Genomic DNA, 53,751 nt, shown 5'->3' with positions numbered 1-53,751 from the left:
ATGCTCAATCCGCTGCGAACCGGCCTGTTTGATACGTGGATCGAAATGGGCGCGGACCTGACGATTTCGAACCGCCGCACCTCGGGCGGCGAGGAGATCGGCGACATCACGGCCCGCTACTCCAAGCTCAAGGGCGTCGTGGTGCCGGAAATGCGCGCTGCTGCCATGATCGATGAGTATCCGATCCTTGCCGCCACCGCCGCTTTTGCCGACGGCCAGACGGTGATGCGCGGCATCGGCGAGATGCGGGTGAAGGAAAGCGACCGTATCGCCCTGATGACGGCGGGCCTTAAGGCCTGCGGTGTCGAGGTCGAGGAAGAGCCCGAGGGCTTCATCGTCACCGGTGGTCCGGTCAAGGGCGGTGCGACGGTCGAGACCGCCCACGATCACCGCATTGCCATGAGCCATTTGGTGCTGGGGCTGGCGTCGGAACATCCGGTGTCGGTGCTAGATCCGGAGATGATCGCCACCTCCTTCCCCGGCTTCGTCAGCTTGATGAACGGGCTGGGCGCGAAGATCGCATGAAGTCGCCGCTGCCAAACATCCCGTCCCATGTGGTCATGGCCCAGATGATGGCGGGATTTTTGGTGCTGGCGGGCTTCTTCTTCGTGCGGGCGAAGTTCAGCTGGATGGGTGGCAGCATGCCTGCACGTTCGGGCGCAATCCTCAGATCCGAAAGCCCCGAACTGTTCGCGAAACTTCTGGGCCAGACGATGTGGTTCGGCGTCGCCATGCTGGGCGCGGCGGCGGTATGCGGCCTGATTTCGCGTCATCTGAAGCCGAAACCGTGAGCGGGCGCGTGAAACGGGTTCTGGGACGTCTCAAGGATTGCCTCGCTACGGCCTTTCTGTTTTGGCTGACGTGGGTGTGTGCCAGCGGTTTGTGGGACAGTATCGAGCTTGGGTATTTCAAAGGCCGATACAGTCGTGGCCTATACCTTAGCGACAACCCTATTGCCTTTTGGTTCTGGAGCGGCTTTTTCGGGCTCGGAACAATCCTCGTGGGTGGCATGGCCGTTTTCTGCCTCTGGGTCGCCTGCGTTAATCTCACCAGAAAGTAGAGCCCTGTCACAGTCTCTCGTTATCGCCGTTGATGGACCTGCCGCTTCGGGCAAGGGCACCATCGCCTCGCGTCTGGCCGCCCACTATGGCCTGCCGTATCTCGACACGGGGCTGCTGTACCGTGCCGTCGGTATGGGCGTGCTGGCCAAGGGCGGCGATCTGGACAACGAGGCAGGGGCCGCACAGGTGGCACGCAATCTGGACGCCAGCGGTCTGTCGGATGACGCCAGCCTGACGACGGGCGAGGCCGGCGAGGCCGCCAGCCGCGTTGCCAGCCATCCGGCGGTGCGCGCGGCCCTGTTGAAGCTGCAACGCGACTTTGCCGCGCAAGAGGGCGGGGCGGTTCTGGACGGACGCGACATCGGCACCGTCATCATGCCCGACGCCCCCGCGAAACTGTTTGTGACAGCCTCTGCCGAAGTGCGGGCCGAGCGCCGCTGGAAACAGCTAACCGCCCGCGGCATCCAGATTTCCTATGAGGATATGCTGGCCGATATCCGCAAACGCGACGCCCGCGACGCCGGTCGCGATTCCGCGCCCATGGTCCAAGCGGACGACGCTATCTTGCTGGATACGACTGATATGGGTATAGAAGCGGCCTTCGATGCGGCCCGCCGCATTGTCGAGACAGCGCGCGCAAAGCACGGTCTCTGATCACCAAGGCCTGGATGTCGAGGACGTCTCCGCCTGATCGGAACGATTGTTCTTTGTAATTTCAACGCACTGATCGTCGGCAGCCGTGGGCGTTACGGGTTTGAGTTTAAAGCCGCCTTGGCGTGCGCCCCGTATCGTCCAACCTACCGAAAATCCGAATTCACCCCCTTCGCGCAGGGCGGTCTGGTCATCTGGCCATTCTGTTTCTGGGCAAAGACCCTTCCATCAACCCCAAGAGTCATATGACCGAAACCCTTAACCCCACCCGCGATGATTTCGCCGCTCTGCTCGACGAACAACTGCAAGGCCGCGACCTTGGCGAAGGCCAAGTCGTTCACGGTCGCGTTGTCGGCATCGAAAAAGACATCGTCATCATCGACGTCGGCCTGAAGACCGAAGGCCGTATCGCCATGCGCGAATTCGGCCAAGGCGAAGGCGCTGTCCTGCCGAAGGTCGGCGACAACGTCGAAGTTTACCTGGAGCGCGTCGAGAACGCGATGGGTGAAGCCGTCATCAGCCGCGACAAGGCTCGCCGCGAAGAAGCCTGGACCCGTCTGGAAGCCGTCTTCGCCGAAGGCCAGCCGGTCAACGGTGCTATCGTCGGCCGCGTCAAGGGTGGTTTCACCGTCGATCTGGGCGGTGCTTCGGCCTTCCTGCCGGGTTCGCAAGTGGACATCCGTCCGGTTCGCGACGTCACCCCGCTGATGGGCAAGGAACAACCGTTCGCCATCCTGAAGATGGACCGTCCGCGCGGCAACATCGTTGTTTCGCGTCGTGCGATCCTGGAAGAAGCCCGTGCTGAACAGCGCACCGAGCTGGTCGGTCAGCTGGCCGAGGGTGAAATCCGCGAGGGCGTCGTCAAGAACATCACCGACTACGGTGCGTTCGTTGACCTGGGCGGCATCGACGGCCTGCTGCACGTCACCGACATGTCGTGGAAGCGCGTGTCGCACCCGTCGCAAGTTCTGGCTGTTGGCGACACCGTCAAGGTCCAGATCGTCAAGATCAACCCGGACACCCAACGTATCTCGCTGGGCATGAAGCAACTGCAGTCGGACCCGTGGGACGGCGTGGAAGCCAAGTATCCGGTTGGCGCCAAGTACACCGGCCGCATCACCAACATCACTGACTACGGCGCATTCGTTGAGCTGGAAGCCGGTGTTGAAGGTCTGGTCCACGTTTCGGAAATGTCCTGGACCAAGAAGAACGTCCACCCGGGCAAGATCGTCTCCACCTCGCAAGAAGTGGACGTCATCGTTCTGGACGTCGACAGCGCCAAGCGTCGTATCTCGCTGGGCCTGAAGCAAGCTCAAGCCAACCCGTGGGAAGCCTTCCTGGACGCTCACCCGGTCGGTTCGACCGTCGAGGGCGAAGTCAAGAACGCTACCGAGTTCGGCCTGTTCATCGGCCTGGACAACGACATCGACGGCATGGTCCACCTGTCGGACCTGGACTGGAACGTGTCGGGCGAAGAAGCCATCCAACGCTACCGCAAGGGCGAGGTCATCAAGGCCAAGGTCCTCGACGTTGACGTTGAGAAGGAACGCGTCTCGCTGGGCGTCAAGCAACTGGGCGCTGACCCGATGGAAGGCGACGTCTACAAGCGTGGCCAGCAAGTGACCGTCACGGTCACCGCCATTGAAACCGGCGGCATCGAAGTCAAGTTCGGTGAAGAAGACGCTCCGGTCACCGCCTTCATCCGCAAGTCGGACCTGTCGCGCGACCGCAACGAGCAACGTCCGGAACGCTTCAACGTGGGTGACCGCGTCGACGCCATGATCACCACCGTCGACAAGGCTACCCGCCGCGTCTCGGTCTCGATCAAGGCTCTGGAAATGAAGGACGAACAAGAAGCCATCGAGCAATTCGGTTCGTCGGACTCGGGCGCTTCGCTCGGCGACATCCTGGGCGCCGCTCTGAAGAACGCTTCGAAGGACTAATCCTTCAAGTGGCCTGAGCTATGGCCCCCTGGGGCTGTAGTCCAAAGATTGGGGTGATCGGAGAAATCCGGTCACCCTTTTCTTTTGCCTGCGGCCAAATGTCTAAAACGGAGGTTAATCGCAGAAAATCGTTATCCGAGATGCGAATTACCTCTTTCTTCCAAGGTCATCAGGTGTTTAGGTGTGCATCCGGTAATGGCGATAACGCCAAAGCAGCACGGGCGGGGGCCTTGAATGATCAAGTCCGAACTGATCGAAAAGCTTGCAGCGGAAAACCTGCACCTCACGCACGCCGAGGTGGAGCGGGTGGTCAATGTCATCCTTGGTCAAATGACCAACGCCTTGTCGGAAGGTGGCCGGGTCGAGCTTCGTGGCTTCGGTGCCTTTTCGGTCCGCAGCCGTCCGGCACGATCGGGTCGCAACCCCCGTACAGGCGAAACCGTCGAAGTGCCGGCCAAGGCCGTACCCTTCTTCAAGAGCGGTAAAGAGCTTCGCCTGCGCCTGAATGCTTCCGGTGATGCCTGAACCCTTCTAAGGGGTTCTGCGTTTGCACTCACCGGCGCAGTTGATCCTGCGCACCCCTAGGAGAAATTCATGAGCCTGGTTGGCGAATTTAAAGAGTTTATCGCGCGTGGGAACGTTGTCGATCTGGCTGTCGGTGTGGTCATCGGCGGTGCCTTCGGCAAGATCGTTACCAGCCTTGTCGATCAGGTGATCATGCCGCCCATCGGCTGGCTGATCGGGGGCGTGGACTTCGCGGCGCTGAAATACACTCTTCCGGTCAATCCGGCGAACCCGACCGGCGATCCGGCTGTGATCGAATACGGTGCCTTCATCAACACCTGCATCCAGTTCCTGATCGTTGCCTTTGTGATCTTCATGCTGGTCAAGGGCGTGAACCGCCTGCGCCGCGCCCGGGTCGAGGAGGCGGCTGCAGAGCCCACCGCGACCGAGGCTCTGCTGGCCGAGATCCGCGACGAGCTGAAGAAGCGTCCCTGATCGCCGGATCGGATAACAAAAAGGCCGCTGGAGCGATCCAGCGGCCTTTTTTGTTTCGGCTTTGGGCCTCTTAGTTCGAGGCGTTTTCCCACGAGGGCGGGCAGCCGTTGAAATCGCCAGCGTCCACAATGGTCAGGGTCTTCATGTTCAGCGGCATCGCCGGACGCATCGAGCCGCGGCCATGGCCGGTATAGAGGTCGATCTTGGCACCGCGGATCGCGCCGCCCGTATCCGACGCATACCAGTAACCGTCGTGAACCGTGCCGTCTGCGAGGCGCAGGCCAACGGTTTCACGGATGAAAAGGCGGGTACGGCGCGGGATCACGCGGGGGTCGGTTGCGACAGTGCGCATCGGAACCGGACGGCATCCCAGCGAGTCGTTGCCGGTCGCACCACCACCACCCGCGTGATAGAGGCGGGCCGAGGCGCGCCAGTCGGGATCGGATTCCATGTGCAGCTTCTGCTCGTCGGTCAGGGACGTCTCGACGGCTTCGGTTGCCGCGGCTTCGGCAGCTTGTTCAACCACTTCGCGCTCTTGCGCGACGGCGGTTTCGTAGGGGACGGGTTCACCGGTACCGGAGAACGAGAGAGCCCACAGGGCAGCCAAGGCGGCAACCGCATTCAACATGGAAGCATCATTAGGCAGCACCGACACCATTACCCCGTCGGCAGCGGGGCTTTTGCCAAGAGAATGTGGCAAAAAAGTGTTACATGAGATTAGCCTTCGGTCGATGGCCGGAAATGGCGGAATTGCGACAGCAACACCATAGGTTGCGACAGAATATGATAAGCTGACGAATATAGTATTAATTGCGACTGCTTATTTCTCTGTTATTTGTTAGCGAGCAATTTTTGCTGATCACGCCGCTGTGAATGCTTTATTTTCAAGTTTTGACGATTTTAATCTCTTTATTCGCCCCGTAAGGGTTTCTTTAACTGCCTTAAAAGTCGATGGAATTGGCGCATTTAGGTGGGGCGGCTGTGGCGGCTTGGCGCTGAATGGGGTAGATCGGCACACGATTTCACCCTTTCCACGGGAATGCGCCATGAAGCGATCCGCCAAACGACTGATGATCTCTGCCGCCGCCTTTGCGCTGCTGGCGATTCCTGCCTCGCAGGTGATTGCATGGGGCTCGTCGGGGCACCGGGTTATCGGTGTGGTCGGCATGCAGAGCCTGCCGGACACCCTGCCGGCCTTCCTGCGCACGCCGGGTGCGGCATCGGACGTGGGTGAATACTCGCGCGAGCCGGACCGTTGGAAGAATGGTGGGCAGCCGCACGACCGCGAACGCGACACCGCCCACTTCATCGATATGGATGATGAAGGCCGCGTGATTGACGCCCGTGGCATGTCGCTGGATGCCCTGCCGCGCCTGAAGTCGGAATATGACGCCGCCCTGACCCGCGCGGGTCTGGACGTGGATGACGCAGGCTATCTGCCCTATGCCATCATGGATGCGTGGCAGAACCTTGAGCGCGACTTCGCCTATTGGCGCGTGCTGAATGCCGCCGAAGCCCGTGAAACCGATCTGGCCAAGCGTGAATGGTACCGTGCCGACCGCCTGCGCCGCGAACAGCTGATCCTGCGCGACATTGGCCAGCTCAGCCACTATCTGGGCGACGCTTCCCAGCCGCACCACACCACCATCCATTTCAATGGCTGGGCCGGTGCTACCAATCCTGAAGGCTTCACCACTTCGCGCCGCACCCACGGCACGTTCGAAGGGGCCTATGCCTCGCGCGCCCTCAATCCGGTCGCCATGCGCAGTGCCATGGCCCCGTTGAATGTCGAGGGTTTCGACGTGAAGGCCCGCACCGTCTCGCTGCTGAACGGCACGCTGTCGACGGTCATCCCCTTCTACCGTCTGGAGAAGGATGGGGCGTTCAAGGATGCAGACCCGCGTGGTGCCCAATTCCTGAATGAACGCCTGACCGCCGGTGCCCAAAATCTGCGCGACTTCACCGTCGCGGCATGGAACGCTTCTGCGAGCTCGTCGGTCGGCTGGCCCGCCGTCAAGGTGGCCGAGGTCGAGGCCGGAACCAGCGATCCGTGGGCAGCCATGGTCGGCGAAGACTAAAAACTTACCGCTATTGGTCGCAATGGGCCGCTCCTGCCTTCGCAGGGGCGGCCTTCGCGTTTAAGGAAGCGCACATGCGCGAACTTACCCCTCCCGTCGTCATCCTCGACCGTTCCCAGCTGGCCGACAACATCGGCTCGGTCGCCCGCGTCATGGCCAATTTCGGCCTGTCGGAGCTGCGTCTGGTCAATCCGCGCGATGGCTGGCCGCAGGAGCGCGCCTGGGCCACGGCGTCCGGCGCGGACTGGGTACTGGAAGGCGTAAAGGTGTTCGACACTGTCGCTGACGCCATCCACGACCTGAACGTGGTGTTCGCCACCACCGCCCGCCCGCGCGAGACGCGGCAGCCCGTGCGGACCCCGCGCGAGAGTGCCCGCATCCTCTATGACGAGACGGCGGCGGGCCTGAAATGCGGGCTTCTGTTCGGGGGTGAGCGCGCGGGGCTGGAGACGACCGATATCGCCCTGTGCGCCGGTATCACCACCATTCCGATCGATCCGCGTCACCACTCGCTCAATCTGGCGCAGGCGGTGGCCATCAACGCCTATGAGTGGCGCACCCTGATCCTCGATGCCCCGCCGCCGCGTTTCCGCGAGATCGATCCGCCGGCTTCCAACGACCTGCTGATCGGCATGTACGAGCATCTGGAGACGGAACTTGAGAACGGCGGCTTCTTCCACCCGCCGGAGAAGAAACGTTCCATGAGCCAGAACCTGCGCGTCATGCTGGGCCGCGCCCAGTTCAGCGAGCAGGAAGTCGCCACCTTCCGTGGTGTGATCCACGCCTTGGCCAAGGGCCGTGGCCGCGTGCTGGCCAAGATGGCCGCCAAGGCCGCCGAAGAGGCCGCGAAGAAAGAGGGCTGATCCGCTCCTAGCGGAAGCTCGGCAGATGGAGCGCCTCGGCGAGGCGTTCCAGCCCGGTGGTCGGCACTTCGGTCGACCACAGCTTGTCCGACACCGCGCGCTCAAAGCCTTCGTTGAACAGGGCTTCCATGGCGGCGGTGTCAAAGTTCAGCAGGTTATTGGCGCGGATCTCGCTCGGGATGGATGCGGTTTTGAGCGGTATGCCCTGCGCCGTGCACAGGGTCGTGGCCGTGATTAGCGACTGGCGATAGGAAAACCGCAGCATGGCCTCGAAGCTGCGCGTCATTACGGCGGGCAGGTTGGGGGCCACGGGGCGCGGTGCCGGATCGAGCATGGTGTTGACGATCACATGCACCCGCCCGCCTTTCAGCCGCTTGCCCAGCTTGTTCCAGCGCAATAGCCCGTCGGGCATGATGAACAGCGGGGCCGAGACACCGCCGTCCACATGCATCTCCTCGAAAATGCAGCCCTCATATTCGGTGGTGATCCGGTGCGGGCTGAAGATGCCCGGCAGGCTGGCCGAGGCGACCAGAACCTCGCGGAACAGTTTCAGCGCCGCCTCGCCACCATGGCTGGCGATGGCACCCATGTCCCAGATGCAGCAGGCCTGATGGTCCAGATCGGTGGTGGCCACCAAAAGCCTTCGCCCGCGCGCGTGCTGCTGCGCCACCGCATCGATCAGATCGGCATCGACAAATGGCTCGACCAGACTGTGCAGGGCATCCGATTTAAGAAGCCCGCCGCTGAACATGGGGGCCAGACGGCGCGGGCTTAGCAACTGCCTTGCATGGCCGCCGGTATAGGCGTGCTTGAGCTTGCCGTCCCATTCAGGGCCGAGAAAGGCCAAGGGCGCGATCAGGGCACCGGTGCTGACCCCTGTGACAAGGGCGAACTCGGGACGGGTTCCGGTCTGCGTCCAGCCCGTCAACGCGCCCGCGCCATAGGCTCCGCCCGCCGCCCCGCCTGAAAGGGCGAGGATGTCGAACCGTCCGGACGTCCAGCCCGAACGGGGCAGGGACAGACGGTCCGCCGCCAACGCCAGCGAGGTTTCCGCCGCCGAGACCGTCAGTCTTATGTCCTTGAAACCCTTGACCTCGGCATGGGCCACAGGGGCGCAGGGCAGGCGACGCCCGCGACGTGAACGGACAGGCTGGGCAGGCTGCGGCAGATCACTCATGTCCGCAGCCTTGCCCAGCCCCCGTTTCAATAGCAAGCGGTTCAGTAACCGCGTGCAACCGCCAGACGGTTGAGGTGATAGTGGCTGTCACCCAGCGTCTCGTTCAGCACCCGCACACGTTTCATGAACAGGCCGATGTCGAACTCGTCGGTCATGCCGACGCCGCCGTGCATCTGCACGCCCTCCTGCACCGCCAGTTCGGCCACGCGGCCCGCCTTGGCCTTGGCGACGGAGGTGGCGAGGTCGGCCCCCTCCTTGCCTTCGTCCACGGCTTGCAGCGCGCCCAGCGTCGCCGCCTTGGTCAGCTCCAGCTCGGTATAGAGGTGGGCTGCACGGTGTTGCAGGGCCTGAAACTCGCCGATCAGCTTGCCGAACTGCTGGCGGGTTTTCAGGTATTCGACCGTGATGCCAAAGGCTTGGTCGCCCGCGCCGTTCAGGCTGGCGGCGGCGACGGCGCGGCCAAGGGATAGTGCCTTGTCCAGCGTCGCCTGTCCGGCCCCCGCTTCGCCGATCAGGGCGTCGGCATTGACCTCGACATCCTTGAAGCTGATGCGCGCGGCATTATGGGCATCGACCATGATGGTGCGCTCGATCTCCACACCTTGGGTCGCGGGATCGACGAGGAAGAGGCTCAACCCCTCGTCGGTCTGGGCAGCCACGATCAGGGCATCGGCGATATGGCCGTCCAGCACCATGGCCTTGTCGCCATTGATGCGGAAGCCGTTGCCGCTGCGCTCGGCGCGGGTGGCGATTTTGTGGGGGGCGTGTTTGGTGCCTTCGTCCACGGCCAAGGAAATGATGGCCTCGCCCGCCGCGATCTTGGATAGCCAGAACTGCTGGTCGGCATTGCCCGCCTCTTGCAGGACCGTGGCCGACAGGACCGAGGTGCCGAGGAAGGGCGAGGGCGTCAGTGTCCGGCCAAGGCTTTCGGCGATCACGCCCGCCTCGACTGCGCCAAGGCCCGATCCGCCATGCGCCTCGCCGATGATCACACCGGCAAAGCCCATCTCGCCAAACGCATGCCACAGGTCGCGCGAGATGCCATCGGCATCGCGGCTGTCCCGCAAGGTGCGCAGGTGTTTGATCGGCGCGTTCTCGTTCAGGAAGCCGTCCACGGCGTCCTTCAGCATCACCTGTTCTTCAGTCAGGATCAAAGGCATGGCTCAGGCTCCCGGCAAGTTGAGCAGGTGTTTGGCGATGATGTTGAGCTGCACCTCGGTGGTGCCGCCCTCGATGGAGTTGGCCTTGGTCCGCAGCCAGCTGCGGGCGGTCTCGCCCTCGCGTGAGCGTTCGCTCTCCCACTCCAGCGCCTCATAGCCACCGGCGGACATCAGAAGCTCGAAGCGGCGCTTGTTCAGTTCCGAGCCATAGTATTTCAGCACCGAGGCGAGGGCAGGATGGGCCTGTCCGGCCTTCATCCGGTCCACTGCGCTGTCCATCGCCAGCCGGAAGGCCGCGCCGTCCAGTTCCCATTCGGCGATGCGGGCGCGCAGCATGGGATCATCCAGATGCCCCTGCGCGTCGGTGCCGATGCTGTCGCGGGCCACCTCGCCCAGCGGACGGCCCAGACCCTCGCCCATGGCTCCAATCATGGTGCGCTCGTGCGCCAGCAGGTATTTGGCGACATCCCACCCACGGTTCAGCTCGCCGACGAGGTTTTCCTTCTCGACACGTACATTGTCGAAGAAGGTCTCGCAGAAGGGAGACTTGCCGGAGATGAGGGTGATGGGGCGGGTCGAAACGCCCGGCGTCGTCATGTCGAACAGGACGAAGCTGATGCCCTTGTGCTTGTTCGTGGGGTCGGTGCGGACAAGGCAGAAGATCCAGTCGGCCTTGTCGGCATACGACGTCCAGATCTTCTGGCCGTTGACGATCCAGTGGTCGCCGTGATCCTCGGCCTTGGTTTGCAGCGAGGCAAGGTCGGACCCCGATCCCGGCTCGGAATAACCCTGACACCAGCGGATTTCGCCGCGCACGATCTCGGGCAGGAAGCGTTTCTTCTGCGCCTCGGTGCCAAACGCCAGAAGCGCCGGACCCAGCATCCAGATGCCAAAGCTGTTCAGCGCAGGCTGGGCCTTGATGCGCCGCAGCTCGCTGGCCAGCACCTTGGCCTGTTCGCGCGACAGGCCGCCGCCGCCGTATTCGGCGGGCCATTCCGGCGCGGTCCAGCCGCGCGATCCCATCCGCTCCATCCAGAGCTTGTGGGCGGGTGTCTTGAAGGTGGCGTTGCGGCCACCCCAGATCATGTCGTTCTCGGATTCGATCGGCCCGCGCACCTCGGGCGGACAGTTTTCCTCAAGCCAGCGCCGCACCTCGGCGCGGAACGCTTCCAGATCGCTCATAACGGTCGTTTCCCCTTGATCGCAGCCTCTTGCGGGCTGCCCTCGGGAACGACGTTATCACAAGGGTTTCGATTGGCTACTGTCTATGACAGCGCCCGCGATCACCCCTTCGTGGGCAGGAAGGGCGAGAAGGTGATGACGGTGTAGGTGTCGCGGATGTTCGGGCGCGTCTGGACCTGTTTGGTCACAAAGGTGCCGATGTCCATGTCCTTGGGCAGGTGGAATTTGGCCAGTAGGTCGTGATCGCCCGAGATCGAATAGACCTCGCTGATGTGCTGGACGTTATCGACCAGATCGGCCGCCACATCATTGGCAAAGCCCAGCTCGCATTTGATGAAGACGAAGATGGCGGTCATCATGGTGGCAACACTCCCTTTGGTTTGTGTGCCTTAGCGCGGGCGAAGGCGGTGGCCAAGAAAAAGGGCGCTGCGGAGGTCCGCAACGCCCTTTGATCTGTCAGCGTGAAGCGAAGTCTTACTTGGCTTCCTGCTTGGCCTTGTGCGCGGCCTGACCGGCAACGATCAGGTCAGCGGCTTCCTGAGCCGAGCCCCAACGGTCGATCTTCACGAACTTGCCCTTCTCCAGATCCTTGTAGCGGGTGAAGAAGTGTTCGATCTGCTGCAGCTGGATTTCCGGCAGTTGCTCGTACGAGGTGACGTCCTTGTAGAAGGGGGTCATCTTGTCGACCGGCACGCACAGAATCTTTTCGTCGCGGCCAGCTTCGTCGGTCATGATCAGCACGCCGATCGGACGCGAGCGCAGGACGCTGCCGGCGACAACCGGATACGGGCTCAGCACCAGCACGTCGCACGGGTCACCATCGTCCGACAGGGTGTGCGGGATGAAGCCGTAGTTGGCCGGATAGACCATCGGGGTCGACAGGAAGCGGTCGACGTAAAGAGCGCCCGATTCCTTATCCATCTCGTACTTGACCGGCGAGCCGCTGGCCGGGATTTCGATGATGGCGTTGACGTCCCAAGGGGCATCCTTACCGACCGGAATAGCGTCGATGTTCATGTTCGTGCTCTATTGCAGATGCGAAAGAAGTTGGCGGGCGTGATAAGCTTTGCGAGGCGTGACGGCAAGCTTCGCTTGGTTGGAAGCCGACCTTCGTCGCGCAAACGGTTTTGGAGTGTCTTGGCAAATGCAGTGGTTGGACTGGATTGCGGTCGTCATCTTCATCCTGCTGTGGCTGGGCTATGACCCGCTCATGGGTCTGGTCGCGCGGCGGGCGGGATCGCTCAACGCCGACATGCTGACCGTGCGGGCGGCATGGATGCACGCCATGACCCATCGCCAGATGCGGCTGGTGGACAGCCAGTTGATGGGACACACCATTTCCTCGGCCTCCTTCTTTGCCTCGACCAACCTGCTGCTGATCGCGGCGGTGGCCAGTGTGCTGTTCGGGGGCGAGACGGCGATGCGAGGCCTGATCGATGTCGGGTCAGAAGTTGCCACCATCCGTCTGCTGGAGGCCAAGCTGGCGCTGATACTGGTGTGTCTGGCGCGCGGCCTGCTGGACTTTGTCTGGGCCTTGCGACAGCTCAACTATACGGTCGCCCTGATCGGGGCCGCGCCCGAGATCGACCATGAAGGCGACCGCGAGGCCTATGGGCAGGCTGTGGGGCGGGTGCTCAATCCGGCGCTGGGGTCGTTCAATCGCGGGGTGCGTGGCTATTATTTCGCACTGGCCGCGGCGGCGTGGCTGTTCGGCTCGGTCTGGCTGTTGCTGAGCATTGTCTCGGTCATCGCGCTCTTGATGTGGCGACAGTCCGCCTCTCCGGCGGCAAACGCGGTTCGTGCGGCGCGTCGCCTGCTGGATCGGAACTAGACCTTGGTCGTGAGCAGACGCAATAATCTGCGCTCAAACGGCCAAAATCCGGTTTTTGAAGCACTTTATTACAGCTGCTGTAACATGCTGTGAAACGGTCTTGTGAATCCGTGGTTGCTTATTTGTGCGGTGCAACCTAAATAGAAATCTGACGCTTTCGAGCGTCTCGCCCTTCCTGGGCGTTTCCTCCCTATAGACTTTCATAGCCGCGCCGGTACTGGCGCGGCTTTTTTTTATCCGGCGTCGGCCAGACGCTGTGTCGCGGTCGCGCAAAGGGCCGCCGATACCTGACGGATGATGGTCTGGCAGCGCTTCCAGCCTGCGGCGGGGCGGTGGTTGTCCTCGTCCCAATAGAGGTTGCGGTTCACCTCGATCTGCAGGGCCTGATAGCCCTCTTCGGGGCAGCCCCAGTACTGGGTCGCATAGCCGCCCGCATAGGGACGGTTCAGCCCGACAAAAAGACCGTGCTGCTCGAACAGCTGGCGCACCGTACGCGTCCAGAAGGCATCGCAGCTGGTCCCGTGACGATCGCCCAGAATAATATCGGGTCCGCCCCGTCCGGTGGCGCGGCTGGGCATGGAATGCCAATCGACCAGCAGGGCGTTGGATGTTTGGGCGCGCGCTGACTGCATCAGTTCGCCGAGCGCATGGTGATAGGGGTGATAGACCGCATCAAGCCGGTTCTGAACCTCGGCCATCGACAGCAGGCGATCATACAGCGGACGCCCGTCACAGCTCAGACGGTGCAGGACGCCATAGCCCGCCACCGTCTTTGGTGTCGGCTCCAGCGCACAATCTGCCACCAGTTCCGGATCGATGTCATGGGCCGAGCGGTTCAGATCGACATAGGCCCGGCCATAGCGCGCCAGAATCACCTCCGCCCCATGGGCCGCTGCCGGAGCGATCAGTTCGTCCATGGCGGCATCCTCAACGCCGCGTATCGACGCGACGGACAGGCAGGACTGCATGTCATCTGGATAGTGTCGGCCAGAGTGGGGCGAGGCAAAGACCAGACCGGTCGCGGGTTCGGTTGCCGTGATAACCGAATAGGCCGCAGGTTCGGGCAAGGGGTCGCGCTGTGGGGTCGTTTCGGCCATATCCCGACATACAGCCTTTCTCGCCGGACGTCCTGTGCACACAGATTATGGCGGCGACCCTTCATGGCTGGTTTACGCGCCAGTGTTATCTGGCATATGCAAGACGCGACCGAACGGGATTTCCGGAACTATCGATGGCCAGCATCCTTCTTGCCGAAGACGATTCGTCGTTACGCGGGTTTCTCAAACGCGCTCTGGAACGGGCGGGGCACGACGTGATCGATTGCGAGAACGGGGACGATGCCATTGTCGCCCTGGAGCAGACGGGTTTTGACCTGCTGCTGACCGACATCGTCATGCCGGGTGCAGACGGTATCGAGGTGGCCCGCAATGCTTCGGCCCGATACCCCGATATGAAGATCATGTTCATTTCGGGATTTGCCGCCGTGGCTTTGACGGCGGCACAGGCTGCACCGCAGGCCAAGGTGCTGGCCAAGCCGGTTCACCTGAAAGACCTCGTCGACGAGGTCGATAAAATGATTGCAGCGTAATCTGAAAAATATCGGAAAAGGTTGAAAAAACCTCTTGCCGATTCCCGAAAAGGGGGGCTATACGACGGGCCTTCCCGCCCACCAAGGCAACTTGGACGGGCCGCAGAAAAGGCGGACGCGTAGCTCAGCGGGAGAGCACTACGTTGACATCGTAGGGGTCACAGGTTCAATCCCTGTCGCGTCCACCATTCTCTTCCCTAGACATCGAAGCGGTTTTCACAGCGGTCTTGCTGTGGGTTGTGCTGTGTGCGTTTTCACGCGTTCCGCAGCTGTCCGGGCAATGTTTGTGCGTTCCAGTCGCCATGCAGCGCGTTTTTCGGCACAGCTTTCCTTGTTTTGTGATCGCCCCGCGACCTAAGGTGACGGTCTGCGGGTATCGGTAAGCCCGCATAGGGGGATTACCAGTAAATGAGCCTTAGTTTTTCGATTGCCCGCCGGACCCTGCTGGGCGCTACGGCGCTGGCCATGGTTGGCGGATTCGCTGCGGCACCGCAGGACGGTGTTGTGGCCATTGTCGGCGCGACGGTTTTCGACGCCACGGGGGCAGAGCCCTATCGCGCCAATGTCGTGATCCGCGACGGGCGAATCGCAGAGGTCGGGCCCGAGGTGCGCGCACCGCGCGGGGCCAGAATCATCCGTGCCGAGGGCAAGGCCCTGCTGCCGGGCTTCTGGGATGTGCACACCCATTGGACGCCTGCGGGTGATCCGGCGCTGACGCCCGAGGTCGCGACCGCCTATGTGCAGGCCGGCGTGACCACCATCAATGACTTCCACCAGCCGCCGGAAAGCTTCGAGCCGCGTCGCCGCTGGCTGGAAAGCCTGACCACGCCGCACGTCAACTTCACCGCCCGCATGTCCACCCCCGGTGGTCACGGCGCGGACTGGGCTGATCAGAACACCACCCGCTGGGCCAATACGCCCGAAGCGGGCCGTGCCGGTGTTCAGGCCATCGCCCCTTATCAGCCGGACCTGATCAAGGTGTTTGCGGATGGCTGGCGCTATGGCCAGTCGGCTGACAACACCAGCATGGACGAATGGACGCTGAAGGCCATCGTCGACGAGGCGCACAAGATCGGCGTCCGCGTCGTCACCCACAGCGTGACGGTCGAGCGCGGAGCCGTGGCGGCCCGTGCCGGTGTCGATATCATCGCCCACAGCCTTCAGGACCGCGTCCTTGACGATGCGACTGTCCAGCTGATCAAGGAATCAGGCACCGCCTATGCCCCGACGCTGGCGGTCTATGAGCCGGTCAAGCCGGGGCAGACGCCGCCTGCCAATCCCGACACGCCGCGCTTCCAGCAATCGCTGCGCAAGTTTGGCTTTGCCTTGAACAATGTGAAGCGTCTGCATGATGCGGGTGTTCTGATCGCTCTGGGCACCGATGCGGGCATGACGGGCACGCCGCATGGCACATCGACCCTGCGCGAAATGGAACTGCTGGTGCAGGCTGGCCTGACCCCGACCCAGGCCCTGATGGCCGGAACCGCCAACAGCGCGCAGGCCATGGGCATGATCGCCGATCGCGGCACCATCGAAGTCGGCAAGCGCGCCGATCTGGTGCTGGTGAACGGTCGCCCGTGGGAGCAGATTTCCGACGTTCGCAACACCCATGCCGTGTTGATCGATGGCCGCGTGGTGCATGGTCTGGGGGCCCGTCTGGCGGCCGCCAACAGCCAGCCGACCCTGCCAGCTGTGACGGTGGGCGCTGTCATCGACGACTTTACCCGCGCCGATGGCCGCACCAACCTCAACACCTTGCGTGTGGAGGACTTTGACGGTGGTCAGGACCGCTCGGCCCAGATCAGCCAGATCATCACCGATGCGGACGGCAAGCGTATCCTGTCGGTCTCTGCGCGCATGTCGCAAAAGGAAAACCCGACCGCCGGCGTGATCTTCCCGATGACCCGGGGCAGCATCGTTCCTGCTGACCTGAGCGGCTATCGCGGCGTGAAGCTGCGTCTCCGTGGTGACGGCAAGGCCTATGAGTTGCGCCTGCGCGGCCTCCAGGGTTCGTGGAGCGCTGCTGTGACGGCGGGCAGCGAGTGGACCGAGGTGGAAGTGCCCTTCTCTGCCCTGACGCCGGTGCCGACGCGCGGTGGTGGCCAAGGCCCCGCATTCGATGCCGGAAAGATCTTTGATGTCCGCGTCGGTTTCGTGCGCGATGCCGGTGCGCTGGGTTATTTCGAAATCCAGCAGATCAGCTTCTACTGATCCTCTCAAATCGAGACCTGCCGGAGCGATCCGGCAGGTATAAAAAAGCCCCGTCGGTTCATACCGACGGGGCTGATTTTTTGGACCGAAGGTCCGGCTACCGGATTAGTGGGTAGCGGCCGGAGCAGCAGCAGCGCCGTCACGGATGGCGTCAGCCTTTTGCTCGGCATTGGCTTCAACGGCGTCAGCCTGAGCGTTCAGAGCGTCCTTGGCAGCGTCGGTAGCAGCGGCGTCAGCTTGGTTTTCCAGCTGGGTCACGGCCACGTCGGCGTTGGCTTCAACGGCATCAGCCTTGGCGTCAGCTTCCTTCTCGGCAGCGTTCTGGCAGGCAGCCAGGCCGGTCATGGCAGCAACGGTCAGAGCAGCGAGTACGATCTTGCGCATAGGAACTCCTTGAGAGTTAGGCGGGAAAGAACATAAACGCCGCTCATCAACCATCGGTTCACGAGCCTGTGATGATTTTTTATCGTCGGCTCGGAAAAAGCCCCAATCCAGAACGGTTTATGGCTCAGATTGGAGCTGTCGTTTTTGGACTTAGCGATCGATTTCCGAGATGCGCAGCTCGCCAGAGGCGCTGCCACCGAAATTGCCGACCCAGATGTCATAGACGCCGTCCATGGCATCGCGGAAATAGACGCGCGGGTTCTGCTTGCCGCCGGAATCGTCGTCGCAGTACCAGCTACCGTCCGGCGCATTGATCACCAGAGTGGTGTCGCCACGCGAGACGAAGCTGAAGGTCAGCGGGAAGGAACCTGCGTCACGATAGGTCACCTCATAGTCGGGCGAGCTGGAGATCATGCCGCGGCATTCCGACGAAACGTCGCTGGCATCGATCGAACCGCCCGAAACGATCTCGACGGTGTGCGGGTCCGGCGTAAAGCCCGAGCGCAGGATGACTTCACCATAGGTGGCGGTGGCGCTCATGTCGACGAGCGACCGACCGCCCGAAGAGCCGCCGGAAAGTTCCGAGATGGACAGGGTGGCCGAGATCGGTTCGTCGGACAGGGTGCCGACCCAGATGTGATAGTTACCCGAGCGCGGCGACGGGAAGCTGACTTCCGGGTCCAGACCGTTGGTATCGTCATCGCAGTTCCAGAACCCGCGCGGATCGCGAACGACCAGCGAGGTGTCACCGTCCGATTCTGCGCGGATATAGAGGCTCAGGTCGTCCGCCGAATAGTTCACCACATAGTCCGGATTGCGCCCGATCATGCCCACGCACTCCGCATCGCGGATATTGGTGGCATTGATCGAGCCGCCAGCGGTCACATTTACTTCGTGCGGATCAGGCGTGAAACCTGCCGACAGACGGACCGACCCATAAACAGGCGTGCCGCGCCAGTCCTGGGCTTGGGCCGTCGCGACCGGAGCCAGAGCCAAACAGACGGCCAGAGCCGGACGGAGGAGGTGCGACATAGATGGGGTCTCCAAGACGAACGTCAGCGTTCAGTTAGTCCTGCTATAGCTGCGGCGCGAAAAGACGCAAAGCACAGCCATGTTACTGACTTAATTCGGACATCCGCCTTGGGTGCGGGCCTATTTCTCGCGGGCCCGCAGAACTTGCACAACGTCTTCCAGCTTCATCTGGCGCGCGTGCAGCAGAACCAGCAGGTGATAGATGAGATCGGCGGCTTCATTGGCCACTTCCTCATCCGGACCTGCGGTGGCGGCAAGGGCGGTTTCAACGCCTTCCTCACCCACCTTCTGGGCGATCCGCTTTACACCTTTTTGCATCAGGCGGGCGGTCCAGCTTTCTTCCGGATCGGCAGCAGCGCGCACCGCGATGATGCGCTCCAGTCTGGCCAGTTGGCCCACGCCCGGTGCGACCTCGTCGCCGAAGCAGGAAGTGCGGTTCAGGTGACAGGCGTTTTGGGCGACCGGACGCACCTTTACGACCACGGCATCGGCATCGCAGTCCGGCGTCACCGACACGACATTGAGGAAGTCGCCCGAGGTTTCACCCTTGCGCCAACGGCCCCCGCGCGAGCGCGAGAAGAAGGTGGCTTGTCCGCTCTCCAGCGTCTCTTCCAGCGCGGCCTTGTCCATATAGGCCAGCGTCAGGACCTGAAGCGTATCGGCGTCCTGCACTACGGCAGGGATCAGGCCGTTGCCCTTGCCAAAGTCGATGGCCGACACGTCCACGGAAGATTTCAGATCGCTCATATGCGTACCTCCACCCCGTTCTGATCGAGGTAGGCTTTAAGATCGGGAATGGCGATGGCACCGGAGTGGAAGACACTCGCGGCCAATGCGCCGGAAACATCGGCATCCTTGAACGCCGACAGGAAATGTTCGGGGGCCCCCGCACCGCCGGACGCGACCAGCGGAATGGTCAGCTTTTCGCGGGCGACGCCCAGCTGGGCGATGTCATAGCCTTTACGTACGCCGTCCTGATCGATGCAGTTCAGCACGATCTCGCCGGCACCGAGGGTTTGCGCCTCGATAATCCAGTCCATCGTCAGCTTGCCCGCGCCACGACGGGCATTGGGATCGCCGGTGTATTTGTGGACCTTCCATTCTCCGTCCTGGAACGCGCTGTCGACGCCGACCACTACGCACTGGCGGCCCAGACGCTCGGCCATTTCGGCGATCAGCTCAGGGCGCTCAAGGGCGGGCGAGTTGATCGACACCTTGTCCGCGCCGTGGTCGAGGCAGCGCGAGGCCTGTTCGACCGTGCGGATGCCGCCCGCGACACAGAAAGGAATGTCCAGCAGGCGGGCGATGTCCTGAACCCAGGAATAGTCGAGGGTGCGGCCTTCGGGGCTGGCGGTGATGTCGTAAAAGACCAGCTCGTCGGCACCGGCGTCACGGTAACGGGCGGCCAGTTCGGCGGCGTCGCCCATATCGCGGTGGCCTTCGAAGCGCACGCCTTTGACGACGCGTCCGTCCTTCACATCGAGGCAGGGGATGATACGGCGGGCGGTCATTGAACCCCGCTCCTATAGAAAAGTCCGGTCATCAGGCGACGGCCTTGATGGCTTCGGAGACGGTGAACCTGCCCTCATAGATAGCGCGGCCTGTGATGGCCCCGTCGCAGCCAATGGCCTTGGCTCCGGTCAGATCGGCCAGGGTGGCGACACCGCCCGAGGCCTGAATCTTCAGTTCGGGGCGACGGCGCAGCGCTTCGGCCAGCAGGTCGAGGTTGGCCCCCGTCAGGGCACCGTCGCGGCTGACATCGGTCATCAGAACGTGGGTCAGCAGTTCGGGCGGATACCGGTCCAGTACGGTCCACAGGTCCACACCCGCCGACTGGGTCCAGCCCTTGAGCGCCGGAACGGGCTGGCCGTCCTCGAACTTGACGTCCAGCGCCAGCGTAATCGCCTCGGCACCGAACTGGTCCAGCCATGCCAGAACCTGATCTGACTGGGTGACGGCCAGAGAGCCGACGACCACGCGGCTGACGCCATTGTCCAGCAGGCGTTTGACGTCGTCCTCGGAACGGACGCCGCCGCCGCACTGGATTTTCACATCCACAGCCTTGGCCATTTCGCCGACCAGTTCGTATTGGCGGGCGGCACCGGCCTTGGCCCCGTCCAGATCGACGATGTGGACCCATTCGGCACCCTCGGCGGCAAAGGCGGCGAGGCGGCTGGCGGGGTTGTCGTCGTAACGGGTGACCTTGTCGAAGTCGCCGTGCATCAGACGCACCGCGACACCGTCTTTCAGGTCAATGGCGGGATAGATTATCATGCGGGCAACTCAAGGAAGTTTTTAAGGATACGCGCGCCGGTCTTGGCCGAGCGCTCGGGGTGGAACTGGCAGCCCCAGCGGTTCTTGTGGTTGACCACGGCGGGGACAGGCAGGCCGCCATAGTCGGCTGCCGAAATGGTCGCCTCGCCATCGGGGCAGACAAAGCCGTGGACGAAATAGGCCCATTCGCCATCGGTCACGCCGTCCAGCAAAGGATCGTCACGGCGTTTGCTCAGGCGGCTCCAGCCCATGTGGGGCGAGGGCAGGGAGGGGCGAGGCTCGATAGCGGTCACGCGACCGGGGATCAGGCCCAGCATCTCGATATCGCCATCCTCGTCCGAGGCTTCGAACAGAAGTTGCTGGCCAAGACAGACGCCCATCAGCGGGCGCTCGAAAGCGCGCAGGGCTTCGACCAGACCAAGGGCCTGCAGACGCTTCATGGCATAGCCCGCAGCCCCCACACCCGGTAGGATCACGCGCTCGGATTCCAGCACATCGGTGGGGTCGGCAGTGATGCGGACCCGCGCGCCCAGACGTTCCAGCGCAAACCGGACCGAGGCGACATTGCCCGAGCCGTAACCAATCAAGGTGACGTTGCTCATAGGACGCCCTTGGTCGACGGAATGGCGTCGCCCTCAACCTTGATGGCCTGACGCAGCGCACGGCCAAAGCCCTTGTAGCAGGCCTCGGTCTTGTGGTGGTCGTCGGTGCCGGTGACCTTGATGTGGACGGCCGCTCCCAGATGCTCTGCCAGCGAGCGGAAGACGTGGGCCGTCAGGTCGGTGCGGTATTCACCGATGTAGGGCGTATCGAACGTGCCCTCGAATACCGGATAGGGTCGGCCCGACAGGTCGATGGAGACAACCGCATTGGCCTCGTCCATCGGCAGGACGAAGCCATAGCGCTGGATACCCTTGCGCTCGCCCAGCGCCTGTTTCAGGGCTTGGCCGAGGGCAATCGCGCTGTCCTCGATGGTGTGGTGCGGATCGGTGAACAGATCGCCCTCGCACTTGAGGCGCAGCGAGAAGCCGCCGTGGGCCGCGATCTGTTCCAGCATGTGGTCAAAGAAACCGACGCCGGTTTCGATCTTCACCGGACCGGATTCATCAAGGTTCACCGTGCAGACGATGCGGGTTTCCTTGGTGTCTCGGACCGATTGGCCGATACGCGGGGCGCGCACCCTGCCGACATTCATGCCGAACGCGGCCAGCAGGCGGTCGTTGACCTCGGCCTTCAGCGATACGGGCAGGCGCAGGCGTTGTTCCGACACATCGGCAGCAATGCCGAAGGTCTTGAGTTGGGCCACCGCCGCTTCGACGTTCTCGGGGCGGGCGATGATCACGGGGCCGACGCCCTGATCCACCGGCATGATGCGCGACAGTTCACGCACCAGACGGTCGCGCTCGCGGCGGACACCGGCGATGCGCTCGGCATTCTCCAGCATGCGCGACGGGTCCAGCGCCTGCTGCGCCAGTTTCACCAGCGGGGCGGGCAGGGCATAGGGCTCGATCACCGAGGCCAGACGCTCCAGCGTCTGCGGCTGGGCCAGGGCGGCCCCCACGCGGGCACCCGCCAGACCATAGGCCAGCGACAGGCTGCGCAGGACGATCAGGTTCGGCACGTCCTTGATGATGGTGGCGGCGGACGGTGCGTCGGAAAACTCGATCACGCCCTCGTCGATGACCAGCAGAGCCGGAGCGACGCGCTGGGCCATCTCGGCGATGGCTTCGACCGAGCCGATGGCACGGGCCACCACGGCGATGTCATCCCCCTTGGCCGGATAGATGGATTGCAGGCGGGCATAGGGCTCGGCTTTGGGGGCCTCGACCGAACCGCCTTCCTTCAACGCCAGACGCCAGACCAGTTCCAGCGCGTGGGTCAGGCCACGCACCGGCAGGACCTGATCGGTCTCGACGCCATAGATTTCGGCCATGCGCGCGGCCAGAGCCGACGGGCTGGACGGATAGTTGTCGAGACCGTCATTGGCCGCGACCAGCGGGGCAAAGGGGGCAGGCAGGCTCATGCCTCGCTCCTGTAATCTGCGGCGCGGGCGTGGGCTTCCAGCCCTTCCAGACGCGCAAGGCGGGCGGCGATGGGGCCGAGGGTGCGGGCACCCTCCTCATTGACGTACTGCACCGACATTGAGGTCATGAAGCTGGCGGTGGTGATACCGCCCAGCGTGCGGGCACCGCCATCGGTCGGCAGGACGTGGCTGGGACCGGCGGCATAGTCGCCGAGGGTTTCAGCGGCCCAGCCACCGACGAAGATGGCACCGGCAGCTTCGATACGGTCGACCAGATCACCGGCGTCCTCGGTCTGGAGCGCAAGGTGTTCGGGGCCGTACATGTTGATGGCCTCGATCACATCGTCCGGATTGCGCGCGAGGATGGCGCGGGCTTCACCCAGAGACGCGCGGGCGATCTCGGCGCGCGGCAGGGTGGCGACCTGTTCCTCGACCTCTTCCAGAATGGCCTGAAGAGCAGTCTTGGTGGTGGCGACGAGGATGACCTGCGCGTCCTTGTCGTGTTCCGCTTGGGACAGAAGGTCGGCGGCGGCAATGACCGGATCGGCGGCGCTGTCGGCCACGACCATCAGTTCGGACGGACCGGCGGGCATGTCCACGGCAGGACCGGCAGGCAGGGCATTGGCCTGTTTCTTGGCCTCGGCCACATAGGCATTGCCGGGGCCAAACAGCTTGTCACAGCGCGGGATCACGCCGTCCTCAAGCTCGACGCCAAAGGTCAGGGCGGCGATAGCCTGCGCCCCACCGATGGCCCAGAGGGCATCGAGGCCAGCCTCTGCGGCGGCAAGGATCATGGCGGGGTGAACGCTGCCGTCCTTGGATGGCGGGGTCACGGCGACGCGGGTCTTCACGCCCGCCACCTGCGCCGGAATGGCCTGCATCAGCAGCGAAGAGAAAAGCGGCGCGGTACCGCCCGGCACATAGATTCCCGCCGCACCGATGGCGCGCCAAGCGAGCTTGGAGCGGACGCCTGCGGTGGTTTCTACCAGCTCGGTGTCCGACGGCTTGGTTGCCTGATGGAAGACGCGGATGTTTTCCGCCGCCATACGGATGGCGCGGGTGTCGGCAGGGGCCAGCTGATCGCGGGCAGCGCTGATCGTCTCGTTGTTAATCGGAACACGGCGCGGTGGTGCGCCATCCAGCTTCACGCACCAGTCGGTGACGGCGGCACCGCCACGCAGGGCGACGTCCTGCATGATTTCGCGCACGACATTGGTAACGTCGGCAGCAACGCGCTGTGCGGGACGGGTCAGAGCCTCGCGCTTTTGCGCCTCGTCCAGTTGGGACCAGTCGAAGGTCTTCATCACATCATCTTCTCGATGGGCAGGACGAGGATGGCCGAGGCACCGACGGCCTTCAGCTTCTCGAGCGTTTCCCAGAACACGGCTTCCTGACAGACGGCGTGGACGGCCACGGCGTCGTCACGTCCGGCCAGCGGCATGATGGTGGGGGATCCGGCACCCGGCAGGATGGCGATGATCTCGTCCAGCGCTGCGCGCGGGGCGTTCATCATGACGTATTTAGCACCCGAGGATGCAATCACGCCCGACATGCGCTCCATCACGCTTTCCAGCAGGTCGGCCATTTCCGGCTCGGGGGCCTTGGGCGACTTGATCAGGACAGCCTGTGAATCAAACACGGTGTTGCGGGCGACAAGGCCGTTGGCCTCCAGCGTTGCGCCGGTCGAGACCAGATCGCAGATGGCGGCAGCCAGCTTCATACGCGGGGCCACTTCCACCGCGCCGCGCATCAACACCACCTCGGCCTTCACGCCCTCGGCTTCCAAATAGCGCTTCAGGATGTTGGGATAGGAGGTGGCGATACGCTGGCCTTCCAGATCCTTGGGGCCATTCCACTCACCCGGAAGTGTCGCCAGCTTCAACGTACAGCGGCCAAAGCCCAGCGGCATGACGATCTCGGCGTTCGGGCCACCGTTGCGGCCTTCCTCCAGAACGTTCTCGCCCACGATACCCAGATCGCAGACGCCATCGGCCACGAAGGTGGGGATGTCGTCGTCACGCACGCGGATCAGGTCGATGGGATAGTTCTCGACGCGGTACAGCAGCTCGTTATGACCCTTGACCCACTTCAGACCGGCGTCGCGGATCAGGTCCAGCGAACGATCGGCCAGACGGCCGGATTTCTGAATGGCGATACGGAGCCGACCTTGTTGGGTGCTCATGGGATTACTTTCTAGGGTCAGGATATTCAGTCAGCGGAGGCGATGCGGTCCAGGGCGATGCGATAGCCCTGATGCGGCATGTCCTTCAGATAGCGGGCGACGCGGGTCACGGTGGTGGGGCTGGCCCCCGCCTCGGTACCGATCTCGCGATAGGATTTGCCTCCAGCATCCAAGAGCCGCGCCACCTGCCAGCGCTCGGTAAAGGCGCGCAGTTCGGCGGGGGTGCAAAGATCGGCCAGAAACGCCGCCATTTCCTCACGCGTGCGCATGGAAAGAAAGGCGTCCAGCAGCGCATCGCGCGCCGTCGTTTCGGGGTCTTGGTCGGGGAGGGAGGTCATTTCGGCTGTTTCACTATGCTGTAACAGTGGCACAGTCAACCGGGCGCTGGTCTGGTCCACGAAAAAGTTCGGCCGATAATGAGAACAATTATCAATTTTGCTTGCGGCGAGATGTCGCTGTGCTATTGCGAACGCCTCTCATTTCTAGCGTAGGCGAAGGCAACCCCAATGACCGACACTCGTGCTCTGGCGATCAAAGCCCTGTTCCTTGCGGGCGGTGCCGCAGGTGTTCTGGGTGCCGCGCCCGCAATGGCCAATGACATGGTCGATGCGGTCGATGCAGCAGGTATCAGTCAGGACTCGACCGATCTGGGTACCATCGACGTGCACGGTCGCAAGGTGAAGCGCGAGCCGCACGACCCGCAGTTCGTCGCGCCGCTGGTGGATACGCCGCGTGCCGTGACCGTCATCCCGCAACAGGTGATTGAACAGTCGGCGGCCATGTCGCTTCAGGACATTCTGGCCAACTCGCCCGGTATTACGCTGGGTGCCGGTGAAGGCGGACAACCGCTGGCCGACCGTCCGATCATCCGTGGTCAGGCCTCGGGCAACAATATCTTCGTCGACGGTATGCGCGACAGCGGCGGCCAGCAGCGCGAGCTTTTCAACCTCGAACAGGTCGAGGTCGTGAAGGGGCCGGACGCCGTTTATTCGGGCCGTGGCTCGGGCGGTGGCAGCATCAACCTCGCCACCAAACAGCCGCGCCTCAACGACTTCACCAATGGCTCGATCGGCGTCGGCACCGACGGCTATGTGCGCGGCACGATCGATACTAACTGGAAGGTTTCGGACAACTCGGCGCTTCGCCTGAACCTGATGGGCGCGCAGGGCGATGTCGCGGGCCGCGACAGCGTCGACTACGACAAATGGGGTCTGGCGGTGGCCTTCGCGGCGGGTCTTGGTACCGACACCACCTTCACCGCCAGCTATTATCACCTGACGTCGAACCAGATGCCCGACTACGGCATCCCGCTCTTCACCAAGACCGGCATCCGTGATGACGACAGCGGCATCCTGAACGTCGACCGCGACGCCTTCTATGGTGTGAAGGACCGCGACTATCTGGAAAACACGGTCGATACCTTCTCGGCCATCTTCCAGCACGAGTTCGATAACGGCCTGCGTCTGCGCAACATCAGCCGCTATTCGGAAACCCTCAACGACTATGTGGTCACCAATCCGGGTGACGGCGGCAATGTCACCAATGGCGGCGTCCAGCTGATCGACAGCGTGTGGTGGATGAAGCGCGGCACCAAGTCGCGCTGGAACCCGGTCACCACCATCGCCAATGCCACCGACCTGACCGGCAGCTTCCAGACCGGAGCCATCACCCACAATTTCAATCTGGGTGTCGAGCTGTCGCGTGAGAAGAACCGCAACGCCTCCTATGCGATCACCACGACCGGTGGTTCGGCCTGTCCGGCCCCGATGACGGGCTTTGACTGCACCCCGCTTTACGCGCCGAACACCTCGGACAGCTGGCAGGGCACCATCGACCGCAGTGTCGTCAGCCGCAACACCACTGACACCGTGGCCCTCTATGGCTTCGACTCGATCAACATTGGCGAGAAATTCATCGTCAATCTCGGCCTGCGCTACGACGACTATTCGGTCGAGGGCGTCGATGCATCGGGCACGGTGAACGCCCCTGTCTATACCCCGCGCAAGGGTGACTGGAGCTTCACCAACTATCAGGTCGGCCTGGTCTATAAGCCGACCCAGAACTCCAGCGTCTATGCCTCGTGGGCCACGTCCTCGACCCCGCCGACGATTTCTGCGGGTGACCAAAACACCGGCAACGGTCAGGGTTCGGGCAATCTGGCAGGACAGCTGCTGGATCCGGAAGAGACCGAAAGCTTCGAAATCGGGGCCAAGGCCAACCTGTTCGACGACAGGCTGTCGCTCGGTATCGCCGCCTTCCAGCTGACCCGCGAAAACGCCGCCATCCTCGTGGCACCGGATGTCTATGAGCAGGCGGGCGAGGTTGAGGTTAAGGGCGTCGAACTGTCGGTCGCCGGCAATATCACCGACAAGTGGCAGGTGTTCGGCGGCTATACGTGGCAGGATTCCGAGCTGGTGAAGGGGGCATACAACAGCACCGTCGTCGGCGAGCAACTGGCCAATACCCCTGAGCATTCGGCCAGCCTGTTCACCACCTATCGCCTGCTGCCAAAGCTGACGGTCGGCGGCGGTGTCTATTACGTCTCCAAGTCGTGGGGCGGGAACCAGAACGGTGCAGGCGGCGGCACCAACCGCGTCTATGCGCCCGAATACACCCGCGTGGATCTGATGGGCTCGTACGACATCAACGAGCGCGCCTCGATCACCATCAACGTCAAGAACGTGGGGGACGAACGCTACATCATGCGCACCAACGGCGTTCACCACGCCGATGTCGCGCCGGGCCGTTCGGCTCTGGTGACGCTCAACCTGCGCTACTGATATCCCTCAAGTGTCGTGAACTGTGGCCCTGTCATCCAATGGATGGCAGGGTCATTGCTATCGAGAAGGAAGCCTCCGTCATGCTGCTGCACATCCCCGGCGTATTCACCAAGGATGAGGTAAAGGCCTTGCGCGCCATTTTGGATCGCGGGCCGTGGGCGGACGGGAACATGACCTCCGGCCACCAATCCGCGACGGCCAAGCAGAACCTGCAACTGCCCGAGGACAGCCCCGAGGCCAGGGAGGTGCAGGGGATCATCACACAGGCGCTGTACGCCAATCCGATGTTCATGTCGGCGGCCCTGCCGCACACCGTCTTCCCGCCGCTGTTCAACCGCTATGAGGGGCGCGGAAACTTCGGCACCCATGTCGACAACGCCATCCGCCAGCGCGGCAACGTGCGTATCCGCAGCGATCTGTCGGCCACCCTCTTCCTGTCCGAACCGGAGGATTACGACGGCGGCGAGCTGATCATCGAGGAGATGTACGGCGAGCAGAGCGTGAAACTGCCCGCGGGCGATATGGTGCTCTATCCGTCAAAGAGCCTGCACCGCGTCACGCCGGTGACGCGCGGTGCGCGGGTTTCCAGCTTCTTCTGGCTACAGAGCCTGATCCGTGACGATGCCGACCGTGAAAGCCTGTTCCGCATGGATGTGGCCATCCAGCGCCTGAACATCGAGCGCGGTCCCAAGGATCAGGCGGTCATCGAACTGACCGGCGTCTATCACAACCTGCTGCGGCGCTGGTCCGAGGTTTAATAGACGTCGCGGCGATAGCGGCCCGCATCGGTCAGGCCCTGCAGACGCTCTTCGCCCAGCACGGTTTCCAGGGCGGCATGGACGCCCTTGGACATGCCCTCAAGGCTGCCGCACACGAAGATATAGGCCCCGCGGTCGATCCAGCGTTCGATGTCGCGGGCGTTCTCGGAGATCAGATGCTGGACATAGCGGCCATCGCCCTCGTCACGCGACCATGCGTGATCGACGCGAGCCAGCATTCCTGCAGCCTGAAGCGCCTTCAGTTCATCCCCGAAGAAGTTGTCGTGGGCGCGGTTGCGCTCGCCGAACAGCAGCCATGCCTGGCCCTTGCGGGCGACCTTCAGATGGGCGCGAAGGCCCGCGATGCCGGTGCCATTGCCGATCAGCAGGATCGGTGCCTCCGACGGAGCCGGACGGAAGCTGCGGTTCGGGCGGATACGCATGTCCACGACATCGCCCTCCTTCAGCGAGCGGATCAGCCAGCCTGAGCCGAGGCCCGGCGTGCCGTCCGGTCCTGTCATCAGGCGAACACAGAACTCCGCCGCGTCATCGGCGGGAATGGAGGCCAGAGAATATTCGCGCGTCTGCGGCGTCTCGCCTTCGGCGGCGGGCAGGGCGAACTCGGCGATGTCACCCGCTTCCCATTGGGGCGCGTGATCGACCGGCTGGAAGACCAGATGCCATGCCTCGCCCCCCGCGCTGCCGGGGTTGAGGTGGACCTTGCGGACCAGTTGCCATGGCTCGAAGGCTTGCGGCGTCCAGACAGACAGGCTGTCCGCTCCGGCCAGATCGGCCAGCTGCTGCTGCCACAGGTTCAGGCTGTCGGCATTGCCGTTATCGACATCGATGCGCGGATAAAGCGCATGCGCGCCACCCTCGGCCAGCCAGTCGTCCAACTGTTTGCCGAAGGCGCAATAGCGTTCATAGCTGCTGTCTCCCAGCGCGAGAACGGCATAGTTCAAATGACCCAGATCGATCTTGTGCGTCATCTGGCGGCGCAGGAAGCCCGAGGCATTATCCGGCGCATCGCCCTCGCCGGTGGTGGCAACGATAAACAGGATACGTTGCGCAGCCTTGAGTGTGGCTTCGTCCAACTCTGCCAGCGAGACAGGGCGGGCGGGCGTTCCGGCTTCCGATAGGCTGGCGGCGGTTTTCCATGCCATGTCCTCGGCCGTGCCTGTCTGGCTGGCATAGGCGACCAGCACGGTTGTGGCCGCGCTTTGCCCCAGTGCCGCCGCGCGCTCGCGGGCCGCACGGTTCTCGCGGCGGACCTTCATCACCGTCCAGCCGACAAGGGCCAGCCACAGGGCGATGCAGACAAGGGCGCAGATCCAGTTGGGAAGGCTGTGGGTCACTGACGATCAAAAGAGGCGCTCAGGCCTCGTCCTCCAACATGGCGGCAAAGGCGGGGCTCATGTGCTCGACCAGACCGTCCTCGGTACGCACGACAAAATGGGCGGCGACATCCATCGACGACGCCAGCGACAGGGCTTCGGGCACACCCATAACCGTAAAGGCGGTCGCCAGTGCATCGGCCCGCATGGCTTGGGCGTCAAAGACCGTGACCTGCGCCACGCCATTGGCGACAGGGCGTCCCGTCGCCCCGTCCAGCGTGTGGCTGTAGGCGACGCCATCGTGGGTGAAGGACTTGCGCCAGTCACCGGATGTGGCGACCGCGATTTCGTAAAGCGCGGCAAGCGTGCGTTGGGCGTCCAGACCCTCGACCGTCTCGATCTCGACCCACCACGGCTGACCGTCGGGTTTGACGCCGCAACCCTTCAGTTCGCCGCCTATCTCGACCAGATGCGAGGTCGCGCCCATTCGGCTCAGCCGTTCCGAGACACGGTCCACAGCCCGTCCCTTGGCGATGCCTGAAAAGTCCAGCCGCATCCCGCCGATCTGGGCCGCGCCAAGCGCTTGAGCATCCAGTGCCAGCTTTTGCCAGCCACTGACGGACAGGGCCTCGGCGATTTCGGATGTTGCGGGCAGGGGATCATCGGACGGGCGCGGTCCCAACGGTCCAAAACCCCACAGATCGACCAGTGCGCCAAGGGTGGGATCGACAGCACCCCGGGTCCTGTCCGCCATATCCATGGAAAAGGCGAGGACGTCGAAGAAGTCCGGTGACAGGTCGAACCTGCCAGCGGGGGCGCGATTGAAGCGGGTGATCTCGCTGTCATCCACCCACGGGCTGAACAGTGCGATGATGCGCGCCAGTTCGTCCTCGATCGCGGCCCTGAACCCCTCAAGGGACGCCCCCGGCGGCGGCACAAGGCGCACCTGCCAGGTCGTCCCCATGGAGGTCCCGTCCAGTGACAGGACCTGATCGCTCGGCGGCCGCTCGGGCATCTTGTCCATAGCGGGGATCAGGACACGGTTGCCTGAGCCCTCATCGGGGAAATGATCCCCGATGAGTATGGGCAAGGGGGCGGACGCCGAACTCAGCATTCTTACGGCAGGACTTCGATCGTGCCGTTGTAGGAAGCGCTGGTGCCCGGCTGGCCGTCGGCACCTTCGCCACGGACCGAGGCACCGATCCAGTACAGGCCGGCCTTTTCCCAGTTCACGGTGAACTTGCCTTCGGCGTCGGTCTTGGCCGTCATTTCTTCCGGCGACGAGCGATAGCGCTGGTGGCCACGGGCGATGGTGACATCGACATTGGCTGCCGGTGCGCCGTTCAGCACCAGTTGGAAAGTCGAGGCTTCACCCTCGGCGGCATCGTTCGGGTGGGTGACGGGGATCAGTTCCAGACCTTGGCCGGTGGCGGTGATGTCGGTCGGGTTGCCGAGGGTCACAAAGGTTTCGGTTCGGGTATAGGTGCGCGAGGCCTGAACATTGGTGGCATCGGCAGGCAGTGCCGCTGCGAAGTCGGCCTCGCTGCCGCGATAGCGCTTACGCTCGCCGCCTTGCTCGTACATGGCCATGAAGCCTTGGGCGACATTGGCGATGCGATAGGTGCCCTGTTGCTTCAGTTCGATGTCGAACGACGAGCGATAGCGGGCCTGATTGGCGTTCTGGGCTTCCAGCTTGGTGCCGTCCGGCGCGATGATCTGCAGGTCCGACAGGCGCATGGCGGCGTGGTCCGGCTGGAACACGACATTGGACATGCCGGCATCGAAGCCAACCCATGCGTCATTGCCCGACAGAACCGTCGAGGTCGGAGCCAGCCACGCACGGTGCGCTTGCGCCGACATCGGGGCGGCGAGGGCGGCGGCCAGAGCCAGAAGGGCGAAGGTCTTTTTCATCAGTTGCGATCCTTAGCGGGTCACGGCGACGCGAACGGCGCCCAGTTCGGAAGAGCCCGAGGCGTTGGCCGTGTTCGGCCCGCCCCAGCGGAAAGGTACGCGGACGACTTCGCGGCCACCCAGTTCGCGGGCGGCTTCGACAACGATGGTGTAGTTGCCAGCGGGCAGGTTACGCAGGCGCGAAGCCGGTACAGTCACAGTGTGGCGGCCCGGAGCCTTGGTCGGGCCAGAAACGCCATCGGCGGGCAGGGTCATGGAGCGGCCACCCTTGCGCCACCAGGTACGCATGTCCTTCAGCCAGTCCTTGCCGTCACCCTCGTTGTTGCGGGTCTGCTGGTACCAAACGGCCAGCGTCTGGCGCAGGGACTGGTCGGGGTTTTCAATCCACACCGCGACATAGGGACGGTGATAGGAGGCACCGCCGACGCGCGGCAGGTCCACGGTCACCGACAGGGTGTTGGCAAAGGCCGGAGCCGCTGCGGCCGTCAGGGTCGCGGTGGTCAGGACGAGAGGAAGCTTACGCATGGGTGTGTACTCGTCAGTGGATGAAAACTAGGGCGATAACGACGGGGATCACGAGGCCCAGCGCGACCAGCGGCCACGAGGACGGGCGGCTGCGGGCGTGGAACCACACCAGCGCCAGACCGGTGACGGTGAAGATCACACAGGCCACGGCAAAAACATCGATGAACCAGTACCAGACGGTGCCGCTGTTCCGGCCCTTGTGCAGGTCGTTCAGATAGGCGATCGCGCCACGCGTGGTCTTTTCATAGACGGCCTCGCCGGTGGTGCGGTCCAGCGTCATCCATGCATCGCCGCCGGGCATGGGCAGGGCGACATAGATTTCCTCGGCGGTCGTCTCGGTGGGCTTGCCCGCGATGTTGACGTCAAACGCGTCCTTGGCCCAGCGGACCATGACATCGGGGGCCGGATCGGTTGTCTCGTCGGGGAAGTCGGCCAGACGCGCCACCAGCGGCGCGGGCATCTCGGCGGTGGTTTCCTTCACCACGGGTTTGGCCGGAATCTGGGCCGCGTGGTTCAGGGTGATGCCAGTGATCGCGAACAGCATCATGCCGACAAGGCTGACGGCCGCCGAAATCCAGTGCCAGCTGTGCAACTGCTTCAGCCAGAAGGAACGGCGCGCGTTCACCGCTGCCGTCGGGCGCGGTGCTGCGGATTTGGACGTATCAGCATTCTCGGTCACGCATCGGGCTTGCCACATATTGCGAACGAGTTGCAATACTAAATTGCAAATGGGCGGGGCATAAGTCCGCCCTGTGGAGTGTAGAATTACAGCCTTTGCAGCAGTTCGGCGGCGTACTGCGACAAGGTGTCGTCCCGCGCACCCATCACCAGAATGCGGTCACCGGCCTTGGCCAGTTCGACAATCCGATCGGCGCACAGGTCGCGGGTAGCCAGCGCCTCGGCCTGACGACCGGCTTGGCGAACGCCCTCGGCAATGTCCCCTGAACTGACCGAGCGGTCGGTGGTGCCGCCGTAATAGACAGGCTCGGGCATCACCAGCACATCGTCGGGCTTCAACAGCGTGGCGAAGGTGTCGATAAACTCCTGCCTCATCAGCTTCAGCGGGCCAAAGCCGTGCGGCTGGAACATCACCAGCAGACGCCCGTCAAAGGCGTGCAGGGTTTTCAGCGTGGCGGAAATCTTGTCGGGGTTGTGGGCAAAGTCGTCGATGACAGTGATGCCCTTGGCCGAGGTGCCGACCGTCTCCAGGCGGCGGCGGATACCCTCAAAGCTCTCCAGTGCCGTGGCCGCCTCGTCGATGCCCACGTCCAGAGCATTGGCGGCGGCGATGGCGGCGATGGCATTGGCGACATTGTGCGCACCGGGCACCTTCAGGGTGACGGTGCGGGACTGTCCGGCTGCGACCAGTTCAAAGCGGATGCCGTCGGCCAGCGGCTGGATAGCGCGGGCCGTGATGTCGGCCTCGGCCTCACCGAGGGTGAAGGTGCGGACCTTGGTCTCGCCGCTGTCGGCGAGCTGTTGGGCCAGTGCGGCGGTCTCGGTATTGTCGAGGTTCAGCACTGCCGTATCGGCACGGCGCACGAAGCCGCCGAACAGGTCGCGCAGTTCTTCCATCGACTTGTGGTCGAGCGAGATGTTCGACACCACGGCGACCGTCGCATTGTAGCGGGCGATAGAGCCGTCGGATTCATCGACCTCGGCGACAAAGGTGTCGTTCCCGCCGACAAGGGCCGAGGCGAAGGGCTGGTCGTCGGTGACGAAATTCTTCATCACCGCCCCGTTCACGACCGTCGGCCTATGTCCGGTCTGGTGCAGGATCCACGCGACCATGCCGGTGATGGTGGACTTGCCGCTGGTTCCCGCCACGCCGACCGAGATCGGGCTGGCGTTGAACAGCTGGCTGAGGAACTGCGGGCGGGTCAGGATGGTGGCCCCGACGCGCTTGGCCGCGGCGATATCGGGCACGGTGTCCTCGATGGCACCCGATGCGATGACCGTCTGGTCGGCGGACGTCACGCCCGATCCGTCCTGTGCGAACAGGCCCACGCCGTGGGCGCGCAGCCAGTCAAACTTCTCGGGCGTGCGGCCCTGATCCAGCGCGCGGTCCGATCCGCTGATGCGGTGTCCCTGCGACTGGACGATGAGGGCCAGCGGCATCATGCCCGAGCCGCCGATGCCACAGAAATAATAGTCTTTGTTCATCGGCTTGATTTTGATGCACGAAAACGGGGAATGTCAGATTGTCTGACTAGCACTTCAGACGCCCGAGGCCAGCCCCGACCAATGCATTCTCCGACTTTCCGTATCGGCGTGGTCAACGCCAGTTCCCGACTTGCCCCCGAACGCGGGCAGGCAATCAGCGACTGGGCGGCCCGTATGTGGCCCGATGGCGAGGTCGAACTGGTGATGCATCCGTCCCTGTATGAGGTGCACGGCCATTTCGGCGGTGATGATGCAACGCGCGCTCAGGCTCTGATCGACTATGCCAACGATCCTTCGCTGGACGCGATCTGGTTCGCGCGTGGCGGCTATGGCTCGTGCCGGATCGCCGAGGCGGTCATTCCGCACCTGAACCACCACGCCCGCGCCAAACGCTATCTGGGCTATTCGGATGTCGGGACGCTGCTGGCGGCCTTCTACAAGCACGGTATCGGCACGGTGGCCCATGGGCCGATGGCGGCGGACGGTTCGCGTAATGACGAAACAGGCCTGCGGGCGGTGAACTGGCTGCGAACGGGCGACACCACGTCCTTAGAGCCCAGCCTGCTGTCCGATCCGCGTCCGGCGGTGGCCTTTAACCTGACCATCCTTGACCAACTGGTCGGTACGCCGGTCGAGCCGGACCTGAGCGGCCATGTGATTATGGTCGAAGAGGTGTCGGAGGCCATGTACCGGATCGACCGGATGATGTTCCACCTGACGGGGCAGGCCTCCATCCGTAAATGCGCGGGCCTGCGTATGGGCCGCGCTTCGGACGTGACCGAGAACGATCCCGACTTCGGCATGAGCGCCGAGGAGATCGCCCGTCACTGGTGCGAGCGTGCGGGTATTGAATATCTGGGCAGCGCCGATATCGGGCACGACCGCGACAACAAGGTGGTGCCGTTCGGCCCCCGCTGATTAACCCTTGAGGACGATAGCGTCCTGACGGGCCTCGAACGCGGACAGCCGCCCAAGGAAGCTCATCCCCAAAAGCGGGGCGGGCAGGTCGTGATCGATCACCATGGCATCCACGTCCTCGATCCGCACGCCGGCAATGGCGATGCTGCGAAGGCGGACAGGCGCGGCCTTCACCGGACCCGCAGCGGTGGTGAGCGTATGCGAGAACTCGCTCTCTTGCGGCATGACGCCCAGACGGCGCGCGTCGCGACGGCCGAGGGTTACAAGGCTGGCACCGGTATCGACCAGCATCCGCGTGCGTCGGCCATCAATGCTGGCCTCGGCCCAGTAGTGACCGTCCGCCGCGCGTAGAATGGCCGGCGCAGCAATGGCCGACGTCGCATTTTCCGGCACGCTGACCGGTGCGGTCAGCACAACAGGGCCGACCGGATCATCTGCGCTGTAGGCCATACGCAAGGCACCGACACACCCCAGAGAGGTGATGGCGGCGGCCAGAAAAACGACCAGAGATCGGGAATCGATGCGGATCATGGGGGTGATCCTGACAGTTGGGGGTTCCCATGTTGTGAACCGACGTGGCGAACAAAAGGTTGACGCCGGATCACTGTTCGCCGCGAAGCGCAGGATCAATTCGCGAGGCCCTGAGGGGCAGGATCGCCATCAGCCGCTGGCGTTCCGGCTCGGGAAGGCGGCTCCACTGGGCGATTTCCTGAAGCGTCCTGTAACACCCCAGACACAGGCCGGACTTGCCGTCGACCGTGCACACCATGATGCACGGCGAGGATACAGCGGCGGGCGGTTTTGACGGGGTATCGGACATCGTGATCCGCCTTATCGTAAAAATTTATGACAGATGAACGACATATAGTCCGGGTTCAGACTAATTTCGGTTGACAAGCGCAACCATTGGTATATATGGAACGCATTGACACGAACTGACTTCACAGGGTGAGAGTCCCAAAAAGCAAGCGTGTCTTTCTTTCTCGTTCAACGAAAGGAAGGCGCTCAAATGAACGATAAAAACCGTAAACTTCAGCACGCCATGATGTCTTTTGCATTGTTTGGCGGCATGTTTGTAAACACCAAGCACGTCAACGGCGCGGGCGATCGCGTGATCAGCCACCCGTCGAATTTTGTGCCCATCCGGATCAACAAGGCGCGCGCGTAGTCGCGAGACCATTGATCCAATGTTCGAACCCCGGTCATCAGGCCGGGGTTTTGTCATTTCAGGGGCTTGGCCCCTTGCCCTCTGGACGCGGCTATCCCAAACCTGCGCGACCGTCGGTTTTGAGGAGAGTTAAGGCGTGGCCCTGATCCAAGAACAGCGCGAAGGCGCGATCCTTGTCTGGACGTTTACCCGGCCCGAGCGGCTGAATGCCCTGCCGGACCTGACCGACGGCGACGAGATCGCGGCCCTGTGCGAGCGGGCCAATGCCGACCCCAGCGTCAGCTGCGTGGTCCTGACGGGCGAGGGCAGGGCCTTTTCCGCGGGCGGTGACCTGAAGGCGATGAAGGACCGCCGCGACCTGTTTGAAGGCTCGGGCGCGGCCATCCGCGAACGCTACCGCCGCGTGGTGCATCGCATCGTGCGCGCCCTTTATGGGCTGGAGGTGCCGCTGGTGACGGCGGTGAACGGTCCGGCCATGGGGCTGGGCTGTGACATCGCGGGCCTCGGCGACATCCGCATCGCGTCGGACAAGGCCAGCTTCGGCATTCCTTTCATGAAGCTGGGCATTATTCCGGGCGATGGCGGCTCGTGGCTGCTGCCGCGGAATGTCGGCTATAACCGCGCCGCTGAAATGCTGTTCACGGCCCGCAGCATCGATGCCGAGACGGCGGACAAATGGGGTCTGGTCAATCGTGTCGTCCCGCACGACAGCCTGATGGACGAAGCCATGGCCACCGCCCGCCAGATCGCGGGCCAGCCGCCGCAGGCGCTGCGTATGGGCAAGACCCTGCTGCGTCAGGGGCGCGACATGAATTTCGACCAGATGCTGGAAATGAGCGCCGCCATGCAGGCGCTGGCCCATCTGACCGAAGACCACATCGAAGGCGTCACCGCCGTCCTCGAAAAGCGCCCCGGCCAGTTCTCGGGCCGCTAAGGGCCTATTGCGGGACGGTACCCACGGCCTTTCGCCGCGCGGTATCGGCCCGCAGTTCCGCCTCGGCGGCTTGGGCCAGCGCAGCCGGATCGAGCGCGGCAGGATCAAAGCCATCCGCCAGCCCTAGCCGCGCCATCAGGGCCGCGATCACCTTTCCGTTGGCATAGGAATGGGCTTCCTCCGGATCTCCCGAGCGGTTTCTCAGGAAGCGTCCGACAATATTGCCGCCCGTCTCGCGGGCCATCGCCAATTCCGTCAGCTTGGCGCGGTATTCCAACTCCCATGACTTGAGGTCGGGGAAGGTCTCATAGTCCGCGAAATGCTGGGTTTCGTGGGCGAGATAGTTGATCTCGAAATTCTCGTCCTCCAGCGAGCTATAGGCGGGAACGATGGCGTAAAGCCCTTCGGTCTTGGCCCATCCCCCTGTGCTGGAGCGCTCGCAGGTCATGAAGCTGCTCCAGCCACGGCTGGCAAAGTCGTCCAGATAGAAGACCGTGACCCGATGCGGGCCTTCGGGCAGGGCCACCTCATGCGTCTTTTCGGTCTGGCTGTTCCACAGCATCAGTTCCAGCAGACGACCCGTACGTCCGCCCAGCGCATGGCCCCCTTCGGATTCGATACGTGCGATGACGGCTTCCTCGACCTCGCCAGCCTCCGTCGGCGCATCCGGCCCGAGCAAGGCCGACAGTTGTTGGATCAGCTGCTGTTCGATCTCTTCGCGGCGCGAGGGATCGAGAGACGCGGCCAGCCAATAGGATTGGTAGGCGGCCAGCGCCCTGTCAGCAAAGGAGGCAGAGGCCGGAAGGTCCGCAACTCGCGGTGTACCCAACCGATCCGCCACGCAGGTTCGCCACGCGCGATCGGTCTCGGACAGATTATCGGGAGAGAGCGCCCGTAGTCCTGCAAGGGCTTGGGGCCCATCGGCCTGAAGCAAGGCCCCGTTGATCGACAGGATTGCGGCCTTGGCCTCTGGCGTCGTCTGGGCCGGAGCCTCGCCGGCCACAACTCCCAAACCCCATAAGGCGACAGCGGCGGCCAGCAAGCTCATCTCTCTTTTGTCCCAGTATTAGCGGCGGGCCGGAGCCTGCATGGCGCGGCCAGCGGGAACGCCGTTGGAGGTGGGGCGCGGGGCGCCGGCGGTTTCGCCCGGCTTCATGAATTTCACCAGCACGCGCTGGCCGATCAGCAGCGGGGCGTCACCGACGTCGACGACCACTTCGACGACGCGCTCGTCGGTGCGTTGCGACGGATCGTCCGAGGCCAGTTTGCGGGCACCGAAGACGGCGGCGCGTCGCAGTACCTTGCCGACATAAACCTTGGACGGATCGCTTTCCGGCGTCACCTCGACCTGCTGGTCGGTGGTCACGTTGGGGATGTCGGCCTCGACGATTTCAGCGCGGGCAATGCGCGGGGCTTCCGGCTCCAGATCGAACATGTTCGACACGTTCAGGGTCGAGGCACCGGCACCCGGATTGGCATAGCGGCGGACGATGCGACCGTTGGCGGGGGCGCGGATGACGGTCAGTTCGACGTTATAGGCGGCTTGGTCACGGCGGGCGCGGTTGGTTTCGACCACGGCCTGTTGCGAGGCATAGCGCGCGCGGGCGGTGGCCACGGCGTCGCGGGCCTGATCCAGACGCTGGGCGGCAACGAAGTTGGTGGCGGCCAGTTGCTCCATGCGGGCCAGCTCGCGCTCGGCGGCACGGATATCGACCTGAATCTGGTTCAGCTGGCTCTGGGCGCTGGCCAGATCGGCATTGGCGGTTTGCAGCGACAGGCGCGGCTCATCGTCTTCCTGACGGGCCAGAATCTGGCCTTCGGTGACCATATCGCCTTCCTGCACATAGACGGCACGGACCACGCCGCCGCGACGGGCCGCGATCTGGATGATGCCGCCCTCGACGTCGATCTTGCCGTTGGCGATGGCCGCATAGGGGCTCTCGACCTTGACGGCGGCCTGCTTGGCCTGTTCGGCCTTCTTGGCCTTGGCACTGCTGAACGCCATGAAGCCGGCGACCAGCAGGACGACGAGGACCAGACCGATCCAGAGCCATTTGTTTTTCAGAAAGGCGGGCATTTGGGTTGGTTCCAGAAAGAAAATCAGTGCGAGGCCAGAGCGGCGTCAGGATTGGGAATGCGACGCTGGTCATCGATGATGACCCCGTCTTCGATATGGATCACGCGGTCGGCCCAGGCTTCGAGGCGCGGGTCGTGGGTCACGCAGATGACGGCGGCCCCGTGTTCGGTCGCGGCGCGGCGCAGCAGGCGGATCACGATCTGGCCGTTCTCGCCGTCCAGCGCCGAGGTCGGCTCGTCCGCGAACAGGATCTGCGGGTCCTTGGCGAGGGCGCGGGCGATGGCGACGCGCTGTTTTTCACCGCCCGACAGGGCGGCGGGGCGCAGGTTCAGGCGGTGGCCCAGACCCACTTCCTCCAGCGCCAGCTTGGCGCGGGCCTTGGCCGCGTCGGGCGACAGGCCCTGATATTTCAGGACGGTGGTCACCTGTTGCAGCGCCGTCAGCGACGGGAACAGATTGAAGCCCTGAAAGATAAAGCCGCAGTGCTCCAGACGGAATTTGTCGATCTGGCCGCCCGACAGCTTCCATAGGCTGGGCTTGTCCAGCGCCGCGACCGTGCCTTCATCAGGGCGCAACAGTCCCGACAGGGCGGCGATCAGCGTCGACTTGCCCGAGCCCGACGGCCCCATGATCATGGTCAGGTCGCCGTGCTTGGCGTCGATGTCGACGCTTTTCAGCACCTCGATCATGCCGCGGCCGGACTTGTAGCGTTTGACGATGCCCTTGGCCTCGATGGCGGCGTCGCCGTGTTTTCCGTGGGATTTCGTAATCATCGCAGCAGGTCCGCCGGTTGGCTCTTTTTCAGGATGCCCATCGACAGCACGCCGGAGAGCATGGCGATACCGATCAGGAAGGCCCCGACAATCATCAGAAGCACAGGGTGCAGCACAATCAGCACCGCGCCCGCCTTTGCCAGCACCGACAGGCCCCACGTCAGGACAATGGCTGCCAGTACGCCGACAATGCCGACCCAGAAGCTGAGCTCGATCACAATGCGGCGCAGGCTGCCCATGCCGACGCCCAAGGCGCGCAGCGAGGCGAACTCCTTGATATTGGCCATGATGGCACCGCGCAGGGTTTGCCAGGTAATGGCCACACCGATGATCAGGCCCAGCACCGCACAACCGGCCACGATGATGACGAGGATGCCTTCCTCGAACAGGGCGGTGGCGTTGGCATCGGCCAACTGCTGACGGGTCCACACCTTCCACTGGCCCTTGCCCATTTCGTCCAACTGGGCCGCCACAATGGCGGCGCGGGCAGGGTTCTTGAGCTTGATCATCAGCGGCCCGACGCGGGGTCCGGTATCGGCCTGTCCCATCATGCGCAGGGTGTCGCGGCTCATGACGATGGTCGGCTGCATCATGCTGGGGTAACCGCGCAGCACGCCGACAACCGTCACGGTCTTGCCGTTATAGAGCGCCTTGTCACCCAGCTTCACGCCCAGCTTGGGCAGGGTCGTCTCGTCCATCGCCACCGTATAGGGTTGGCGCAGAGCATCGATCAGCTCTTGGGAATAGTCGATCGGGATGGTCACGGCACCGGGCGTGGTGTCGATGATCTGGGTCGAGACCCAGTTCATTTTCGGAGCCCCCTGACGCGCGCGATCGGCCTGCGACATGGTCGGGTCCACGTCCTTGACCGACTGGAAGCTGCCGCCCGCCATATCGAAGGGTTGGACCTCCTCGATCTCCGGATGGTTGTACACTTGCGGGATGAAGCGGCGCGGAACGCCCGACGGGCCGCCGAACAGGCTCTTGGCCCCCGGTTGCATGACAATCAGGTCGGCGCTGGAACGCTCGATCTGGGCGGTGAAGCCCTTGCCGATGCCCAGAAAGACCCCGGTCATGGCCAGAACCAGCAGGCCGGACAGGGCAAGCGCCATAACGGCGGCCATGTATCTGCGCCACTCGAACAGCAGCGTGGATAGTGCAAGGGACATACGGTGACAGACCTCAGTAATATGAGCACTGTCTGGCGGCTGTCGCGTGATTGGCCAAGTTAAATCGGGTTAAGGCAGCGGCGACCGCCCACAACCTCAGGCAATAAAGGCTTGGTACGGCTGGCAAGGTGTGGTTCACCAACCCCCTGAGAGTGAAACCGACACGTCGCGGGGCGCAGGGTCTTGTGGCGGTCGCAAGAGGGAGCCCCCTATGTCTCTTCGTCGTAATGTTACGTTCTCGGCCTCGCTGGCCGTCCTCGGCATGGCCGTCGCCATGGTCAGTGTTCCGGCTGGCACCGCGCGCGCCGAAGAGGGCATGTGGACGTTCGACAACTTCCCGACCCAGACCGTCAACCAGACCTATGGCACCCGTATCGATCAGGCCTGGCTGGATCGCGTGCGCGAGTCGGCTGTGCGCCTGCAGGGCTGCTCGGCCTCGTTCGTGTCGGGCGAGGGCCTGATCCTGACCAACCACCACTGTGTGGTGTCGTGCGTGCAGGACCTGTCGACCGCCGAGAACGACTACGTCAAGAACGGTTGGCTGACCGCTACCCGCGAGGAAGAGCGCAAATGCCCGGGCCAGACCGCCGAGGTCCTGACCGAAATCGTGGATGTGACGGACCGCGTTCTGGGTGCTGGTGCCGGTCTTGAAGGCGGTGCCTTCGTCCGCGCCCGCTCGGCTGAAATCGATGCCATCCAGAAGGAAGCCTGCGGCGACGATCCCAAGCGCACCTGCCAGGTGATCAGCTTCTATCGCGGTGGTCAGTACAAGCTCTACAAGTTTAAGAAGTACGATGACGTCCGTCTGGTGTTCGCACCGGAATTCCAGGCCGCCTTCTTTGGTGGCGACCCCGACAATTTCAACTTCCCGCGCTACGCTCTCGATGCCGCCTTCCTGCGTGCCTATGAGGACGGCAAGCCGGTGGCCTCGCCGGTCCACCTGAAGTGGAACGCCGATGCGCCGAAGGAAGGCGATGCCGTCTTCGTCGCCGGTAACCCGGGCACCACCCAGCGTCTGCTGACCGTTTCGCAGCTGTCGCAACTGCGTGACCAGCAACTGCCGATCACCCTGATCCAGTCGTCGGAACTGCGCGGTCGTCTGACCGAATACGCCACCACTTCTGAAGAAGCCCGCCGCGTTTCGGTGGACCCGATCTTTGGCCTCGAGAACAGCTTCAAGGTCTATTACGGTCAGGTCGGTGCGCTGACCGATCCGAACTTCTTCGGCAAGAAGGTGGCCGAGGAAACCGAGCTGCGCGAGCGCGTGGCCGCCGATCCGGCGCTGGCCGAGCGCATTGGTAATCCGTGGGCCGACATGGACGCGGTTGTCGCCACCCAGCGTCGCCTCTACCTGCCGTACCGCCAGCTGGAAGCGGCTGCGGGCCAGCGTTCGTCGCTGTATTCCTATGCCCGTTCGATCGTCCGCGCCTCCAAGGAACGCGCCAAGGAAGCCGGTGAGCGCCGCGCCGGTTACTCCGACGCCGACATCGCCGCCATGGGTCGTCGCCTGTCGCAGGAAGTGCCGATCGCAAATGACGTCGAGCGCATCGCCCTCAGCTTCTGGCTGACCAAGACCCGCGAATACCTGACCGCCGACCACCCGCAGGTGAAGGCCCTGATCGGTGCCGAGAACCCCGAGGAACTGGCCACCCGTCTGGTCACCGGCACGCGTCTGGCCGATCCGGCCTTCCGCGCCGAGGCCCTGAACTGGACGCCGGAACAGATCGCCGCTTCGGACGACGCCCTGCTGAAATTCGTTCTGGCCAACGATGACGCCGCACAGGCCATCCGCGCCCAGTATGAAGCCGAGGTTTCGGGTCCGTCGGCCCGCGCCGCCGAAAAGATCGCCCAGGCCCGCTTCGCCGTTTACGGCACCAACCTGTATCCGGATGCGACCTTCTCCTTGCGTCTGTCGTACGGCTCGGTGAAGGGCTGGACCGAAGGCGACAAGACCATCACTCCGTTCACCAACATCGGTGGCCTGTACGAACGCCAGACCGGCGCATCGCCCTATGATGCCTCGGAGCGTTTCATGGCCGCGCGTGACCGCGTGAACAAGGATGCGGTCTATGACTTCGTCTCGACCAACGACATCATCGGCGGCAACTCCGGCTCGCCGGTGATCAATGCCAATGGCGAAGTCATCGGTGCCGCCTTCGACGGCAACATCCACTCGCTGGGTGGTTCGTTCGGCTATGACGGCGAACTGAACCGCACGGTTTCGGTCTCGACCTCGGCCATCACCGAGGCCCTGCGTACCGTCTACAACCAGCCGCACCTGCTGCGCGAACTGGGCGTACGCCGCTAAACACTGACCGACAGCGTCACGATTGCGGGAGGGGGTTGCCATTGGCAGCCCCCTCTTGTCTTTTCAGCGCAATTCACGAGGGACCCCCTTATGCGCCATCTCGCATTCTTTGCTTCTGCTGCTGTTCTCGCATTCGCCGCCTCTGCGGCTCCGGCCTCGGCCGAGGAGGGCATGTGGACCTATGACAACTTCCCGATTGCCAAGGCCAATGAACAGCTGGGCACCAATATCGATCAGGGCTTTCTCGATCACCTGCGCCTGTCGTCGGTGAAGTTCGGCGGCTGCTCGGCGGGTCTGATCTCGGGCGAAGGCCTGATCATGACCAACAACCACTGCGTCGCCACCTGTGTCGCCAACCTGTCGACCCCGCAAAAGCAATATGCCGAGACGGGCTTCCTGCCGCGCTCGCGCGAGGAAGAAGAGAAGTGCCAGGGCTCGACCGCCGAGATCCTGACCGACATCACCGATGTGACCGAGCGCGTGAACAAGGCCGCCGAGGGCCTCGAAGGTCAGGCCTTTACCCGCGCCAAGGAGGCCGAGGCCGCCCGCATCGAAAGCGAAGCCTGCGGCAATGATCCCAAGGTCCGCTGTCAGGTCGTCAGCCTTTATCGCGGCGGCCAGTTCAAGCTGTACAAGTTCCGCAAATATGACGACGTGCGTCTGGCATGGGCACCGGAAGACCGTGCGGCGACCTTTGGCGGCGATCTCGATAATTTCTCCTTCCCGCGCTACGCCATCGATGCGGCCTTCATCCGCGTGTACGAAGACGGCAAGCCGGCCCTGACCCCGACCCACTTCAAGTGGAACGGCGAGCGTCCGGTCGAGGGCACGCCCATCTTCCTGTCGGGTAACCCCGGCTCGACCCAGCGCCTGCTAACGCAGGCCCAGCTGATGACCATCCGCGACGTGGTCCTGCCGATGGACCAGCTGATCGCGTCCGAACTGCGTGGTCGCCTGATCCGCTATTCGGAAGAGGGCGAGGAACAGGCCTTCATCGCCATGGACCCGATCGTGGGCATCGAGAACACCTATAAGCGTGGCCGTGGCCGCATGGCCGCCCTGATCGATCCGGCCTTCATGGCTATGAAGGCCGAGGCCGAGGCCGACTTCCGTGCCCGTGCGACCTCGCAGGAGCCGTGGCTCGCGCTGGAAGCGGTCCAGCCGATTGCCCGTGAACTCTATGCCCCGATGGCGCTGCTGGAAGGCGGCACCGGTATGGGCACGACCTCGGTCGCCGGTGGCTCCAACCTGTTCAGCTATGCCCGCACCCTGGTCCGTGCCGCGCAGGAACGGGCCAAGCCCTCTGCGGAACGCCTGCCGGAATATTCCGACAGCCGCCTGAGCGGTGTTCAGGCGCGTCTCTTCGCCGAGCGTCCGACCTATCCGGAACTGGAGCAGATCCGTCTGGAATGGTGGCTGTCCAAGACCCGTGAATGGCTGACGGTTGACAGCCCCTACATGGCGGCCCTGCTGGGCAAGGAAAGCCCCGAAGGTGTGTCGGCCCGTCTGGTCGAAGGCTCGAAACTGGCCGATCCGGCTGTACGCCGCGCCCTGTGGGAAGGCGGTCTTGAGGCGATCATGGCGTCGGATGATCCGATGATCCAATACGCTCTGCGCGTCGATGCCGACGCCCGCGCCATCCGCAGCGACTGGGAAAACTGCGTGCAGGCCCCGACCGACAAGGCGTCGGAGCAACTGTCCGCCGCCCGTTTCGCGGCCTATGGCGATGCTGTGTATCCGGACGCCACCGGCACCCTGCGCCTGACCTATGGTAAGATCGAGGGCTCGGATGTTCCGGGCCAGCGTTTCGGGGCCTTCACCACCTTCTCGGGCCTGTGGGACCGCGCGACGGGGGCCGAGCCGTTCGTCACCACCCCGCGCCTGCAAGCCGCCAAGGACCGGATCGACCCGAATGCGGTCATGAACATGACGGTCTCGACCGACACCATCGGCGGCTCGTCGGGCTCGCCGGTGCTGAACGCCAAGGGCGAGATCGTCGGTGCCAACTTCGACTCCACCGTCCTTAGCCAGCGCAACGCCTATGGCTATGACCGCAACACCAACCGCAGCGTGATCGTTACGACGCAAGCCGTAACGGTAGCCCTGCGCGATGTGTACCAGATGGATCACCTGCTCGAAGAGCTGGGCGTCCGTTAAGGGGACAGGTTTGGGTAAGTTGCATTTCCGTCCGGCTGAACTGTCGGACGTCAGTGCCCTGCATAGTCTGGTCGAGAGTGCCTATCGCGGCACCTCGGCCAAGGCGGGCTGGACGCACGAGGCCGATCTTCTGGACGGCCAGAGAACCGACAGGGAAGAGCTGGAAGAAATCATCGCCGACCCGTCGCGTCAGCTTCTGCTGGCCTATGACGGTGAAGCGCTGGTAGGCACGGTCTGCATCGAGAAGAAGGACGACGAGCGGTCCTATCTGGGCATGCTGACGGTCGATCCTCAGCGCCAGTCCGGTGGTCTGGGCCGCCAGTTGATCGCGGCAGCAGAGGCTGTGGCCAAAAACCAGTTTGGGGCGCGGGTAATGGAGATGACCGTCATCGCCCAGCGGCCCGAACTGGTCGCCTATTATGAGCGCCGCGGCTATGGCCAGACGTCCGAGACACGGCCCTTCCCGATGGATGATCCGCGCTTTGGCCTGCCCAAGCGGACCGATCTCTACTTTGTGGTCATGGAAAAGGCGCTGGCATAAGCCAGCGCCTTAATCATTTCAGCGAATGAAGCGGGACCCTTACAGGTCCTGCATCTGCTTCTTGGCCGCCATGAAATACTGCAGGCCGGTCCAGATGGTGGCGAGTGCCGCCAGCCAGATCAGGATGTCAGCAAACAGCTGGAAGTGGGCCAGATAGTCCAGCGGCAGACCAAAACCGTCCCAGTTGCGGGCGAACAGTTGGCAGCCCAAAGCCACCATCTGCAGGGTCGTCTTCCACTTGGCGGCCAGCGTCACCGGCAGGGTGATACGGCCCGCCATGGTTTCGCGCAGGGCCGAAACGGCAAACTCGCGGAACAGGATCAAACCGCAGGGGATGATGATCTGTTGCACCGATCCGGACGTCAGAACGCCCAGAATGGCGCCGGTGACCAGGATCTTGTCGGCTATCGGGTCAAGGATGGCCCCCCAACGGGTGGTCGCATTCCATTTGCGGGCCAGATAGCCGTCGATCCAGTCGGTCGATGCCGCGATGACAAAGATCCAGAAGCCGATGCGGTACATGGCAAACTGGTCGTCGGGGCTGAGCATCGGCGAGATGAGCGGCCAGCCGCTGGTGGCACCGGCCAGCAGCAGGAACATCACCACCCCGGCAGCCAAACGGATGGCGGTCAGGATGTTGGGGATGGGGTTGGGCTTGTGGGCAGTCGCCATGGAATATTCCGTCTATGAGCCGCTTTGTGTGCCACGCTTTGCGGGCAGAAGCGAGGCCGTGCCGTTTTCGACGACACGGCCCTCGGCTCAGTCCTGAGCCAGCGGCTCGAAACGCTCGCCGTCTCCGGCGCGGGTCAGCACGCCGTCGGCAATGCCGAAATGCAGGCCGACCAGCTTCAGTTCACCCGAGGCTTCGCGCTCGGCGATCCACGGGAAGGTGCGCAGGTTTTCCAGCGACAGCTTGACGATGGCTTCCTCGGCCACGCGCTCGACCTGATCGGCCGGATAGGATTCGCAGACGCGCTTCACGGTCGGCGCACCTTGCTCGACCCACGGCAGGACGAAGTCGCGGCAGCTGTCCGGCGTGCCGTGGATCATGGCATTCACGCCGCCACAGCCCGCATGGCCCATGACCACAATCTGCTTCACGCCCAGAACCTTGACGCCGAACTCCAGCGCGGCAGACACGCCGTGCATCTTGCCATCGGGCTCGTACGGCGGGACCAGATTGGCCACGTTGCGCACGACAAACAGCTCGCCCGGTGCCGTGTCGAAGATCAGGGCAGGGTCGGCGCGACTGTCGGAACAGGCGACGATCAGGGTGTGCGGCTTCTGGCCCTTAACGGCCAGTTGCTCGTATTCAGCTCTCTTGGAGGGCCAGCGGTCCTCGCGGAAGCGACGGTAACCTTGGGTGAGCTTGGTAATCATGAGACGGTTCCTTGCAGCAGGCTGAGCCCCACTTCAACCCGCCAAAGGTCGTTTTGTTACCGATGGAAGAAGGCATGGATACGCTCGGCCAGGGCCTGACTGACGCCGTCCACCTTCACCAGATCGGCCACAGAGGCGCGTGAGACGCCCTTGGCCGAGCCGAAGGCGTGGAGCAGCGCCTTCTTGCGTCCTGGCCCGACGCCGTCGATCTCGTCGAGCGGATTCTTCTTGATGTCCATGCTGCGACGCTTGGCGTGCGCGCCATTGGCAAAGCGGTGGGCCTCGTCGCGCAGGCGCTGGATGTAATAAAGGGCAGGGGACTTGAGCGGCAGCATGAAGGGCCGCTTGCCCCGCATGAAGAAATGCTCCTTGCCCGCGTCACGGTCTGGGCCCTTGGCCACGCCCACGGCGGTGATGTCCGACAGGCCGTATTCGTCCAGCATGGCCAGAACCTCGGTCAGCTGGCCCGCGCCACCGTCGATCAGCAGCAGGTCGGGACGCTCGGTCTCCTCGCCCGCTTCCTCTTCCTTCACCAGACGGCCAAAGCGGCGGCGCATCACCTCGCGCATCATGCCGTAATCGTCGCCGGGGGTAAGGTCTTCGCCGCGAATGTTGAACTTGCGGTACTGGTTCTTGCGGAAGCCTTCAGGCCCCGCCACCACCATGCCGCCTACGGCATTGGTGCCCTGAATATGGGCATTGTCGTAGATCTCGATCCGCTCCGGGCGGCTTTCCAGACCGAAGGCCTCGCACACCTCGTCGAGGATTTTCGACTGGGCCGAGTTCTCCGCCAGCTTGCGGCCCAGTGCCTCGCGGGCATTGGTCAGGGCGTGGTCGATGAGGCTCTTTTTGTTGCCGCGCTTGGGCTGGGTGATCTCGACCTTGTGCTCGGCCTTCATAGAGAAGGCTTCTTCGAGCAGTTCCAACTCCAGCGGGCGGATGTTCGACAGGATCAGGCGCGGAACCGGCTTGTCCTCATAGAACTGGGCCAGAAACGCCGACAGGACGGTGCCTTCATCGTCGCTGCGGTCCACGCGCGGGAAATAGGCGCGCCCGCCCCAGTTCTGGCCCGCGCGGTAGAAGAAGACCTGCACACAGGCCTGACCTCCATCCAGGTGCACGGCAAAGACGTCGGCCTCGGCCACACCGTCGGCGTTGACGGATGTTTCCATGGCGATGGTCGACAGGGCGCGGATGCGGTCGCGCACGCGAGCGGCGTGTTCAAACTCCATGGCATCGGACGCCGCCTGCATCTCTTCGGACAGGCGGTTGATGACCGCCCGCGACTTGCCGCGCAGGAAGGCCTCGGCCTCGTTGACCAGCGTGCCATAGTCCTCAAGGCTGATCTCGCCGGTACAGGGGGCCGAGCAACGCTTGATCTGATAGAGCATGCACGGACGTGTGCGGCTCTCGTAGACGCTGTCGGTACAGTTCCTGAGCAGGAAGGCCTTCTGCAGGGTGTTCAGCGTGTTGTTGACCGCCCAGGTCGAGGCGAAGGGGCCGAAATAGTCGCCCGGAATCGTGTGCGCACCGCGATGCTTGCGGACCTGTGGCGCGCGATGGTCGCGCCGGATCATCAGCTCGGCGAACGACTTGTCGTCGCGCAGTAGCACGTTGAAGCGGGGCTTCAGCTTCTTGATATAGCTGGCTTCCAGCAGCAGGGCTTCGGTCTCGGAAGCTGTGACGACCAGCTGCATGGAGCGGGTCAGGCTGACCATCAGGCCGATGCGTTGGGTGTGGAAACGGCCCTGCGCATATTGGATGACGCGCTTCTTCAGCGACTTGGCCTTGCCCACATAGAGGCACGACCCGTCCTCGCCATACATGCGATAGACGCCCGGTTTGTCGGGGGCGCGGCTGGCCTCGTCGGCGATCAGCGCGGCGGCCTGCAGGGGGATGGGGGCGTCGGTGGGCTCGGTCATCCCCTCCGATATAGGCTCAGCCGCGACGGACCAAAAGCACGCCGCCCACGATCAGAGCGATTCCGCCGATGCGGGCCAGACTGATAGGCTGGGCTGTGGTGCCAAATGCGCCGTAGTGGTCCAGCACGACGCTGATGGCCAGTTGGGCTGCGACGACGAGCGTCATAGTGGTGGCAACGCCCAGACGCGGAACGGCCCACGCAATACTGGTGACGAACAGGCAGCCATAAAGCCCGCCCAGCCAGCCCCACCACGGAATGGATCGCACGGCCTGCCCCTCGGGTTTGATGTGCAGGGTTAAGGCCAGCAGTCCCAAGGCCATCGTGCCGATGATGAAGGATACGAAGGCCCCGTTCACGACCGAGCCCAGCCCGGCCGACAATCGCGCATTACTGGGACCCTGAATGGCCGTCAGGCCACCCGCCACAACCAGAAGCACCATTGCGAGAAGCGGACCATTCATCATCAATCACCAATCAGGAGAGGAAGGCGCGTATCCCATGAACTCGGCGATGCGGGCACGGGTGGCTTTAGTCGTATCATCAGGCAGGGCGTCGGGGGCGAACCAGCCTGTCTCGGCGATCTCGCCATGGCTTGTGCGCTCGCCGACTTCGAAACGGTCAATGTGAAACACCGCGACGTGATCGCCCGGAAAGAATCGCTCGTTGGAATGGAGGGACAGGAGCCGAGGCTCGCTCTTGGCAATTATGCCGGCTTCCTCGCGCAACTCGCGGACGACGGCCTTGTGGGTGGTCTCGCCACGATCGACCCCGCCGCCGGGCAGCCACCAGCCATGAAGATAGGTGTGCTTCACCAGCAGGATCCGCCCTTGATCGTCCGTGGTTATGGCCCGCACCCCCAGCGTCATCCCGCGGTTCATCCGCGACCATAAAAAGAACAGCGGACGGGTAAAAGGCTCGATGCGAGTGCGCCAAGTGGTCATAGCGCGACGATAGGACGTGTAGGGGTGGCTTGAACAGTGGTCGGTGTGCCTCTATTCGGGGGAGAAACAGGGAGAACTCCAATGGTCGCCATCGCCACCATCTTTGCCTTCATCGCCGTCATCGCCGCTGTGAACTTCTACGAGTTCGGCCGCATTGACTGATATCGGCTCGGGGGCCGGTGTTGCCGACTGGCGCACCGCCCCGGATCAGGTGCGGGTTTTCCTCAAGGATGTGGTCGTTGACCTCAGTGTCGGACTGCACCCGTGGGAGCGCCATCCAGAGCGCCCGACGCGACTTGTGATCAATGTCGAGATGTTCGCCGACTGGCCTTTGCCGGACGGTGGCTTCATCAACTATGACCATGTGCGTAACCGCATTCTTGGCTGGGCCGGACGGCCCCATGTCGAGCTTCTGGAAGCTCTGGCCGAAGAACTGGTCTCGGCCTGTTTTGAACTGCCGCAGGTGCAGGCCTGCCGCGTTCAGGTCGCCAAGCCGCAGGTCTTCAACGAAGCGGCCGGTGCGGGCGTCGAACTGTTCCGCCGCAGACCCCAATCATGACTGGCAAGGTCGTCCTGATTACCGGGGCGGCCCGCCGCGTGGGGGCGATGCTGGCACAGGGCTTGGCTGCCGACGGGTGGACGGTCGCGCTTCATCACCGCAGCGGAGCCGACGAAGCCGAGCGCCTCGCCGCCGAGATCGTGGCCAAGGGCGGCAAAGCCTCGACATTTTACGCCGACCTATCCGACGAGCCGAGCCGTGGCGCTCTGATCGATACGGTGGTAGCGCAGCTCGGGCAGATCGATGCCCTGATCAACAATGCATCCCTGTTTGAGTACGACACGCTCGACCGCTTGGAGCCGGAGCGCTGGAACGCGCATCTGGCGGCCAATCTGACGGCGCCGGTCTTCCTAATCCGCGATTTTGCGCGGGCCGTGGAAAAGGCGGGCAGCGAGGGCGCGGTGGTCAATGTGCTGGACCACAAGCTGGTCGCGGCCAATCCGGACTTCCTGTCCTATACGGCTGGCAAGGCCGGTCTGGGGGCGCTGACGGCGTCGCTGGCGCTGGGGCTGGCCCCGCGTATTCGGATCAATGCGGTGTCGCCCGGTTTGATCCTGCGCAGCGGTGACCAGACCGAGGAAGAATATGAAAAGGCGTGGTCCGATACGCCGCTGGGCCGTGGCACGAGCCTTGACGATATGCTGGCCACGGTGCGGTTCCTGCTGACGACCAAGGGCATCACGGGGCAGATTATTACGGTCGATGGGGGCGAACATCTGCGCCCGCGTGGTCGGGATGTGGCCTTTGATCCGGCGCTGAAAGCCTGAAAGTCGAACTTTACTTCGCTTTTCGTACAGTGTTGATGCGCGATCCCCTGTTAGCGCCTATATGGGCCGCTGCCCCTATCGTTGATTGAAGTCCTGAATGCCTGCTGTCCGTTTCACCCGCCGCTTTTCGATGGCGCACCGGCTGATTGCCGATGCGGCGTCCAAGTGTGCCGTGCCGCACGGGCATAATGAGTTCGTGTCGGTGACGCTGGAGCCGCTGGCCGAGATCGACTTTGGCAACGCCAACTATGCCGCCAGCTTCGAGCGATTGAAGACGCGCTGGCATGGCTTTGTGGATCGCAGTCTGGACCATGCGTTCCAGTTGAACAGCACCGATCCGCTGCTGGCCTATTTCAAAGAGCATGAGCCGCAGCGCCTGAAGCAGGTGCTGGTGGTGGATGGCGATCCGACGACCGAGGCCTTGGTCATCGCCCTGTGGCGCAAGCTGGAAGCCATCATCGCCGCCGAAGGCCTGCCGTTCCGTCTGGCCGAACTGGCTATCGAGGAAACGCCGACCAATACGGTGTTGGCGCGCGGCCTGACCGAGGCCGAGCGTGCGTGGCCGCTGGCGGGATGGTGCGACCGTGCCGACAACAGCATCAATGACATTTTGCCGCCGGAGACGTGGGCATGACCGTGACCCCGCTGCCCGTCGCGGGCAACTTGCCGCGCCGTCTGGGCATGACTGTGCATGTCCGCGGGCTGGAGGTTCAGGCGGGTATCGGCGTCTATGATCACGAAAAGGGTCGGCTGCAGACTCTGGTGATCGATGTCGAGCTGGATCTGGGCGCGGCTCCGGTGCGGGAACTGGCCGATACGCTGGATTATGATGGCGTAGCGCGCATCGTGCGTTCGCTGGCGGATGGCGAGCATATCGAGTTGGTCGAGACTTTTGCCGAGCGGATCGCGCTGGGCTGTATGGCTGACGCCCGCGTTCTGGGCGTGCGGGTCAAGGTTGATAAGCCGGGCGCCATTCCGGGAGCGGCGGCCGCCGGTTGCGAGGTTTCCTACGCGCGGTGATTGCGCCCGTAGGTGTCTGAGGGCATTGTCGGCGGGTACGCGCCCAGGGAGTAGTGCATGTCCATCCGGGAAGAAATGCGAGAGTTCAGCCGTCGTGGGCCGATTGTTGACCGGATCGGTCTGTCGGCGACCTATGCGCTGATCCTGCTGGCGGTGCCGACCTTTGGTGTGGCGGCAGTGATTGGTTTGGCCAGTGTGCTGTGGGGCTCGGAGCCCGAGGACGAGCTGGGCCGCAATCACCGGATTTATCAGAAGCGGACGCTGTTGGTCGCCTTGGGTGCCATCATTGTGGGGGCCTTGTCGATCATCGTGAACGTGGGCGTGTTCGTCCTGTTTGTGGGCCTTGTCTGGACGCTGGTTCGCGGGATGCGGGGGCTGAAGGCACTGCAGCATGGTCAACTGGTGGCCAATCCGAAGGGCTGGCTCTAAGTGGCCGGAACATCGGGCGGCTCCGGTAGTTTGCTTTTTGGGCCAGACCGGAGACGAGCCGATGGATTTTAGAGACGTCACTGCCGCGCAGCGGTTCGAGCAGGGTTTTGCCGACGCGGGCGGCGAGACGAAGCTTGTCTTTGCCGACTATGCGGTGCGCGGGAAGACGCGGGTGATCCTGCATGTCGAGGCCGATCCCGATCTGCGGGGCTCGGGGGCGGCGGGGCAGTTCATGCAGGCGCTGGCCGAGCATGCGCGCAGCGAGGGGCTGAAGCTGTCGCCGCATTGCGGCTATGCGCGGGCGTGGCTGTCGCGGCACCCGCAGTACCGCGACGTCACCGAGTTTTAAGCGCGTTTCTTCAGATTGTGGTGCGGTGGACGATGTGTTTGATCGTCTCGGCCTTTGAGGGCAGGTCCTCGGACAGGCGGCTGGCGATCTCGCGCGCGCCGACGGGGTAGGCGTCGCCGCCCTCGGCGATCTCACGGGCCATGCTGGCGGCTTTGAGCAAGGCTTCCTCGAGCGCCTCGACCTGTTCCAGAGCCAGGGCGGCACTCTCCACTTCATCCAGTTCCACC

General features: G+C 63.5%; 59 protein-coding genes, 1 tRNA gene and 1 pseudogene (1 of these 61 only partly in view). 26 read left to right on the top strand and 35 right to left on the bottom strand.

The annotated features are described in order from the left end of the window. The 6 genes from aroA to mscL all read left to right on the top strand — a co-directional run. A protein-coding gene (aroA, locus tag Q0Y42_RS03385) for a 3-phosphoshikimate 1-carboxyvinyltransferase (protein WP_297800189.1) crosses the window boundary here: on the top strand, nt 1-525 show its end. 789 nt of this gene lie to the left of the window's left edge; only the last 525 of its 1,314 coding nucleotides appear in the window; its start codon lies beyond the left edge, outside the window; its stop codon occupies nt 523-525. Continuing rightward, entirely contained in the window at nt 522-791 is a 270-nt protein-coding gene (locus Q0Y42_RS03380; protein WP_297800187.1) for a hypothetical protein, read from the top strand. The genes aroA and Q0Y42_RS03380 overlap by 4 nt, the downstream gene beginning before the upstream one ends. 273 nt (nt 792-1,064) lie before the next feature. Further along, complete coding sequence (cmk, locus tag Q0Y42_RS03375; protein ID WP_297800236.1) at nt 1,065-1,715, top strand: (d)CMP kinase; 651 nt, start codon at nt 1,065-1,067, stop codon at nt 1,713-1,715. A 242-nt stretch (nt 1,716-1,957) separates the two neighbouring features. Next, nucleotides 1,958-3,655 carry a 30S ribosomal protein S1 gene (gene rpsA, locus Q0Y42_RS03370; RefSeq protein WP_297800185.1) on the top strand — a complete coding sequence of 566 codons (1,698 nt, stop codon included), beginning with the start codon at nt 1,958-1,960 and terminating at the stop codon, nt 3,653-3,655. A gap of 234 nt (nt 3,656-3,889) precedes the next feature. Then, nucleotides 3,890-4,180: an integration host factor subunit beta gene (locus Q0Y42_RS03365; protein ID WP_292051589.1), complete on the top strand. Its 291-nt coding sequence runs from the start codon at nt 3,890-3,892 to the stop codon at nt 4,178-4,180. Between the two features lie 69 nt (nt 4,181-4,249). After that, entirely contained in the window at nt 4,250-4,654 is a 405-nt protein-coding gene (mscL, locus tag Q0Y42_RS03360; protein ID WP_297800183.1) for a large-conductance mechanosensitive channel protein MscL, read from the top strand. 70 nt (nt 4,655-4,724) lie between these two features. Here mscL and Q0Y42_RS03355 read toward each other — a convergent pair whose 3' ends face one another. After that, the gene (locus tag Q0Y42_RS03355) at nt 4,725-5,282 is read right to left on the bottom strand and encodes a 3D domain-containing protein (protein ID WP_297800182.1); all 558 of its coding nucleotides are present in this window, start codon (nt 5,280-5,282) and stop codon (nt 4,725-4,727) included. A gap of 418 nt (nt 5,283-5,700) precedes the next feature. Here Q0Y42_RS03355 and Q0Y42_RS03350 point away from each other — a divergent pair, with 418 nt between their 5' ends. Together Q0Y42_RS03350 and Q0Y42_RS03345 are read left to right on the top strand one after the other, a co-directional pair. Further along, a complete protein-coding gene (locus Q0Y42_RS03350; protein ID WP_297800180.1) occupies nt 5,701-6,732 on the top strand; it encodes a S1/P1 Nuclease in 1,032 nt (343 codons plus the stop codon). A 74-nt stretch (nt 6,733-6,806) separates the two neighbouring features. Continuing rightward, nucleotides 6,807-7,595, top strand: a complete 789-nt coding sequence (locus Q0Y42_RS03345) for an RNA methyltransferase (RefSeq protein WP_297800178.1) — start codon at nt 6,807-6,809, stop codon at nt 7,593-7,595. A gap of 7 nt (nt 7,596-7,602) precedes the next feature. Here Q0Y42_RS03345 and Q0Y42_RS03340 read toward each other — a convergent pair whose 3' ends face one another. From Q0Y42_RS03340 to ppa, 5 genes are all read right to left on the bottom strand, one after another. Next, on the bottom strand, nt 7,603-8,772 hold the full coding sequence (locus Q0Y42_RS03340; RefSeq protein ID WP_297800176.1) for a patatin-like phospholipase family protein: 1,170 nt from the start codon (nt 8,770-8,772) through the stop codon (nt 7,603-7,605). A 41-nt stretch (nt 8,773-8,813) separates the two neighbouring features. After that, nucleotides 8,814-9,932 (bottom strand): acyl-CoA dehydrogenase family protein, encoded by a 1,119-nt coding sequence (locus tag Q0Y42_RS03335; protein ID WP_297800172.1) that lies wholly within the window; start codon nt 9,930-9,932, stop codon nt 8,814-8,816. A gap of 3 nt (nt 9,933-9,935) precedes the next feature. Next, on the bottom strand, nt 9,936-11,114 hold the full coding sequence (locus Q0Y42_RS03330) for an acyl-CoA dehydrogenase family protein (protein ID WP_297800170.1): 1,179 nt from the start codon (nt 11,112-11,114) through the stop codon (nt 9,936-9,938). Between the two features lie 101 nt (nt 11,115-11,215). Next, entirely contained in the window at nt 11,216-11,473 is a 258-nt protein-coding gene (locus Q0Y42_RS03325; RefSeq protein WP_242914443.1) for an Lrp/AsnC family transcriptional regulator, read from the bottom strand. A gap of 115 nt (nt 11,474-11,588) precedes the next feature. Continuing rightward, the gene (gene ppa / locus Q0Y42_RS03320) at nt 11,589-12,131 is read right to left on the bottom strand and encodes an inorganic diphosphatase (protein WP_297800166.1); all 543 of its coding nucleotides are present in this window, start codon (nt 12,129-12,131) and stop codon (nt 11,589-11,591) included. Nucleotides 12,132-12,258: 127 nt separating this feature from the next. Between ppa and Q0Y42_RS03315 the strand changes: the two genes are divergently transcribed. Beyond that, the gene (locus Q0Y42_RS03315; RefSeq protein WP_297800164.1) at nt 12,259-12,945 is read left to right on the top strand and encodes a DUF599 domain-containing protein; all 687 of its coding nucleotides are present in this window, start codon (nt 12,259-12,261) and stop codon (nt 12,943-12,945) included. 233 nt (nt 12,946-13,178) lie between these two features. On the opposite strand, the gene Q0Y42_RS03310 is transcribed toward Q0Y42_RS03315, so the two are convergent. Continuing rightward, nucleotides 13,179-14,042: an N-formylglutamate amidohydrolase gene (locus tag Q0Y42_RS03310; RefSeq protein ID WP_297800162.1), complete on the bottom strand. Its 864-nt coding sequence runs from the start codon at nt 14,040-14,042 to the stop codon at nt 13,179-13,181. Nucleotides 14,043-14,176: 134 nt separating this feature from the next. On the opposite strand from Q0Y42_RS03310, the gene Q0Y42_RS03305 reads away from it, so the two are divergent. The 3 genes from Q0Y42_RS03305 to Q0Y42_RS03295 all read left to right on the top strand — a co-directional run bounded on the left by Q0Y42_RS03305 (nt 14,177) and on the right by Q0Y42_RS03295 (nt 16,744). Continuing rightward, the gene (locus Q0Y42_RS03305; protein WP_297800160.1) at nt 14,177-14,533 is read left to right on the top strand and encodes a response regulator; all 357 of its coding nucleotides are present in this window, start codon (nt 14,177-14,179) and stop codon (nt 14,531-14,533) included. Between the two features lie 113 nt (nt 14,534-14,646). Beyond that, nucleotides 14,647-14,721 (top strand) — tRNA-Val (locus tag Q0Y42_RS03300). A 220-nt stretch (nt 14,722-14,941) separates the two neighbouring features. Beyond that, nucleotides 14,942-16,744 carry a CIA30 family protein gene (locus Q0Y42_RS03295; RefSeq protein WP_297800157.1) on the top strand — a complete coding sequence of 601 codons (1,803 nt, stop codon included), beginning with the start codon at nt 14,942-14,944 and terminating at the stop codon, nt 16,742-16,744. 105 nt (nt 16,745-16,849) lie between these two features. On the opposite strand, the gene Q0Y42_RS03290 is transcribed toward Q0Y42_RS03295, so the two are convergent. From Q0Y42_RS03290 to Q0Y42_RS03245, 10 genes are all read right to left on the bottom strand, one after another. Beyond that, nucleotides 16,850-17,128: a hypothetical protein gene (locus Q0Y42_RS03290; protein WP_297800155.1), complete on the bottom strand. Its 279-nt coding sequence runs from the start codon at nt 17,126-17,128 to the stop codon at nt 16,850-16,852. Between the two features lie 150 nt (nt 17,129-17,278). Beyond that, complete coding sequence (locus Q0Y42_RS03285) at nt 17,279-18,160, bottom strand: peptidase (RefSeq protein WP_297800152.1); 882 nt, start codon at nt 18,158-18,160, stop codon at nt 17,279-17,281. 120 nt (nt 18,161-18,280) lie between these two features. Beyond that, entirely contained in the window at nt 18,281-18,907 is a 627-nt protein-coding gene (gene hisIE, locus Q0Y42_RS03280; RefSeq protein ID WP_297800150.1) for a bifunctional phosphoribosyl-AMP cyclohydrolase/phosphoribosyl-ATP diphosphatase HisIE, read from the bottom strand. Then, nucleotides 18,904-19,671, bottom strand: a complete 768-nt coding sequence (hisF, locus tag Q0Y42_RS03275) for an imidazole glycerol phosphate synthase subunit HisF (protein ID WP_297800147.1) — start codon at nt 19,669-19,671, stop codon at nt 18,904-18,906. The genes hisIE and hisF overlap by 4 nt, the downstream gene beginning before the upstream one ends. Before the next feature lie 31 nt (nt 19,672-19,702). Then, a complete protein-coding gene (gene hisA, locus Q0Y42_RS03270; RefSeq protein WP_297800145.1) occupies nt 19,703-20,434 on the bottom strand; it encodes a 1-(5-phosphoribosyl)-5-[(5-phosphoribosylamino)methylideneamino]imidazole-4-carboxamide isomerase in 732 nt (243 codons plus the stop codon). After that, complete coding sequence (gene hisH / locus Q0Y42_RS03265) at nt 20,431-21,036, bottom strand: imidazole glycerol phosphate synthase subunit HisH (RefSeq protein WP_297800143.1); 606 nt, start codon at nt 21,034-21,036, stop codon at nt 20,431-20,433. Before hisH ends, hisA begins: the two co-directional genes overlap by 4 nt. Next, nucleotides 21,033-22,457, bottom strand: coding sequence for an imidazoleglycerol-phosphate dehydratase HisB (gene hisB / locus Q0Y42_RS03260; RefSeq protein WP_297800140.1), 1,425 nt, complete (start codon nt 22,455-22,457; stop codon nt 21,033-21,035). Before hisB ends, hisH begins: the two co-directional genes overlap by 4 nt. Beyond that, a complete protein-coding gene (hisD, locus tag Q0Y42_RS03255) occupies nt 22,454-23,761 on the bottom strand; it encodes a histidinol dehydrogenase (protein ID WP_297800138.1) in 1,308 nt (435 codons plus the stop codon). The genes hisB and hisD overlap by 4 nt, the downstream gene beginning before the upstream one ends. After that, on the bottom strand, nt 23,761-24,639 hold the full coding sequence (hisG, locus tag Q0Y42_RS03250) for an ATP phosphoribosyltransferase (RefSeq protein WP_297800136.1): 879 nt from the start codon (nt 24,637-24,639) through the stop codon (nt 23,761-23,763). Before hisG ends, hisD begins: the two co-directional genes overlap by 1 nt. A gap of 26 nt (nt 24,640-24,665) precedes the next feature. Further along, nucleotides 24,666-24,977, bottom strand: coding sequence for a YerC/YecD family TrpR-related protein (locus Q0Y42_RS03245; RefSeq protein WP_297800134.1), 312 nt, complete (start codon nt 24,975-24,977; stop codon nt 24,666-24,668). 168 nt (nt 24,978-25,145) lie between these two features. Between Q0Y42_RS03245 and Q0Y42_RS03240 the strand changes: the two genes are divergently transcribed. Together Q0Y42_RS03240 and Q0Y42_RS03235 are read left to right on the top strand one after the other, a co-directional pair. Then, the gene (locus tag Q0Y42_RS03240) at nt 25,146-27,419 is read left to right on the top strand and encodes a TonB-dependent siderophore receptor (protein WP_297800132.1); all 2,274 of its coding nucleotides are present in this window, start codon (nt 25,146-25,148) and stop codon (nt 27,417-27,419) included. An 80-nt stretch (nt 27,420-27,499) separates the two neighbouring features. Next, on the top strand, nt 27,500-28,177 hold the full coding sequence (locus tag Q0Y42_RS03235; protein ID WP_297800130.1) for a Fe2+-dependent dioxygenase: 678 nt from the start codon (nt 27,500-27,502) through the stop codon (nt 28,175-28,177). On the opposite strand, the gene Q0Y42_RS03230 is transcribed toward Q0Y42_RS03235, so the two are convergent. The 6 genes from Q0Y42_RS03230 to Q0Y42_RS03205 form a co-directional block, all read right to left on the bottom strand. Continuing rightward, nucleotides 28,174-29,532, bottom strand: coding sequence for a sulfite reductase subunit alpha (locus tag Q0Y42_RS03230; protein WP_297800128.1), 1,359 nt, complete (start codon nt 29,530-29,532; stop codon nt 28,174-28,176). The two genes, Q0Y42_RS03235 and Q0Y42_RS03230, sit on opposite strands and share 4 nt — an antisense overlap. Before the next feature lie 19 nt (nt 29,533-29,551). Then, entirely contained in the window at nt 29,552-30,535 is a 984-nt protein-coding gene (locus Q0Y42_RS03225; protein WP_297800126.1) for an FAD:protein FMN transferase, read from the bottom strand. A gap of 92 nt (nt 30,536-30,627) precedes the next feature. After that, nucleotides 30,628-31,422: a DUF4198 domain-containing protein gene (locus Q0Y42_RS03220; RefSeq protein ID WP_297800124.1), complete on the bottom strand. Its 795-nt coding sequence runs from the start codon at nt 31,420-31,422 to the stop codon at nt 30,628-30,630. 12 nt (nt 31,423-31,434) lie between these two features. After that, on the bottom strand, nt 31,435-31,947 hold the full coding sequence (locus Q0Y42_RS03215) for a DUF2271 domain-containing protein (protein WP_297800122.1): 513 nt from the start codon (nt 31,945-31,947) through the stop codon (nt 31,435-31,437). A gap of 13 nt (nt 31,948-31,960) precedes the next feature. Beyond that, nucleotides 31,961-32,626 (bottom strand): PepSY-associated TM helix domain-containing protein, encoded by a 666-nt coding sequence (locus Q0Y42_RS03210; RefSeq protein ID WP_297800119.1) that lies wholly within the window; start codon nt 32,624-32,626, stop codon nt 31,961-31,963. An 86-nt stretch (nt 32,627-32,712) separates the two neighbouring features. Next, nucleotides 32,713-34,110 carry a Mur ligase family protein gene (locus tag Q0Y42_RS03205; protein WP_297800117.1) on the bottom strand — a complete coding sequence of 466 codons (1,398 nt, stop codon included), beginning with the start codon at nt 34,108-34,110 and terminating at the stop codon, nt 32,713-32,715. An 81-nt stretch (nt 34,111-34,191) separates the two neighbouring features. Here Q0Y42_RS03205 and Q0Y42_RS03200 point away from each other — a divergent pair, with 81 nt between their 5' ends. Then, entirely contained in the window at nt 34,192-35,028 is an 837-nt protein-coding gene (locus Q0Y42_RS03200; protein ID WP_297800114.1) for an LD-carboxypeptidase, read from the top strand. Here Q0Y42_RS03200 and Q0Y42_RS03195 read toward each other — a convergent pair whose 3' ends face one another. Together Q0Y42_RS03195 and Q0Y42_RS03190 are read right to left on the bottom strand one after the other, a co-directional pair. Then, the gene (locus tag Q0Y42_RS03195) at nt 35,029-35,559 is read right to left on the bottom strand and encodes a TIGR02281 family clan AA aspartic protease (RefSeq protein ID WP_297800112.1); all 531 of its coding nucleotides are present in this window, start codon (nt 35,557-35,559) and stop codon (nt 35,029-35,031) included. 70 nt (nt 35,560-35,629) lie between these two features. Continuing rightward, the gene (locus Q0Y42_RS03190) at nt 35,630-35,848 is read right to left on the bottom strand and encodes a DUF1289 domain-containing protein (protein WP_297800110.1); all 219 of its coding nucleotides are present in this window, start codon (nt 35,846-35,848) and stop codon (nt 35,630-35,632) included. Between the two features lie 189 nt (nt 35,849-36,037). On the opposite strand from Q0Y42_RS03190, the gene Q0Y42_RS03185 reads away from it, so the two are divergent. Further along, nucleotides 36,038-36,196: a hypothetical protein gene (locus Q0Y42_RS03185; protein ID WP_242914469.1), complete on the top strand. Its 159-nt coding sequence runs from the start codon at nt 36,038-36,040 to the stop codon at nt 36,194-36,196. Nucleotides 36,197-36,332: 136 nt separating this feature from the next. Beyond that, the gene (locus Q0Y42_RS03180; protein ID WP_297800103.1) at nt 36,333-37,130 is read left to right on the top strand and encodes a crotonase/enoyl-CoA hydratase family protein; all 798 of its coding nucleotides are present in this window, start codon (nt 36,333-36,335) and stop codon (nt 37,128-37,130) included. A gap of 4 nt (nt 37,131-37,134) precedes the next feature. On the opposite strand, the gene Q0Y42_RS03175 is transcribed toward Q0Y42_RS03180, so the two are convergent. From Q0Y42_RS03175 to Q0Y42_RS03160, 4 genes are read right to left on the bottom strand one after another with little or no spacing between them, the layout of a single operon-like run. Further along, entirely contained in the window at nt 37,135-38,178 is a 1,044-nt protein-coding gene (locus tag Q0Y42_RS03175; RefSeq protein ID WP_297800101.1) for a hypothetical protein, read from the bottom strand. A gap of 18 nt (nt 38,179-38,196) precedes the next feature. Beyond that, nucleotides 38,197-39,207, bottom strand: a complete 1,011-nt coding sequence (locus Q0Y42_RS03170; RefSeq protein WP_297800099.1) for an HlyD family efflux transporter periplasmic adaptor subunit — start codon at nt 39,205-39,207, stop codon at nt 38,197-38,199. A 23-nt stretch (nt 39,208-39,230) separates the two neighbouring features. Next, complete coding sequence (locus Q0Y42_RS03165; RefSeq protein WP_297800096.1) at nt 39,231-39,980, bottom strand: ABC transporter ATP-binding protein; 750 nt, start codon at nt 39,978-39,980, stop codon at nt 39,231-39,233. Beyond that, nucleotides 39,977-41,149 (bottom strand): ABC transporter permease, encoded by a 1,173-nt coding sequence (locus tag Q0Y42_RS03160; RefSeq protein WP_297800093.1) that lies wholly within the window; start codon nt 41,147-41,149, stop codon nt 39,977-39,979. Before Q0Y42_RS03160 ends, Q0Y42_RS03165 begins: the two co-directional genes overlap by 4 nt. A 211-nt stretch (nt 41,150-41,360) precedes the next feature. Between Q0Y42_RS03160 and Q0Y42_RS03155 the strand changes: the two genes are divergently transcribed. From Q0Y42_RS03155 to Q0Y42_RS03145, 3 genes are all read left to right on the top strand, one after another. Next, nucleotides 41,361-43,457, top strand: a complete 2,097-nt coding sequence (locus Q0Y42_RS03155; protein ID WP_297800091.1) for a S46 family peptidase — start codon at nt 41,361-41,363, stop codon at nt 43,455-43,457. A 90-nt stretch (nt 43,458-43,547) separates the two neighbouring features. Next, nucleotides 43,548-45,614: a S46 family peptidase gene (locus Q0Y42_RS03150; RefSeq protein WP_297800089.1), complete on the top strand. Its 2,067-nt coding sequence runs from the start codon at nt 43,548-43,550 to the stop codon at nt 45,612-45,614. A 10-nt stretch (nt 45,615-45,624) separates the two neighbouring features. Then, nucleotides 45,625-46,155, top strand: a complete 531-nt coding sequence (locus tag Q0Y42_RS03145) for a GNAT family N-acetyltransferase (protein ID WP_297800087.1) — start codon at nt 45,625-45,627, stop codon at nt 46,153-46,155. A gap of 39 nt (nt 46,156-46,194) precedes the next feature. Here the strand turns inward: Q0Y42_RS03145 and pgsA are convergent, their stop codons facing one another. From pgsA to Q0Y42_RS03120, 5 genes are all read right to left on the bottom strand, one after another. Continuing rightward, the gene (gene pgsA / locus Q0Y42_RS03140; RefSeq protein WP_297800085.1) at nt 46,195-46,827 is read right to left on the bottom strand and encodes a CDP-diacylglycerol--glycerol-3-phosphate 3-phosphatidyltransferase; all 633 of its coding nucleotides are present in this window, start codon (nt 46,825-46,827) and stop codon (nt 46,195-46,197) included. Nucleotides 46,828-46,914: 87 nt separating this feature from the next. Beyond that, nucleotides 46,915-47,535, bottom strand: coding sequence for a carbonic anhydrase (locus Q0Y42_RS03135; protein WP_297800084.1), 621 nt, complete (start codon nt 47,533-47,535; stop codon nt 46,915-46,917). 56 nt (nt 47,536-47,591) lie between these two features. Then, nucleotides 47,592-49,457 carry an excinuclease ABC subunit UvrC gene (gene uvrC / locus Q0Y42_RS03130; protein ID WP_297800082.1) on the bottom strand — a complete coding sequence of 622 codons (1,866 nt, stop codon included), beginning with the start codon at nt 49,455-49,457 and terminating at the stop codon, nt 47,592-47,594. A gap of 16 nt (nt 49,458-49,473) precedes the next feature. Further along, the gene (locus Q0Y42_RS03125) at nt 49,474-49,920 is read right to left on the bottom strand and encodes a DMT family transporter (RefSeq protein ID WP_297800079.1); all 447 of its coding nucleotides are present in this window, start codon (nt 49,918-49,920) and stop codon (nt 49,474-49,476) included. 6 nt (nt 49,921-49,926) lie between these two features. Continuing rightward, entirely contained in the window at nt 49,927-50,400 is a 474-nt protein-coding gene (locus tag Q0Y42_RS03120) for an NUDIX domain-containing protein (protein WP_297800077.1), read from the bottom strand. A gap of 154 nt (nt 50,401-50,554) precedes the next feature. On the opposite strand from Q0Y42_RS03120, the gene Q0Y42_RS03115 reads away from it, so the two are divergent. The 6 genes from Q0Y42_RS03115 to Q0Y42_RS03090 all read left to right on the top strand — a co-directional run bounded on the left by Q0Y42_RS03115 (nt 50,555) and on the right by Q0Y42_RS03090 (nt 53,524). Then, entirely contained in the window at nt 50,555-50,959 is a 405-nt protein-coding gene (locus Q0Y42_RS03115) for a dihydroneopterin aldolase (protein ID WP_297800075.1), read from the top strand. Further along, on the top strand, nt 50,956-51,726 hold the full coding sequence (locus Q0Y42_RS03110) for an SDR family oxidoreductase (RefSeq protein ID WP_297800073.1): 771 nt from the start codon (nt 50,956-50,958) through the stop codon (nt 51,724-51,726). The genes Q0Y42_RS03115 and Q0Y42_RS03110 overlap by 4 nt, the downstream gene beginning before the upstream one ends. A gap of 97 nt (nt 51,727-51,823) precedes the next feature. Continuing rightward, complete coding sequence (locus Q0Y42_RS03105; protein ID WP_297800071.1) at nt 51,824-52,360, top strand: 6-carboxytetrahydropterin synthase; 537 nt, start codon at nt 51,824-51,826, stop codon at nt 52,358-52,360. Continuing rightward, nucleotides 52,357-52,746, top strand: a complete 390-nt coding sequence (gene folB, locus Q0Y42_RS03100; protein ID WP_297800069.1) for a dihydroneopterin aldolase — start codon at nt 52,357-52,359, stop codon at nt 52,744-52,746. The genes Q0Y42_RS03105 and folB overlap by 4 nt, the downstream gene beginning before the upstream one ends. Nucleotides 52,747-52,803: 57 nt before the next feature. After that, the gene (locus Q0Y42_RS03095; protein ID WP_297800067.1) at nt 52,804-53,175 is read left to right on the top strand and encodes a serine/threonine protein kinase; all 372 of its coding nucleotides are present in this window, start codon (nt 52,804-52,806) and stop codon (nt 53,173-53,175) included. 61 nt (nt 53,176-53,236) lie between these two features. After that, the gene (locus tag Q0Y42_RS03090; RefSeq protein WP_297800064.1) at nt 53,237-53,524 is read left to right on the top strand and encodes a GNAT family N-acetyltransferase; all 288 of its coding nucleotides are present in this window, start codon (nt 53,237-53,239) and stop codon (nt 53,522-53,524) included. Nucleotides 53,525-53,534: 10 nt separating this feature from the next. Here Q0Y42_RS03090 and Q0Y42_RS03085 read toward each other — a convergent pair. Continuing rightward, nucleotides 53,535-53,751 (bottom strand): annotated as a pseudogene (locus Q0Y42_RS03085) (hypothetical protein); the annotation flags it as partial.

The sequence above is a fragment of the uncultured Brevundimonas sp. genome (assembly GCF_947305955.1).
Lineage (GTDB): Bacteria > Pseudomonadota > Alphaproteobacteria > Caulobacterales > Caulobacteraceae > Brevundimonas.
The sequence above is the reverse complement of the archived record's forward strand: the minus strand, read 5'-3'. Positions and strand labels throughout refer to the sequence as shown.

Excerpts from the sequence above, each read along its gene's own strand:
- Q0Y42_RS03380 (WP_297800187.1), top strand. The coding sequence starts at position 522 with ATGAAGTCGCCGCTGCCAAACATCCCGTCCCATGTGGTCATGGCCCAG.
- rpsA (WP_297800185.1), top strand. The coding sequence starts at position 1,958 with ATGACCGAAACCCTTAACCCCACCCGCGATGATTTCGCCGCTCTGCTC.
- Q0Y42_RS03365 (WP_292051589.1), top strand. The coding sequence starts at position 3,890 with ATGATCAAGTCCGAACTGATCGAAAAGCTTGCAGCGGAAAACCTGCAC.
- mscL (WP_297800183.1), top strand. The coding sequence starts at position 4,250 with ATGAGCCTGGTTGGCGAATTTAAAGAGTTTATCGCGCGTGGGAACGTT.
- Q0Y42_RS03355 (WP_297800182.1), bottom strand. The coding sequence starts at position 5,282 with ATGTTGAATGCGGTTGCCGCCTTGGCTGCCCTGTGGGCTCTCTCGTTC.
- Q0Y42_RS03350 (WP_297800180.1), top strand. The coding sequence starts at position 5,701 with ATGAAGCGATCCGCCAAACGACTGATGATCTCTGCCGCCGCCTTTGCG.
- Q0Y42_RS03345 (WP_297800178.1), top strand. The coding sequence starts at position 6,807 with ATGCGCGAACTTACCCCTCCCGTCGTCATCCTCGACCGTTCCCAGCTG.
- Q0Y42_RS03340 (WP_297800176.1), bottom strand. The coding sequence starts at position 8,772 with ATGAGTGATCTGCCGCAGCCTGCCCAGCCTGTCCGTTCACGTCGCGGG.
- Q0Y42_RS03335 (WP_297800172.1), bottom strand. The coding sequence starts at position 9,932 with ATGCCTTTGATCCTGACTGAAGAACAGGTGATGCTGAAGGACGCCGTG.
- Q0Y42_RS03330 (WP_297800170.1), bottom strand. The coding sequence starts at position 11,114 with ATGAGCGATCTGGAAGCGTTCCGCGCCGAGGTGCGGCGCTGGCTTGAG.
- Q0Y42_RS03325 (WP_242914443.1), bottom strand. The coding sequence starts at position 11,473 with ATGATGACCGCCATCTTCGTCTTCATCAAATGCGAGCTGGGCTTTGCC.
- ppa (WP_297800166.1), bottom strand. The coding sequence starts at position 12,131 with ATGAACATCGACGCTATTCCGGTCGGTAAGGATGCCCCTTGGGACGTC.
- Q0Y42_RS03315 (WP_297800164.1), top strand. The coding sequence starts at position 12,259 with ATGCAGTGGTTGGACTGGATTGCGGTCGTCATCTTCATCCTGCTGTGG.
- Q0Y42_RS03310 (WP_297800162.1), bottom strand. The coding sequence starts at position 14,042 with ATGGCCGAAACGACCCCACAGCGCGACCCCTTGCCCGAACCTGCGGCC.
- Q0Y42_RS03305 (WP_297800160.1), top strand. The coding sequence starts at position 14,177 with ATGGCCAGCATCCTTCTTGCCGAAGACGATTCGTCGTTACGCGGGTTT.
- Q0Y42_RS03295 (WP_297800157.1), top strand. The coding sequence starts at position 14,942 with ATGAGCCTTAGTTTTTCGATTGCCCGCCGGACCCTGCTGGGCGCTACG.
- Q0Y42_RS03290 (WP_297800155.1), bottom strand. The coding sequence starts at position 17,128 with ATGCGCAAGATCGTACTCGCTGCTCTGACCGTTGCTGCCATGACCGGC.
- Q0Y42_RS03285 (WP_297800152.1), bottom strand. The coding sequence starts at position 18,160 with ATGTCGCACCTCCTCCGTCCGGCTCTGGCCGTCTGTTTGGCTCTGGCT.
- hisIE (WP_297800150.1), bottom strand. The coding sequence starts at position 18,907 with ATGAGCGATCTGAAATCTTCCGTGGACGTGTCGGCCATCGACTTTGGC.
- hisF (WP_297800147.1), bottom strand. The coding sequence starts at position 19,671 with ATGACCGCCCGCCGTATCATCCCCTGCCTCGATGTGAAGGACGGACGC.
- hisA (WP_297800145.1), bottom strand. The coding sequence starts at position 20,434 with ATGATAATCTATCCCGCCATTGACCTGAAAGACGGTGTCGCGGTGCGT.
- hisH (WP_297800143.1), bottom strand. The coding sequence starts at position 21,036 with ATGAGCAACGTCACCTTGATTGGTTACGGCTCGGGCAATGTCGCCTCG.
- hisB (WP_297800140.1), bottom strand. The coding sequence starts at position 22,457 with ATGAGCCTGCCTGCCCCCTTTGCCCCGCTGGTCGCGGCCAATGACGGT.
- hisD (WP_297800138.1), bottom strand. The coding sequence starts at position 23,761 with ATGAAGACCTTCGACTGGTCCCAACTGGACGAGGCGCAAAAGCGCGAG.
- hisG (WP_297800136.1), bottom strand. The coding sequence starts at position 24,639 with ATGAGCACCCAACAAGGTCGGCTCCGTATCGCCATTCAGAAATCCGGC.
- Q0Y42_RS03245 (WP_297800134.1), bottom strand. The coding sequence starts at position 24,977 with ATGACCTCCCTCCCCGACCAAGACCCCGAAACGACGGCGCGCGATGCG.
- Q0Y42_RS03240 (WP_297800132.1), top strand. The coding sequence starts at position 25,146 with ATGACCGACACTCGTGCTCTGGCGATCAAAGCCCTGTTCCTTGCGGGC.
- Q0Y42_RS03235 (WP_297800130.1), top strand. The coding sequence starts at position 27,500 with ATGCTGCTGCACATCCCCGGCGTATTCACCAAGGATGAGGTAAAGGCC.
- Q0Y42_RS03225 (WP_297800126.1), bottom strand. The coding sequence starts at position 30,535 with ATGGACAAGATGCCCGAGCGGCCGCCGAGCGATCAGGTCCTGTCACTG.
- Q0Y42_RS03220 (WP_297800124.1), bottom strand. The coding sequence starts at position 31,422 with ATGAAAAAGACCTTCGCCCTTCTGGCTCTGGCCGCCGCCCTCGCCGCC.
- Q0Y42_RS03215 (WP_297800122.1), bottom strand. The coding sequence starts at position 31,947 with ATGCGTAAGCTTCCTCTCGTCCTGACCACCGCGACCCTGACGGCCGCA.
- Q0Y42_RS03205 (WP_297800117.1), bottom strand. The coding sequence starts at position 34,110 with ATGAACAAAGACTATTATTTCTGTGGCATCGGCGGCTCGGGCATGATG.
- Q0Y42_RS03200 (WP_297800114.1), top strand. The coding sequence starts at position 34,192 with ATGCATTCTCCGACTTTCCGTATCGGCGTGGTCAACGCCAGTTCCCGA.
- Q0Y42_RS03195 (WP_297800112.1), bottom strand. The coding sequence starts at position 35,559 with ATGATCCGCATCGATTCCCGATCTCTGGTCGTTTTTCTGGCCGCCGCC.
- Q0Y42_RS03190 (WP_297800110.1), bottom strand. The coding sequence starts at position 35,848 with ATGTCCGATACCCCGTCAAAACCGCCCGCCGCTGTATCCTCGCCGTGC.
- Q0Y42_RS03185 (WP_242914469.1), top strand. The coding sequence starts at position 36,038 with ATGAACGATAAAAACCGTAAACTTCAGCACGCCATGATGTCTTTTGCA.
- Q0Y42_RS03175 (WP_297800101.1), bottom strand. The coding sequence starts at position 38,178 with ATGAGCTTGCTGGCCGCCGCTGTCGCCTTATGGGGTTTGGGAGTTGTG.
- Q0Y42_RS03170 (WP_297800099.1), bottom strand. The coding sequence starts at position 39,207 with ATGCCCGCCTTTCTGAAAAACAAATGGCTCTGGATCGGTCTGGTCCTC.
- Q0Y42_RS03165 (WP_297800096.1), bottom strand. The coding sequence starts at position 39,980 with ATGATTACGAAATCCCACGGAAAACACGGCGACGCCGCCATCGAGGCC.
- Q0Y42_RS03160 (WP_297800093.1), bottom strand. The coding sequence starts at position 41,149 with ATGTCCCTTGCACTATCCACGCTGCTGTTCGAGTGGCGCAGATACATG.
- Q0Y42_RS03155 (WP_297800091.1), top strand. The coding sequence starts at position 41,361 with ATGTCTCTTCGTCGTAATGTTACGTTCTCGGCCTCGCTGGCCGTCCTC.
- Q0Y42_RS03150 (WP_297800089.1), top strand. The coding sequence starts at position 43,548 with ATGCGCCATCTCGCATTCTTTGCTTCTGCTGCTGTTCTCGCATTCGCC.
- pgsA (WP_297800085.1), bottom strand. The coding sequence starts at position 46,827 with ATGGCGACTGCCCACAAGCCCAACCCCATCCCCAACATCCTGACCGCC.
- Q0Y42_RS03135 (WP_297800084.1), bottom strand. The coding sequence starts at position 47,535 with ATGATTACCAAGCTCACCCAAGGTTACCGTCGCTTCCGCGAGGACCGC.
- uvrC (WP_297800082.1), bottom strand. The coding sequence starts at position 49,457 with ATGACCGAGCCCACCGACGCCCCCATCCCCCTGCAGGCCGCCGCGCTG.
- Q0Y42_RS03125 (WP_297800079.1), bottom strand. The coding sequence starts at position 49,920 with ATGAATGGTCCGCTTCTCGCAATGGTGCTTCTGGTTGTGGCGGGTGGC.
- Q0Y42_RS03120 (WP_297800077.1), bottom strand. The coding sequence starts at position 50,400 with ATGACCACTTGGCGCACTCGCATCGAGCCTTTTACCCGTCCGCTGTTC.
- Q0Y42_RS03110 (WP_297800073.1), top strand. The coding sequence starts at position 50,956 with ATGACTGGCAAGGTCGTCCTGATTACCGGGGCGGCCCGCCGCGTGGGG.
- Q0Y42_RS03105 (WP_297800071.1), top strand. The coding sequence starts at position 51,824 with ATGCCTGCTGTCCGTTTCACCCGCCGCTTTTCGATGGCGCACCGGCTG.
- folB (WP_297800069.1), top strand. The coding sequence starts at position 52,357 with ATGACCGTGACCCCGCTGCCCGTCGCGGGCAACTTGCCGCGCCGTCTG.
- Q0Y42_RS03095 (WP_297800067.1), top strand. The coding sequence starts at position 52,804 with ATGTCCATCCGGGAAGAAATGCGAGAGTTCAGCCGTCGTGGGCCGATT.
- Q0Y42_RS03090 (WP_297800064.1), top strand. The coding sequence starts at position 53,237 with ATGGATTTTAGAGACGTCACTGCCGCGCAGCGGTTCGAGCAGGGTTTT.